The organism is Tenacibaculum sp. MEBiC06402, assembly GCF_049239625.1.
In the GTDB taxonomy this organism is placed as follows: Bacteria; Bacteroidota; Bacteroidia; order Flavobacteriales; family Flavobacteriaceae; genus Polaribacter.
In genome coordinates this window covers 1-57,671 of record NZ_JBMKKT010000098.1, presented here as the reverse complement: position 1 = coordinate 57,671, position 57,671 = coordinate 1, and the positions used below count along the sequence as shown (strand labels likewise).

The window sequence follows — 57,671 nt, the reverse complement described above, 5'->3', positions numbered from 1 at the left end:
TGAAATGGAAGCTCTCGGTGAAGCACCTAAAAATAAAAAAGAATTAGAACGTGTGTTCACGACAATATTTGCAATGTATTCTAATAAGTTCTTTTCAACTTTTATTTGAGTGATTAAGTTTTTGAACTTAATAATCTCCTCACCAGTAATTACTTTTTCTACCTGATCTAACTTTGTATTTTTTTCTAAAGCTTGTTCTCTAGAGATAATCTCTAATTCTTCTTCTGCAGATGGATATGCTACATTGACCTTAAAAATAAAACGGTCTAATTGAGCCTCAGGTAAACGATAGGTTCCTTCTTGTTCTATAGGATTTTGAGTAGCTAACACGATAAACGGAGCTTCCATTTTATAACGAACACCATCCATTGTAATTTGTTTTTCTTCCATTACCTCGAATAAAGCAGCTTGAGTTTTTGCTGGTGCACGGTTAATTTCATCAATTAAAACCATGTTAGAGAAAATAGGCCCTTTTTTAAATTCAAATTCAGAGGTTTTTACATTGAATACAGAAGTTCCTAAAATGTCAGAAGGCATTAAATCTGGCGTAAATTGAATTCTACTGAAATCTATATCCATAGCTCTTGACAATAATTTTGTAGTCATCGTTTTGGCAACTCCAGGAACTCCTTCAACTAGTGCATGACCATCAGAGAAAACCGCAACAATTAACAAGTCAATCATCTCCTTTTGCCCAACAATTACTTTGTTTAACTGTGTTTTTATATTGTAAACACTTTCTTGTAATTCAGATAGGTCAATTCTATTCTCAAACTCTAAATTTTCGTTCTCTTGTCTTGTTTCTTCCATATTACTTATTTTCTAAAAAGTTTTCTATTAAAGTATTCAACCGAACTAACTCGTCTTGAGTACACATAGATTTATTATTCAACGTAATGATTGTATTAATTAAATAGTTGGTTGTATGAACCGTATTGCCAGATTTTGCAGCAAGCTTCTCAATAAAAGTACTATTTAAATTTTGTGTTTCTAAATGATATTTCGTTCGTATTCTTTCTAAGAAGTAGGTTATCTTCTTGGAAACAATATTCTTATGATTTTCTTCTTTTAGGTATAGATTTGCAATGGTATGTGTAAAATCTTGTGTGGAGTTTTTTAATTGCTTTACTTCAGGAATGGCTCTTTGTTTTCTTCTTGCGTTTAAAAACATAAATAATAACAATCCTGTAAAGGCAACATATAATGACCATTTTAAAGAAGGATGCTCCATGAAAAAGCTTAAAGCCGATGTATCGTCTTCCTGATTTCCTTGATACTTACTTGGCCTAATTTGTGGATCCCATAGCACAGTGCTATTTGGTAAATAACTAAATACATTTTCGACATATTCGTGATTTCCATTCAATAAGAAATAATTAGTAAACACAATGGGTTGTGTATGTAAAAAGACATTTCCTTTTTCATATTTAATCTTTATGAAATTTGGTCGAATGGTATCATTCACATTTTGTGTTCCCAGAATCGTTGTAGTTTCTTTATTATATTCAGAAAAAAAGTTTTTTCGAAGGTTTCTATCATAAGTAAAATTCCTCTTTTTGAAGGAGTTATTTTCTAAAGATATAGTTCCCTTTAATGTTTTTAATTCTTTTATAGAATAAGCATCATCATCTATATTTGTTGTTTTAAATCCTAAGGTTTCTTCTAAGGTATCATTAAAATAATACAAGGAAAGAAACACATCATTACCTACAGAAACAAAATCTAACAATTTCTTTATAGAATTTTTTCCTAATCTATAAGAGGCTTGTTTTACACAAACATAATTTGCAAATTCGGCTTCATAATCATAGTATATATCAATGAAATAATCATCAATATGTTTATTCAATATTTCAACTTCTTGATCTTTAAAAAGTGTTTTTATTTCATTTTGAATAATATAAGTTCCAAAAGGTTCTTTTGATCGTTCTCTAAAATTTTCTCTCCAATTTGTCTCTTTACAACCAGATAAAAGAAATCCGATTAATGAATAGAGTAGTAGTGATATGAATTTTATCTTTCTCATAGTTTAAATTTTTTTTAAGAAAGATTCATATTCCTTTTCTATGGTAGAAAAGTTAGTTTCATTTACAACAAATTCACCATACCACACGTAGTCATAGATATACAGCAAGTAAGAAAAATGTTTTCTTAACTCTATTTTTTTCAAATCAAAAACGTACTCCGAATTTGTTTTGTCTTTATCATAGTTAATCAATTCTTTTTCATGCATTCTTTTTAATAGTAACAGATAATAATATCGGGTCGCTTTTCTAAAATCATTATTTGTAATCGCTAATTTAAGAAGGCTTTCATAATCAGTTTCTGCAATATTTTCTTCGGATTCTTCCTTTACAATTGCCGATTTTTTAATCTTTTGCTTTTTAAATCTCCAAAAATCTGTATTGCCAGCAAGAACACTTTTTACAATAATTAGCACTACAATTAGAGCTAATAAATAAGGGAAAACTGTAGATAAAAAAGTGGTTAGACCTTTAAAAAAATTAAGACTTCTTTGCTCTGTTTCTTTATTGATTGGTTTAACATCTTTCTTTTTAGCTTTCTTCTCTTTGTACTTAAATTCAGCTCCGTTGTATTTTGACTTCAGTTCTTTATCAAAGCTGCGGTCTTCAACAGTATTAGTTCCGTGTTCAACATACTCATATGACGAATCATTTTCCTCAATGTAGTCGTCCTGAGAAAAGGAGCTATAAGCTATAAAAGTCATAAGTATTAAAAGAAATCGCTTCATTATTTAATCTGATTTTTAGCCGCCACCTTAAATGGATAAATTAAATAATAATAACTAATACTTGCTAAACTTAGCGTTATAATAAGAATGCAAACAATTGTAGGAACCTGATTATAATATCTTGTGACGTATCCCTCTAAAAACGCTGCAACAAACGTAAATGGAATTGTGCTTAGAAAGATAAAAAAAGCTTCACGTAACCCTTTTTTAAAGGATTCAAATCGTTTTAATGCACCAGGAAAAAGTATACTAGCACCAATAATATAACCACATGCCGCCTCAATTACCATGGCAAATATCTCGTACGTTCCGTGAATCCAAATTCCTTTTAAACTATCAAAGAAGCTGTTGTTTTGATAAAAGAAAGCTTGGAAAACAGCCACCATAATTCCGTTATATACGATGTAATATCCAGAACCAATTCCTAAAAATAAGCCTGATAAAAACATATTTAATCCAACCCGTAAATTATTGTTGAAGATACCAATGAAGCTTCCCCAAGTACTCCCACTTTTATAAATGGCTAAAGCATCACCACTTTCAATATTTTCCAAAGTTTGGTCGATATAACTGTTCCCTAATATTTGTCTTGCAAAGTTTTCATCATTGAAAGTTGATAATAGTCCAATAAAAAAACAAATGAAAAAGAAAATAAAAGACACATAAAAGTACTTTCTGTATTTATAAGAGAGCAGGGGTACAGTTTCTAGAAAGAAAGTAACTAATGTGTTTTTTTCTTGCTTTTTTGTATGATATATTTTTCCGTAACTTTTTTTTGCTAATTTGTTTAAATAAGGAACTACATTACTCTTGGGGTAAAAGGTTTGTGCATACGATAAATCATTCATGATTTTAATATGCAAATCAGCAATTTCATCTGGAGTTTTTTCAATATTATTTGAAATTACTTCATCTAATTCAAGCCATTTTTCTTTATTTTGCTTTATAAAAGCTATCTCTCTCATAAAGACAAATGTAAAAATTGTATGAAAACGCTACAAATAAATACAACACAAAATGTTAAGATTAATTTTGAAATGGCTAACGTTGGTCAAAGATTACTTGCTTTTGTACTTGATAATATTATCAAATTAGCGTACATATATTTTATAATAGAGTTTTTTGATTTTTCATTAATAGAGGATGCAACAGGTGGTGATCGTTGGTCAATTAAGGCAATTGATGTCTTAATGTTTTTACCAATTACATTCTATTCTTTGTACTCTGAAATCCTAATGAATGGACAAACATTAGGTAAAAAAGTTTTAAAGCTTAGGGCAATCAATATTGAAGGTTTTAAACCATCTTCTGGCGATTATGTTATACGATGGTTTCTTCGTATGGTTGATTTTAATCTTTTTATGTTGTTGTTTGTTTATTTCTATTCAATGGGATATGCCAACCGTTATTTCTTTCTCATTTACATAATATTCTTAGTGGGAAAAACAATTGGTTTCTTTATGATTGTTTTTACCAATAAAAACCAAAGAGTAGGAGATATGGCAGCAAATACTGTTGTAGTTGCCTTAAAAGATGATGCAAGTTTTTCAAAAACTATTTTAGAAAACATTAAAGAAGATTACAAGCCCATTTATCCTAATGTAATTAAGCTTTCAGATAATGATGTCCGAATTATAAAAGATACTTACGTTCGAGCTAAGAAAAAGAAAGATTATAATACGCTGATTAAATTAAGATCAAAAATTGAAGAAGTAACGGATATTAAAAAACCGAAAAATACTACTGACTTAGATTTTATTGCTACACTTTTAAAAGACTTTAATTTTTACACGAAAGATTAAAAATCAACATGTAAAAGGACGCCCGTTTTTGCTTCGTTAGTAACGGTTACTATGTATAGGTTGGTGTAATTAGTTTCGTCTATTTCCAAATACTTCTCTTTCCCAAGTATTTTATTAGCAAAGAACGGAGTTGTGTTACTATGTCCAACAACTAGCACTGTTTTACCTTTAGTTTTTTTCTGAAATTCTTCATCAAACATTTTTCTAGGATCATAAAATTTGATTTTTAAATTATTAGCTTTTGCAGTTGGTCTGGCAGTTTCAACTGTTCTTTTGTAATTCGTGCTATAAACTAAATCGAATTTTATATTAGAAAGTACTTTAGCCCAATATTCAGCTCTTGCATATCCTTTTTTTGTTAAGTCAGGATCTCTATCTTTTTTGTTTGTTAATACTTTGTCGGTATGTCTTAATAGATAATAAGTAGTGGTTTCAGTTTGACTCGAAATTGATTGAATTCCTAAAAAAAATAGAAGTATTAAAATTACTTTTTGCATTGTTATTGATTTATGACTAAAGTACTAAAAAGAAAACGATGTCTAAATGAGACATCGTTTTTTTCTAAAGTTTATCGTTTTATGCTTGTCCTACTAAATCAGATTGATTTCTAAAGACTAATTCCTCATCAAAAGCGTCTAATAGAATTATACTATCTGTGGTTACTTTACCAGATAATATTTCTTTAGATAATTTATTCAGAACTTCTTTCTGAATAACTCTTTTAACTGGGCGAGCACCAAATTCAGGTTGGAATCCTTTTTTCGCTAAGTAAATTACTGCTTCCTCCGTAGCATCTAGTACAATATTCTGTTGAGCAACCATTTTCTTAACACTGTTTAGTTGTATTTCTACAATATCTTTAATGTTTTCATTGGTTAATGGTGTAAACATGATTATATCGTCAATTCTATTCAAAAATTCGGGACGCACACTTTGCTTTAGTAATGTTAAAACTTCTCCTTTAGCTAAGTCCATTGCTGATTCAATATCAGTTTTAAGGTTTTCAAACTTCTCTTGAATTATATGACTTCCCATATTCGAGGTCATAATAACAATAGTATTTTTAAAATCAGCAACTCTACCTTTATTATCAGTTAACCTTCCTTCATCTAAAACTTGTAATAAAATATTAAAAGTATCAGGATGAGCTTTTTCGATTTCATCTAATAAAACAACAGAATAAGGTTTTCTTCTAACAGCCTCAGTTAATTGTCCACCTTCATCATAACCAACATATCCCGGAGGTGCACCAACTAATCTACTAACAGAATGACGCTCTTGATATTCACTCATATCAATTCGAGTCATGGCATTTTCATCATCAAATAAATATGCCGCTAAAGCTTTTGCTAATTCTGTTTTACCTACACCTGTAGTTCCCAAAAACAGGAAAGAACCAATTGGTTTGCTTGGATTTTGTAATCCTGCTCTAGATCTTCTAACAGCATCAGAAACGGCCTCAATTGCTTCTTCTTGACCTACAACCCGTTTGTGTAATTCATCTTCTAATCGTAATAATTTTTCACGCTCAGATTGTAACATTTTAGTTACAGGAATCCCTGTCCACTTAGCAACAACTTCAGCAATATTATCATAAGTTACTTCCTCTTTTATGAGAGCTGTATCTTGTTGTTCTGCTAATAACTTTTGTTGTTTTTCAAGTTCTTCTTGAAGTTCTTTAATTTTACCATAACGTAACTCTGCAACTCGTCCATAATCACCATTCCTCTCTGCTTTTTCAGCCTCAATCTTGAAGCTCTCTATTTCAGTTTTTAATGTCTGAATTGAATCAACAACGGTTTTTTCCGATTGCCATTTAGCATTTATCTCATTTCTCTCTTCCTTTAAATTCGCTAAATCAGCATTTAAAGATTTTAGCTTTGTATCATCATTTTCACGTTTAATTGCTTCAATTTCAATTTCAAGCTGCATAATCTTTCTATCAAGAATATCTAATTCCTCCGGTTTAGAATTGATTTCCATTCTTAATTTAGCAGCAGCTTCATCCATTAAATCGATAGCTTTATCTGGTAAAAATCTACTCGTAATATAACGTTGCGATAGTTCAACAGCACCAATAATTGCCTCATCTTTGATACGAACTTTATGATGTGTTTCATACTTCTCTTTAATTCCACGTAATATTGAGATTGCACTTTCGGTATCTGGCTCATCAACAGTTACTTTCTGGAAACGACGTTCTAAAGCTTTGTCTTGCTCGAAATATTTTTGATATTCGTCTAGAGTTGTTGCTCCAATTGCTCTTAATTCACCTCGAGCTAAAGCTGGTTTTAAAATATTTGCTGCATCCATTGCTCCTTGTCCGCCACCAGCTCCGACCAGTGTGTGTATTTCATCAATGAATAAAACTATATCTCCTTCTGCTGATGTCACCTCTTTTACAACGGCTTTTAATCGTTCCTCAAACTCTCCTTTAAATTTCGCCCCTGCAATAAGAGCTCCCATATCTAAAGAGAAAATTAGTTTATCCTTAAGGTTTTCAGGAACATCACCACGAATTATTCTATGAGCCAAACCTTCAGCAATCGCGGTTTTACCAGTGCCAGGTTCACCTACAAGAATTGGATTGTTTTTTGTTCTGCGTGATAGAATTTGAAGTAATCTTCTAATTTCTTCATCTCTACCAATTACAGGATCCAGCTTACCATCTTGTGCTAATTGATTTAAGTTTTTGGCATATTTATTTAAAGAATTATAAGATTCTTCAGCACTTTGTGAAGTTACTCTATTTCCTTTTCTTAATTCTTCAATTGCTGCTTTTAAATTCTTTTCAGTTATTCCTTGGTCTTTTAAAAATTGAGCAATTTGACTTTTCGATTTAAAAATTGCTAATATTAGATGCTCTATAGAAACGTATTCATCATTCATTTTTTTTGCAATGATTGATGCTTCATTTAAAGTTTTTCCTGCTTCATGCGATAATAAGATGTTCGCTCCCGTTACTTTTGAAAAACTATTTAATTGTTGATCCAGTACATTTTGTACTAAATCTACATTAATGTTCAATTTCTTTAATATAAAAGGAAGCACATTTTCGTCGGCTTGAAACATAGCTTTTAAAATGTGTTCATTTTCTATTTGATTATGACTAAACTCTTGAGCAAGCTGTTGGGCTAGCTGAATAGTTTCTTGTGATTTTATTGTATAATTATTGAAATTCATTTTTATTTTTTTATTATACTTTTGAACAAAATCAGTACCAATTGAAATTTATAAATATTATACGTCATTTTGTCTTGATATTATTGGTTTCAAGTGACTTTTTGTCTTTTCCGAAAGGAATTGGTGCAGTACTCGACAACAAGTTAAAAGTAGAATAATGGGAATTTTTGGAAATATTTTTGGTAAATCAGAAGATAAAAACGATAAAGAAGAATTTAAACAACAAATAAATTGGATTCCGTTAACAAGTTTAGCTCAACTTGAGGAAATTAAGGAAAAATCTAGTCAAAAGTTTATTGGTGTCTTTAAGCATTCAACGAGATGTGTAATTAGTAGGACTGTTTTGAAGAATTTTGAACAAAACTTTCCTGATAACGTTTCAGAGAAAATAGACATGTATTATTTAGATCTTTTAAATTATAGAGATATTTCTAATGAAATTGGATATGAATTTCAAGTGATGCATCAATCTCCTCAATTTTTATTGATTCATAATAAAATAGCTGTTTTACACGCTTCACATTATGATATTACGCAAATAAATCTGGAAAAAAATCTTAAATAAGCCTTTGGTTTATACAAATAGGTTGTATTTTTGAACTTTAAAAAAATCACCTTTTGAGTACTACAGAAACTAAAAATAAAGTTGGTAAGAGTTTATACGATTACCAAAAAGAAGCATTATATAAAATTTTTAAAAGTTTCGAAAACGCCCCTGAGAACTATCATCTATTATATCAGTTACCTACAGGTGGGGGAAAAACTGTTATTTTCTCTGAGATTACACGTCAATACTTAAAGCACTATCAAAAAAAGGTACTTATTATGACTCATAGAATTGAGTTATGTAAACAAACTGCTCGTATGTTGGGTGAGTTTGGAGTTGTTAATAAAATTATTGATAGTAAAGCGAGCTTAGATGATCAAGATGATTATGATTGTTTTGTGGCAATGGTTGAAACTTTAAACAATCGATTGAATGATGATATACTGGATATATCGGATGTAGGTTTAGTTATTATTGATGAGGCCCACTATAATTCGTTCACTAAATTATTTAAATTTTTTGATAAATCTTTCATATTAGGAGTAACAGCTACACCGTTAAGTTCTAACATTAAAATGCCAATGAAAGATAACTACGATCAATTAATCGTTGGAGAAAGTATCGCGGCATTAATTAATAATGAATATTTAGCTAAAGCCAATGTATATTCTTATAACGTCGGTTTAACATCTTTAGAAGTTGGTGCAAATGGTGATTATACAGTAAAATCTTCTGAAGATTTATACACCAATACTAACATGCTATCTAAGTTGTTGCAGGCTTATGAGGAAAGGGCAAAAGGTACTAAAACTTTAATTTTTAATAATGGTATCAATACATCTTTATATGTATATGATACGTTCAAAAGAGCTGGATATCCAATTGCTCACTTAGATAATACGAATACGAAGAAAGAGCGTGATGCGATTCTAAAATGGTTTAATAAAACACCAAATGCAATAATTACATCAGTAAGTATATTAACGACAGGATTTGATGAACCATCAGTTCAGTCAATTATTCTGAATAGAGCAACTAAATCGTTGACATTGTATTATCAGATGATTGGTCGTGGTTCGCGTATTATCCCTGGTAAATCAGAATTTAACGTTATTGATTTAGGAAATAATTTCCATAGATTTGGACCATGGGGAGCTGATTTAGATTGGCAAAAAATGTTCCGAGCACCCAATTTTTATTTAGATAACCTTCTTACAGATGAGGATATCGAAAGTAATTTCAGGTATGAATTACCAGAAGCGGTAAGAGAGGAGTTTGCTAACACAAAGGACGAAGACTTATATTTTGATGTGAAAAGAGTTTATGTAGATACAATCCAGTCAGGTCAAAGTTCAAAGAAAGTTTTAGAAAAATCCATTGAGCACCATGCAAAGATGTGTGTCGAAAATAGTGAAGACGTTTTTGATGCTTTATTGCTAGCAAAACAATTGGGAGGAGATATTGATGATAGAATTCACAGATATTCAAAATGTATTTGTAAGTCTACACATAATTTCATTGATTGGTTACAAGATGATTACAGAAAGAAGCTTAATTCATATTTAAGAAGTAATTTTGATGAAGTATATGAAGATATTCATGGTCATCCACCACCAGAAGAATAGAAAATATTTTAATAAAAAAATCCATTTCAAACTTGAAATGGATTTTTTATTTCTTACAATTAAAATTACATTGGTTTTGCAGGTAATACTTTACCAGAACATTCACCAAATCCGATTCTAATTTTATCATTTTGACAGTAACCTCTCATGATAACAGTATCATTATCATTAATGAATTTGCGTAAAGTTCCATCATTCATTTTAATAGGGTTCTGACCGCGCCATGTTAATTCTAACATTGAACCAAAACTATCTTCAGTAGGACCAGAAATAGTACCACTTCCCATCATGTCTCCTGCATCAACAGGACAACCGTTAACAGTATGATGAGCTAATTGTTGCGCCATTGTCCAGTACATATATTTAAAGTTTGAATTACAAACAACTGTTTCAGATTCATTCTCTGGTTGAATGGCCATCTGTAAGTTAATGTCAAAACTATGTTTTCCTTTCTGTTGTAAATAAGGCAATGGTTTAGGTTCTTGCTTAGGGTTATCCACTCTAAATGGCTCTAGAGCATCTAATGTTACAATCCATGGAGATATCGTCGAAGCAAAGTTTTTTCCTAAAAACGGACCTAAAGGTTGGTATTCCCATGCTTGAATATCTCTTGCAGACCAATCATTAAATAACACAAGTCCAAAAATATAATCTTCGGCTTCATCAACAGATATTCTATCACCTAAATCATTAGAATCGGTAGTTATAAACGCCATTTCTAATTCGAAATCTAGTAGTTTTGATGGTCCAAAATTTGGAGAACCACCTTCTTCTGTAGGTCTTGATTGACCGATTGGCCTATGAATTGGAGTGCCAGAAGGAATTATTGATGAACTTCTTCCGTGGTAACCAATTGGAATATGAAGCCAGTTTGGTAATAAAGCATTTTTAGGATCTCTGAAAAGACTTCCAACATTTGTTGCGTGCTCTTTACTTGCATAAAAATCGGTATAGTCACCAACATGAACTGGTAACAACATTTCTACTTCATCCATTCTAAAGATAACCTTATCTTTATGCTCAGCATGATCTCTTAGTGAACCGTTTTTAACGTCAAAAATATCAGCAATTCTATTTCTAACTAATCGCCATGTTTTTCGACCATCGGCGATGAAGTCGTTTAATGTGTCTTGAAGAAAAATATCATCAGTTAGAGGTATTCCATTAAAATAACCTAATTGATGTAAAGCACCTAAATCTATGGCGTAATCACCAATACGAGTACCTATAGTTATAATATCATCACGAGTTAAAAAAACTCCAAAAGGTATATTTTGAATTGGGAAATCTGAATTCTCTTCAACTTTCAACCACGATTTTCTATTCGGATTATTAGCTGTAATTTCCATTTGTATTTTTAGTTAATTGTTTCATCAAACCTACATATTTTTTCACTTCACAACAAACTTTAATCATTAAAAAAAGAAGATATTTTAAACTCTATAGCATTGAAATAAATATATCCTTCATTATTAGCGCAATTCAAAGTGAAATACTACTTTTGCCGCAAATTAATGTAGCATTATGCAACCGATTAGAAATATAGCAATTATTGCGCACGTAGACCATGGTAAAACTACTTTGGTAGATAAAATTATCGATCAGGCTAAAATATTAGATGAACGTAAAGAGCGTACAGATTTATTATTAGATAATAATGACTTAGAAAGAGAGAGAGGAATTACAATCTTGTCTAAAAATGTATCTGTTAATTATAAAGGTGTAAAAATTAATGTAATTGATACTCCTGGTCACGCCGATTTTGGTGGAGAAGTAGAGCGTGTTTTAAAAATGGCCGATGGTGTATTATTATTGGTTGATGCTTTTGAAGGACCTATGCCGCAAACTCGTTTTGTTTTAGGTAAGGCATTAGAATTAGGATTAACACCTATTGTTGTTGTTAATAAAGTGGATAAAGAAAACTGTACTCCTGATTTAGTTCATGAAAAAGTATTTGATTTAATGTTTGCTTTAGATGCTACGGAAGAACAATTAGAGTATAGAACAATTTATGGTTCTGCTAAGAATGGATGGATGAGTGAAGATTGGCAAGAACCAACAGATAGTATTGTTCCATTATTGGATGCTGTTATCGAAACAATTCCTGAAGCTCCTTATAGAGAAGGATCTCCTCAAATGCAAATTACATCTTTAGATTATTCTTCTTTTAAAGGAAGAATTGCTATTGGTAGAGTTTATCGTGGAGATTTAGAAAAGAATAAAGATTACATGCTATGTAAAGCTGATGGAACTACTAAGAAAGTTAGAGTTAAAGAATTACACGTTTTTGAAGGAATGGGTAAAGCTGAGACTGATAAAGTGAGAAGTGGTGATATTTGCGCGGTTACTGGTATCGATGATTTTGAAATTGGAGATACAATTGCAGATTTAGAAAATCCAGAAGCTTTAGATAGAATTGAAGTAGATAAGCCTACTATGAGTATGCTATTTACTATTAACAATTCTCCGTTCTATGGTAAAGAAGGAAAATATGTAACTTCTCGTCATTTACGTGATCGTTTATACAAGGAAACTGAAAAGAATTTAGCTTTAAGAATTGAGGATACGGATACTGAGGATAAATTCAATGTTTTTGGTCGTGGAATTCTTCACTTATCGGTTTTAATTGAAACGATGAGAAGAGAAGGATATGAATTACAAGTTGGTCGTCCGCAAGTAATATTAAAAGATGTTGATGGTGTAAAATGTGAACCTTATGAAACTTTAGTTATTGATGTTCCTGAAGAATTAGCTTCGAAAGCGATTAATTTAGTTACAATGCGTAAAGGAGATTTATTAGTTATGGAACCTAAAGGAGATTTACAGCATTTAGAATTTGATATTCCATCTAGAGGTTTAATTGGTTTACGTAATAAATTACTTACGGCAACTCAAGGTGAGGCTATTATTAACCATAGATTACGTGGTTATGATGCATACAAAGGAGAGTTTTCTGATTTAGTAAACGGAGCTATAGTGTCTTCTGAAACAGGAAAAGCAACAGCTTATGCAATTGATCGTTTACAGGATCGTGGTAAATTCTTTATTGATCCAAACCAAGAAATATATAAAGGACAGGTTGTTGGTGAAAACTCTAAACAAGATGATTTAGGTGTAAATCTTATTAAAGGTAAAAAATTGACAAACGTTCGTGCATCTGGTTCAGATGATGGAGTAAAAATTGCACCAAAGATTGATATGTCATTAGAGGAATGTATGGAATACATTAAAGATGATGAATATTTAGAGGTAACTCCTGAAAGTTTAAGAATAAGAAAAATTAACTTTAGATAAACTTTAATTCTTAACAGAATGTTAAAAAGCACCCTTTTTGGGTGTTTTTTTATACAAAAACAATAAACGTTTAAATATTCAGTTTAATTGTTAAACAAAATTCATATCTTTGAATAGTCACTTATTAAACTAGTGACAATTTTTTGGCCAAATAACATTTTGTTTATATTAATTATAAAAAGTTTAAACATTTTATTAATCAACCCTAAAGCAATCAAGTAATGACATTAAAATCAATTAAAAAAGTATTCATTCTAAGTTTAGTCTTAGGATTCGGGCTCTTAACTTCATGTGATGATGATAATGACACAAAAATTATAGAAGAAAACCTTGTCGATATAGCTTCTTCTGATAGTAATTTTTCAATATTAGTTCAGGCTTTAGTTAAAGCAGATTTAGTTTCAGCTTTAGAAGCAGACGGAGCATTAACTGTTTTTGCTCCTACTAACGATGCCTTTCAAGCATTATTAGATAAAAAACCAGCCTGGAATTCATTAGATGATATTCCTGTGGATGTATTAAAAGAAGTACTTTTATATCACGTGCTTCCAATTTATGCACCATCACAAAACTTAAGTGATAATCAAGGTGTGGTAACATTAAATGGTGAAGCTTTAACTGTAGACTTATCGAGTGGTGTAAAAATAGAAAGTGCAACTGGACAGTCTGTTTCAGTAACACAAGCTGATATCTTAGCCAAAAATGGAGTTATCCATGCTATAAATGAAGTTTTACTTCCAGGTGAATTACCAAAAGATATTACTGACTTAGCTATTGCTACTCCAGATTTAAGTATTTTGGTGCAAGCATTACAAAAAGCGAATTTAGTTGCTGCGCTACAAGCTGACGGTCCTTTTACGGTTTTTGCTCCTACAAACGCAGCATTCCAAGCATTATTAGATTCAAACGCATCATGGAATTCGCTAGACGATATCCCTGTGGATGTTTTAACTAATGTTTTATTATTCCACGTTGTAAGCGGTAATATCAAATCTACCGATTTATCTGACACTTATGTAAATACTTTAGCAACAGGTCCTAATAGCGAAGCACTATCTTTGCAAGTTGAAGTTACTGGAGGAATTGAGTTTAATGGTGACTCTAAACCTGTTTCAGGATTAATAGATATAGAAGCTTCAAATGGAGTAGTGCATGTAATTGATAAAGTTATGATGCCTGCTAACGTCGTTACCTTAGCATTAAACAATGCTGGTTTCACTTCTTTAGTGGCTGCTTTAACAGATTCAAGGCATACTACTGACTTCGTATCAATTTTAAGCGGAGATGGACCATTTACAATTTTTGCTCCAACAAACGCAGCATTCCAAGCTTTATTAGATTCTAACGCTTCTTGGAATAGTTTAGCTGATATTCCAATTGCTACATTAGATGCAGTTTTAAAGTATCATGTAATTAATGGAGCAAACGTTCAAGCTGATCAATTAACAAACGGAGACGTAACAACTTTAGGAGGTACAATCACTATAGATTTAACTTCTGGAGCACAAATACAAACATCAAGCATGCAAACAGTCAATATTTTAGTTGGTGCAGCTACAAATGATGTTCAAGGTACTAATGGTGTAATCCATGCGGTTGACACGGTGTTATTACCATAGTTATTTAAACATTTGTTATTAGTAAGAACCACTCGAAAGAGTGGTTTTTTTATACTTTAAATTAAAGAATTGTATAAGGTATTTTTAATAGATTTGGATTCTGTTATAATAAAAATATCGCATGTCTTTTTCTAGAAGAATTGGTTTATTATTAGCTCCTTTAGTTTTTATAGTATTCCAAATATTACCATTTTCATTAATTTCAAGTTCCGCAGATGCTGTAATTGCTGTTGCTCTATGGATGATTATTTGGTGGATAACTGAAGCTGTTCATATTGCTGTTACATCTTTATTACCATTAATTTTATTTCCTCTCTTAAAGGTTATGTCAATCAGCGAAGTAGGAGCAAATTATGGGAGTCCCATTATATTTTTATTCTTCGGAGGTTTTATTTTGGCCTTAGCATTGGAGAAAGTTAATTTACACAAACGCATTGCTTTGAGCATCGTAAAATTAACTGGAACAACTCCGAATAAAGTTATTTTAGGTTTTATGATTGCCACAGCTTTTATGAGCATGTGGATTAGCAATACAGCGAGTACTGTAGTGATGTTACCAATTGCATTATCTGTGATTAAATTACTAATTACAGATGAGGACGGATTTACAAAACAAGATCGAAACTTTGCATTAAATATCATGTTAGGTATTGCGTTTTCTGCAAACGCAGGAGGAATTGCTACAGTTATAGGAACTCCACCGAATTCAGTATTAATCGGATTATTAGAAAATCAATATAATATTCAGATTTCATTTGTGAAATGGATGTTAATGGGTTTACCGTTTTCCATGTTAATGATTTGGTTTTCTTATATCGTACTAACAAAATTGATGTTTCCTTGTAATGCAATAAATTTTTCTCAAACTGAAAATGTTATTAATGATGAATTAAAAAAACTAGGAAAAATATCCAAAGAAGAAAAACGAGTTTTATTGGTATTCGGAATTACGGTTTTTTTATGGATTTCAAGAACTATAATTAATGAAATATTTCCAAGATTAAAGTTATCGGATACCATTATTAGTTTGATAGGTGCCGTATCGTTATTTGTAATTCCTATGAATTTTAAAAAAGGAACTTTTGTGCTGGATTGGAAGTATACCGAGAAATTAGCTTGGGGAATATTAATTTTATTTGGAGGTGGATTATCTCTGGCCAAAGGAATGGCTTCAAGTGGAGTAGTAGATGTTATTACTGATTCTATTCAACATAGTGGATTTAATCCATTTATAGTAATTAGTTTACTAATAGTGCTAATGTTATTTATGACAGAATTAATGAGTAATGTTGCATTAGTTGCAGTTTTAGCACCAGTAATTGCAGGAATAGCAATTGGTTTTGGTGTGCCGCTATTGTATGTTTTAATTCCGGTAACAATGGCATCTAGTTGTGCATTTATGTTACCTATGGCAACACCACCAAATGCTATTGTATTTGCAAGTGGATATATTAAAGTAAAACAAATGGTAAGAGCTGGAGTTTTACTGAACTTTATTGCTGTAATACTATTAATTTTATACTACAAATTTATCATTCCATTAATATTCTAAATATCTTTGGGCCATGGTAAATTTGGAACAGTTTTTTAAAGAGTTAAATAGTAGTATAACAGATGATAATTTTGTCAAAATTACGTTGAGTAAACCCATTAGTAAGAGTTTTGGATTGCCTAATGTGTACGTACGTTTAGTTCTTATTAAAAATGAACAACAGCTCCAATTTACATATAGATATAATACCAATGACCAAACAAAGAACTTTAGTTTAGAAGATGGAATTGAAGAGATTTCTATGTTACTAGATGAAAAGTTTCGAGCAGCTACATTATTTACTCTAGAAAATGATGTAATGGTTATGATCTCTAAGAAGAAGAAAGTATCTATTAGAAAAACAGCTCCAAGTTTTAAAAACAAATTACCAGAAGTTCACGACAAGCCAAAAACGAAAAGAATATTGCTTGAAAGCAAGTATTTACAGTATTTAGGTATTACCGATAAAAACCATAAAGTAATTCCGAAAATGGCGGATAAGTACCGTCAAATCAATAAATATCTTGAAATTATAGAGAATTTATTAGTTTCAGTAAATACAGGAAAACAATTACATATTGTGGATATGGGTTCGGGTAAAGGTTATTTAACTTTTGCTTTATACGATTACTTGATTAATATCCGAAATTATAACGTATCCATTACTGGAATTGAACTACGTGAAAATCTAGTGGATTTTTGTAATGATATTGCACAAAAATGTGATTTTAATCATTTGAATTTTGTTGCGCAACGTATTGAAGAATATGACAATAGTAAAATTGATATCCTAATAGCTTTACATGCTTGTGATACTGCAACAGATGATGCTATTTATAAAGGATTAGTAGCAAATGCTGAGTTGATAGTTTGTGCTCCATGTTGTCATAAACAAGTTCGTCAACAGGTAAAAGGAATAGAGCAGGAGAGTCCGTTATTAAAATATGGTATTTTTAAGGAGAGACAGTTCGAAATGGTTACGGATACTATTAGAGCGTTACTTTTAGAAAAACATCAATACAATACCAAAGTCTTTGAGTTCATAAGTAGTGAACATACGCATAAAAATGTGATGTTAGTTGGAAGTAAATCCAGCAAGAAAAAAGATACGGAAACAATCGATAAAAAGATTGAAGATTTAAAGGAGTTATATCATATTAAGAGTCATTATCTGGAGACTCTTCTGTAGTTGCATCCGAGTCTAACATTTTTTCGAATCTCCATATGGAAACTTTTTGTATTCTTAACATTCTTTTTGATAATTCTGGATTGTAAGAATTGCGTGAAGATTGAAAACCAATCCAATTTGGGAAGTATCTTTTAGCTAATTTGTAGATACTCCTATCAAATTTTTCTGATCTCAAATAACCGTGTTCATTATTGTTTAGTCCAATTACGAGGCTTGTTCGATAAGAAATAACAAATTGAAATCCTTGGATAAGGGGAAATTTTGTGTCTAGTAAACCTTCATCATCCCAGTAAAAACTTAATGACCATCCATCAATTTCCATTTTTGGATTTTCAATATCAGAAGTAGTTGGTAAACTATTTTTATAACGGAAAAAAATAAACCAAATCTTTATATATACAAGTAAACTTATTAGCATATTTTCCTTTTCAGAGAATTACATCAAAGATAAAGGTAAACACTTTACAAATCAATCTCTTTCAAAGCATTGATATTGTTTCTTTCCAAAAAGGCGTCAATAGTTTCAAAGTGTTCAATTACTCGTTTATCTTTAAACTCAAAAACTTTTTCAGATAAACCTTGTAAAAAGTCACGATCGTGCGATACTAAAATCAAAGTTCCGTCAAAATTCAAAAGTGCTTCTTTTATAACATCTTTTGATTTTAAATCTAAGTGATTTGTTGGCTCATCTAATATTAAAAGATTCACAGGTTCTAGCAGTAGTTTAACCATCGCTAAACGAGTTTTCTCACCTCCAGAAAGAACTTTTACTTTTTTCTCAAGATCATCTCCACTAAACATAAAACGACCTAAAATATTCTTTATTTGAGTACGAATATCGCCTTCTGCAACCTCATCAACAGTTTGGAAAATAGTTAATTCCGGATCTAATAAAGAAGCTTGATTTTGAGCAAAATATCCAACTTTTGCATTGTGACCTAAACCGCATTCTCCTTCAAAATCAATTTCACCCATAATAGCTTTTATCATGGTAGATTTTCCTTCGCCATTTCGACCTACAAAAGAAACTTTTTCTCCACGAGCAATAGAGAAACTAGCATCTTTAAATACAGTAAGATCTCCATATGTTTTAGTCAGCTCATTCACTTTTACAGGATAATCTCCGGATCTTGGAGAAGGAGGAAAACGAAGTTTTAAAGCAGAAGTATCTACTTCATCAATTTCAACTGGAACTAATTTTTCTAGCATACGTTCTCTCGAAGCGACTTGATTTGTTTTAGAATAGGTTCCTTTAAATCGTTCAATAAATGCTTTGGTATCTGCAATAAATTTTTGCTGTTCCTGATATGCTTTTAATTGATGAGCTCTTCTTTCCTTACGTAACTCTAAATAATGAGAATAATTTGCTTTATAATCATGAATTGTTCCCATAGTAACTTCAATAGTTCTATTGGTGATATTATCAATAAATGCTTTATCATGGGAAATTACAATAACAGCTTTAGCTTTGTTTAATAGGAAGTTTTCTAACCAAATTACAGATTCAATATCTACGTGGTTAGTAGGCTCATCTAATAAAATTAAATCAGGTTTTTGAAGTAAAATTTTAGCCAATTCAATTCTCATACGCCAACCTCCACTAAATTCAGAAGTAGCTCTTTCAAAATCTTCTTGTTTAAAACCTAAACCTTTTAATGCTTTTTCAACTTCAGCTTCATAATTAACTTCCTCTAAAGCATAATATTTCTCTCCTAAATCAGAAACACGTTCAATAATTTTCATGTACGCGTCAGATTCATAATCTGTTCTTGTTTCTAATTGTTTATTTAAATCATCCATTTCAGCTTTCATATCAAAAATAGCTTGAAAAGCTTTGGAAGCTTCTTCTTTAACTGTACAATTATCTTCAATCAATAAATGTTGAGGAAGGTAGGCAATAACTGTATCTTTTGGACAGCGAACACCACCTTTAGTAGGAGAGTTTAATCCAGCAATAATCTTCATCATTGTTGATTTTCCTGCTCCATTTTTTCCCATTAATGCAATTTTATCGTTTTCATTAATTACAAATGAAACATCGCTAAATAAGGCTTTACCATTAAATTCAACGGTTAATTGATCTACAGATATCATATTTTATGATTTAAAGCTGCGAAAATAATGATTTATGTATTCATCTTAATGTTTTAAGCTTATTGTTTATCTTGATAAAGATTAGTTTACAAAAATAGATTTACTTTATTGTCTATAGTTTTTTTACAAATGTTTTACTTGTAGATTTTCGCTAATCATTTAGTCTATTTTTTAATAAAAAATCAATAAAAAAAATTTTAGGTAATAAAGTTTGAAAAATGCTTATTTCGAATAGATAAATACTACACTTAGAAATATTAAAACTATATAACGAAGTGTTTATATTTTATAAAAAACCAATACTAGAAAACTAAAAGTATATATGATTCTTTGGGGAATTATTTTGTAATTAAGTGTAAATTAGAATATGAATATTAATAAATTTGACCTGAAAATTTATATGTCGACTAGCTAAGTTTATAAAGGTTTTAATTATTAGATAATAGGCTCTCACGTTTCGAAGTGTTTTTTAAACAAAAAAAAGACCCTTTCAATAAAAAGAGTCTTTCCAAAGTTTAATAAAATTTATCTTACTAGCAATTTAAAAGAAAACAAATTATTTTCTGTCTTACCTCTTATAAGGTATAAACCTTGTGTAAGAGATTGTATTTTAAAAGTATGGTTTTGGTTATATTCTCCCTTAAAATCCATTACTTTTTTACCAGTGATGTCAAATACTTTTACATTTTCAACGGCTTTATTAATTGTTATAGAACCATTACTAGGGTTAGGGTAGAAGCTTACATCAGAACTATTTAAAATAATATCTTCATTTGAAAGCGTTACGGCCGAACTTCCATATATTTTAAACTCACCTGGCTGTAATAAAACACTTTGATTTACATTCGTCACGTTTATGGTATTTGCTTCGTCTAGCAGGTCGTACCAAGTTCCGGTTTGTTGAAATCCTGGAATAGCAGCTTGTTCGGTTATACCGAAATTACCAATTATAGTAATATATTGTAAATCATCAGATGCATTATCATTTGTTAAATGAATTCTTTTAATACCTGTTGAGGCAGCTACATCAAGCGTAAAATCAGAAGTTCTGAAAATATCCTCCTGCTTTTTTAAAGCGATAAGCTTTGCCCAGGTATCGTATAAAGATTTTCTGTTCGCGTCGTTTACATATTCCCAACGAATTGGCTTATTTCCTGTTCTTCCATTGAAATCGATGCTGACCTCATAGCCTAATTCACCAAACTGCCAAATCATTTTTGGACCTGGGATTGTAAAATAAAATGCTCCTGAACCTTTTTGTCGCTCTAATGCAGTTGCTAAATCTTGTGTGTTATAAGAAGCATTTGAGTTACCAAAATTTAAATTTCTGTACATGGTTCTCTCTTCATCATGACTTTCCATGTAAGCAATGTTCGCAGGAGTTGTCCAACCTCTATTTTTATAAGAAATCCAAGAAAAATTAGATTTGTTACTATCATGATAACCCATTGAAGTTTCACTATAATTTGGATTTAAATTACTCCACATCATAATTCCTTTACCTTCACCTAATCTGTAGTTTACCCATTCTGTTTCCTCTTGATTAGTTCCTAAATGCTCAAAAATTACATAGAAATCCGGATCAACTTCCCATTGATAATCAGCATATTCTTTTAAAACGGCAACTCTATCTGCTTGCATTGCACTTGTGCAACTTTCATCTGAAGCAGTACAATTTTGTGTAAATCCTTTAGTTAAATCCCAACGGAATCCATCAATTTTATACTCTTCAATCCAATATTGAGTAGTTCTTTTTACATAATCTTTAGTGGCTTGTTGGCTGTGATTAAAGTCATTAAATACATTGAAAGAGTGTCTTGCTGTTTCATTGAAAAATGGACTATCGACAGATGCTTGTCCACCGTAATTTCCGTTGTCTGTATTCCACATTCTGTAATATGGATTTTGACCAGTAGCATGATTATAAACAACATCAAGAATTACGGCTATTCCTCTTTTATGACATTCATCAACAAGTTGTTTAAATGCAGTTTTCGTTCCGTAATACTTATCTAAAGCCATATGAAATGAAGGGTTATAACCCCAAGATTCATTACCATCAAACTCACTAACAGGCATAAACTCGATTGCATTTACTCCTAACTCCTGTAAATAATCTAATCTGTCTTTTACAGCATCAAAACTGTGTAAAGCATCAAAGTCTCTAATTAATAATTCATAAATAACTAAATCAGTCTTTGCTGGTCTATTAAAATTTGTTACTTCCCAAACAAATGGAGCATCACCAGTTCTCAATAAAGTAACTGCATGATTCGTTTTTCCTGTTGGATATGCGGGTAAATTAGGGTAAGTCACCGCATCAATAAATTGGTCATTACTCTCTGTAAGAACAACAGTTGAATATGGATCTGCAACTCTCAAATCAGCTTCAATGAAGTATTGATACATATGATCTGTTTGAGCAGTTAAACCCGTTAATTCTATCCAAAAGCGATCTTTTGAACTATCCTTTTTCATTAAGTAATTATTGTCCAGTTTCCAATCGTTAAAATCTCCAATAACATGAACAAACTCCTTTCCTGGGGCATAAAAAACTAAAGTAGCTTTTGTAGGATCAGTATCATTTAAATTTAGTCCGTCTAACATTCCATTAGGTAACGTCTCTTCAACAACTGTAGGTCTAACTACAATTTCAAAAGTTTCTGTTTGTGTTTCAGAACCATCTGTAGCTTCTAACTCGAAGATGGTATTTTCTGTTACATTAGTGTTAAAGGAATAACTTGTAATTCCGTTTTGAGTATCAATTGAAGTATCATTCGCTTTTAAGTTAAAATCGGCAGCTAAAGTAGCAGTTGCAGCAATTGAAACATTATCTCCAGAATTTATGATGGTAACATCTGATGATGGAGAAGTAAGGTTTAACTGAAATCTACCAACCTCAAATAATTGATCTTGAGATTTTTTATCTCCTGTTCCATCTTTAGCTTTTACTAACATTCCAATTCTACCAATTCCTGTTCTATTATAAAAAGTGGTAGGAGTGAAGGTGAAAGAATAGGTTCCATCCCCATTATTAGTTAATTTTTGAGCTTCATTTGAATTTGTCCAGCTTCCATTTGTTGGAGAATCCATAATATTGGCATCGTTGGAGTCAAAAGACCATGCCCAAAGATATATATCTGTAACACCCCAAGCAGTTGGATTAACATTTGATACTGTAACAGTTATTTCTTCATCTTCATTAAACGTACTAGGGTTGACTGAAAACGTAACATTTTGTTGCTGAGCGAAGAACGTCAGGTTCATTAAAAATGTTAAAAGTAGAAAGAATTTTTTCATTTTCGATTTTAATTAAAAAGCAAAAACTACCCATCACTAGTAATTTAGTAAATGGATAGTTTTATTACATATATGTTATACTTTTTTAAGGTTGCTTAGTATACGTTGGATTTGCAGGGTCTGAGAAGTCAAGAACAAAAGTAAAGGTTCCTGCAACAGTAGATAAATTAGCACCTCCTGCTTCTAATACTCCATCACCACCGTTATCTCCATAATTAACAGCCCAATCATTGTTTGATCTAAACTTATATTCACCATCAATTAGTGTAACATCTCTTAAAATCCAAATATCATCAAAAGGACGGGACCAATCTCTTGTAAATTGTGCATCTGGAGTTGCTCCCCAGTCGTTATATGCACCACCAACTAACCCCCAAACATTATCAATTTCTTCAAGAGTATAGGTTTTATCATTTAAATCAACAGTAACAATGTAGATACCAGCAGTAGTCGCAATATTAGCACCTCCATCTTCTAACGAACCATCAGCACCATCATCTCCGTAATTCACTGCCCAATCATTGTTCATTCTAAACTTCATTTCACCATCTAGAAGTGTGACGATTCCTCTAAACACATCAGAATATTGATCATACTCTAACATAAAATCAGAAGTAGCTCCCCAGTTGTTATAAGCAGAACCTACAATTCCTAAAGAAAAAGCTTCAATTGTATACGTGTTATCATTAAAGTTTAGAGTTACTTTATAAGAACCAGCAGTAACAGCGATGTTTGCTCCACCTGCTTCAATAGTTCCGTCAGCGCCATTATCACCAAAGTTATTTGCCCAGTCGTTATTTTCTCTGAACTTAATTTCACCGTCAGTTAAGGTAACATAAGCAGCTAATACACCATCAACATCTGTTTTAAAGAATGGTAAATCAGGATTTGCTCCCCAGTTATTTGCAGCAGAACCTACAATACCCCAAGTAGTAGATAAATCTAAAACTGTTAAGTAAGTAGTAACTGTTACTGTCATCGGGTCACCAATTCTTTCTAAAGTTTCATTAGTAGAATTTGTAATAACCGAACGTAGACGTAATTGGATATCACCTGTAGTGTCAGGAGCAATTCCTAAACCTTGTGCTACAGAGTTTAACTTTGCATGCGTTACGTTAATTGTGTTACTATTTGTTACCATAGCAACTTCAACAGGACTATCGAAAGTTCCTGAGGCAGTATCTGCTTCAAGATAATATTCAACAGTAACACCTAAGTTAGAATCTAATATAGGGTCGTTGATTATTATTGAAAGCGCATTTTCATCATTTTGATCTAAAGTTAACGTGAAAGAATCACCATCTGCTAATCCGCTTTCAACAGTTGCAGGATTTACAGGATATGTAGTTACTAACAACAAAACTTGGTTACTAACATTTTCACCAGCTTTAACTCTTAAAAATACTGGAACATCAGAAAAGTTTGTAATACCAGCTTGGTTAATTGCATTGTTAAACGCAGTAACACTCATGGTAAAAGATTTTTCTGTAGCAGTTCCTAAACTTAAAGGACTTGTAAATGCATCATCAGTAGCCATCTCAACTTCATAAGAAGTACTACTAGTTACTTCATCTTTCCAAGTTATTGTAAAAGCAGGATTATCTGGTAAAGAGTAATTTAAAAATACACTCGAAATACCTGGCATTTCCAACTCAAATACTGGATCAGATTGTGTTAAATTTAAACTTTCTTCCGTTTCACAAGAAACTAATAAGAAAACGGTAGCAATTAGCGCTAAACCTATTTTATTTATAATTTTTTTCATCTTTCCTTTGATTTAAGTTATAGATTTAATGGAACTAAGATGTACTCACCGGTTAAATCATTAAACCAGATATCATAATCATCCTCAACAATAACAGGAATACTAGCACCACCATTTGTTGCTACTCCTGAGAAAGATGTATCACTTCCCCATAATGCACCAGCACCTGTAGCAAATTGTAAGTTACCTGGCTTTAAACGAACAGCACTTGCGTACCAAATATGTCCGTCAAATGATAATTGAGCTAAAGATGCGGCTGTATCTAAAGCTGTTCCTTGAGCAGTTAAGCTCATAGGACTAGTACTTCCTGAAGCGTCAAACGATTCAAAAGAGAATGTTTTTGTAGCAAAATTAATAGTGAATGTGTAAAATCCAGGAGTAATATTTGCAGCGCCAGCAGTTGGAAATCTTTCAGGATCTGTTCCACCACCAGGATTCACTTCAATTGTAGAACCATCGTTAGTTCCCCATTGTGGTTGCCATAAACCTTTTGTTTCTAAAACTTTAAATTGACCATTACTGAAATATCCAGTATATCTAAATAAATTTTCATCGTTTGAGTCTCTAAATAAAGCTGGATTGTTATTGTTGTTATCCCAACCAGGTGAAGTTCCGTCTCCAACTAAATAATAATCATCAAATACATAGTTGAAATATGGATAAACACTCATACTAATGGTATTTGAAGTTGCAGGCAGTCCGTTTTGAGTACCTAAAGATGAAACAACTCTCGCATATAAAGTTGTCCACTCAAAAGGATTTAATCCTGCGTTACCAGCAGCTGAATTTAATTCTGCCATAGAAAAAGTTACTGCATTTTCTCCTGTAACAGCAGAAGCTACAACAGGATTAGTAAAATTTTCATCATTTGCAAACTCAATACTGTAAACAACAGATGCTTGCTGACCATAATCTGCGCTAGACCAGTTTAAGGTTAGGGCAGGAGTAGCTGTATTTACAGGATCAAGTTCGATATCTGTGATACTCAAGCCTTGTAAAACAGGAGCTGTAGGATTATCAGAAACTGTAAATGTTTCAGTGCTATCATCACATCCTACAATACCTACTAAGAAAGTAAGTAATGTGATATATGTTAATTTAAATATATTTTTCATTTTTAGTTCTGTATTATTAATACCCAGGGTTAGGCGTTAAATTTGGATTTGATGCCATACTGTTTGAAGGAATAGGATATACATTGAAATGTGCAGGAATTGCAATTCCGTTACTAGCATTTCCTTTCCATGCCCAGTTATAGTTACCTCCGGTAAACTTGTTGAAACGAATTAAATCTTGTCTTCTGTGTGCTTCCCAGTGTAACTCTCTAGCTCTTTCATCTAGGATAAAATCTTCAGTTAAATCTGTAACTGTTACTTCTTGAGGATTGTTAGCTCTTGTTCTTAATGCGTTTATATAAGTAACTGCTTGACCAATTGTACCTCCAGTACCACCTTTCATAACAGCTTCAGCGTACATTAAATAAACATCTGCTAGTCTAAATAATGGGAAATCTGTATCAACAAAAGTTTGATCAACTCCTGGAGTTCCTGTAGAACCAAGGTTAGAATATTTAGCAATAATAAATCCTTCATCTCTATCAGAAATATCTGTGATAATATCGCTTCTATCTTGAGTGATTAACGTGTTTCTAGTATCTGTTAAGAAAGCACCACCAGTAAATAAATCAGCAAATTGCTTTCTTACTCTTAGGGCACCTCCCCATCCACCTTCACCAACACCTAAAGAAACGCCGTTCTTCTCTAAACTTCCAACAGCACCATTAATCATAACAGTAGTAGGTCCGAAGTTTTGTGTTGTTAATCCGTCAGATATTAATGGAAAAATAATTTCATTAGTTGCATCACTAACATTGTTATCTGCTTTAAATAAATCCAAATAATTAGTAGCTAAAGAATAACCGCCACCAATAATTTTGTTACAGTATTCTATACAGTCAGTATATCTATCAGTTCCTAAATAAACTTCAGCATTCAGATATATTTTTGCAAGAATCATCCAAGCAACACCTTTGTCTGCTCTTCCGTATTCGTTAGTGTTAGGATCCATTAGGTCAGCTTCGATAGCCTTTAACTCTGTTTCAATGAATTGGAATAATTCTGCTCTCTCAGCTTGAGGAGGATTGAAATTTGTTACAGGATCATTTTCAGTAACTAAAGGAGCTTTTCCGAATAAGTCCATTAAATGATAGTAAGCTAACGCTCTTAATAATCTTGCTTCAGCTCTATAAGTAACAATATCAGCTCTAACAGAAGCAGAAACATCACGAGCATCTAATTTCTCGTCGGTAGTTTCTCTTAGGAAATTATTAGCAAAAGCTACAGAAACACTTGCTCTACCGAACATACCGTATAATAATGGGTTACCAGCCGTCCAAATATTTCGTTGAATTTCACGAACACCTGGATCGTTTTCGTAAGACCAAATCATTTGGTCTGCTGATAATGTTTGTAAATAAACTAAAGTACGTCCATATTGACTTGTACCAGCATCTAATCCTTGAATATTAGAACTCCCAGCACCGTCGACACCCGTTAATGATAAGTTTGCATAAACACCTGCTAAAACTTCTTTGTAGGCATTTTCATCTTCAAACAATTCTTCACTTAAAACTGTTTGATCATCTTCAGGAGTAATATTTAAATCATCAGTACAAGAAGAAATAAATGTTAATCCTATAAAGGTAATTACTACCGTAAAAATTTTGTTATAATATTTTTTCATTTTCTTCTGAATTAAAATTTAACATTAGCACCCACCATAAAGTTTCTTGATCTAGGGTAGATAGTATTATCTATTCCACCAAAAACTTCAGGATCTAAACCACTATAATTGGTAATTACAAATACATTTTGTACACCTGCCCAAATTCTTACTGAATTTTTATTAAACTTCTTGATTGGTCTATCAAAAGTGTAACCTAATGTAATATTATCCATTCTTAAGAAAGAGGCGTCTTCTAAATAAATATCAGAATTAATAACGTCTGAAGTATTAACGAAATTAGTGTTCAAAACAGAACTAGGAATGTTTCCTAATACTTCGTTATCTTGCAAGAATGCTAGTTGTGCTCTTGCTGAATTTACGTTATTATAAACATAATTACCAACATTAGCTCTTAAGTTAAAAGATAAATCAAAGTTTTTGTAATTGAAATTTGATTGGAATCCAAAACTTAAATCAGCAGCAGGATCTTCTTTTAAATAACGGTCATCGTCATTAATTACTCCGTCATCATTTAAATCTGCATAAGCACCTTCGATTGGATTACCTGCACTATCATATAATTGCTTGAAAACATGGAAAGAGTTTGGAGCAAATCCTTCTCTTAAAAGTTGAATTGTATTTCCTGTTCCACCTGCTGTTCCACCAGTTCTAACATCTTGACCGTTTGCTAATTCAGTAATTTCTCTATCTAAATAAGTCATGTTGAAATTAAAGTTCCAGTTAAGATCTTCAGTATTTATAATATCACCATTTAAAGAGAATTCAATACCGTTAATTTCTAATTGACCAATATTTTGAATTACACTGTTAGCAAAGTTTACACCATCTGGTAATGCAGCATTGAATAATAAATCATCCGAAACTTTATTAAACCAGTTGATAGATCCGTTGAATTTGTTATTAAATAATCCATAGTCTAAACCAAATTCCAACGTTGTAGTTTCTTCCCATTTTAAATCTGGGTTAATTACAGAAGGAATAATGGCTCTAATTGGATTATTTGCGAACTGGAACAAAGAGTTTTGATTTCCAAAACGATACCTACTTAAATAAACATCATTTACGTTTGGTAAATTTTGTTGACCAGTTAAACCATAACTAGCTCTTAATTTTAAGTCTGAAATAACATTTGAATCCGCAAGGAATTCTTCATTACTAATTTTCCAAGCAAAAGCCGCTCCTCCGAAATTACCCCAACGATTGTTAGCGCTAAAACGAGAAGTTCCGTCTCTTCTGTAGTTTAATGTTAATAAATATTTGTTTAAGAAATCAACATTTAATCTTCCAAAGAAACCGATATTCACAACATCAGTTGCAGCAAAGGTGTCAGCAAATGAAGCTGGATCTAAAACATTTCCAGAAGTACCTCCAAACTCTTCGAATTTTTGGTAAGAATATCCTGCTGTAGCATCTAAAGTAACTTTATCAAATGCTTTTTTATAATTTAAATAACCATCTAATAATCGGTTACTTCTCTCTGAAAATCCTGTTGAATTCACTCCGGCAAATAACAAGTTAAGATCAGCAGCTCTACCATAATTAAAGTTGCTAGTAAAACTAGTTTCACCTTCAGCTTTATCAAAACCTAGATTTAAAACCGCTCTTAATTCTGGTAAGAAATGAAACTTATAATCGAAATTAAGATTTCCAAAATGTCTGAATACTTTACCTTGACTGTTAGCTAATAGTAAAGCAGCAACAGGGTTTTTCGTAGTGTTTAACAAATTGCTTCCATTTCTATGCTCGTAGAAACCTCCAAAAGGAGAACTTGAATCTCTTACAGGTTGTGTAGGGTCGAATCTCAAAGCAGCTCCAATTTGTCCTGAATCAGCAAACCTACTATCTTCAAAGTTTCTATTGTAATTTAAGTTAATTTTTAAATGATCATTAAAGAATGATGGATTCATAGATAACGAAACATTCTTTCTGTTAAATTGAGACGTCAATAAAGAACCTTCTTGGGTTGTAAAACCAACAGATAATCTTGTTGGGATAAAACCAAGAATTCCCCCTTTAACAGTTGCGTTAATTAAAGAAGATCCTGTAGTTCTAAATATTTCATCTTGCCAATTGGTGTTCGCATTACCTAATAAGCCAACATCTCCCGGTCTTTCTTGTTGAATGATGTTTCTAAATGCATCTGCAGAGAAAACATCTACTCTGTCTAATACTTCTCCGAAAGTGTACTGATAGTCAACATCTAAAGTGTAGTCCGATTTACCTTTTTTGGTTGTAATGATAATTACTCCATTCGATGCTCTCGAACCATAAATTGCTGTTGCAGACGCGTCTTTTAATACTGAGAAAGACTCGATATCATTTGGATTAATGTTCGCTAAAACACCTCTAGAACCTGCAACACTATTTTCTTCAATTGGTAATCCATCAATTACAATTAACGGACTATTAGAAGCACTAATTGACGAACCACCACGAATGGTAATTTGAGATCCTGACCCTGGCGCTCCACTTGTTCTAATTTCAACACCAGAAACACGACCGCTTAAAAGGTTTTCAGGTGTTACAATGTTACCTTTTGTAAACTCTTTTTCAGTAATCGCTTCAACAGATCCAGTAGCATCTTTAACCGTAGTTGTACCATAACCTACAACTACAACTTCATCTAATACTTGAGCTGAATCCTCTAGCTCTACATTAATAGTAGTAGAATCTCCTACGGTAACTTCTTTAGTTTTTAAACCAATGAAAGAAAAAACAAGAACATCTGTAGACTTTACATTTGTTATTTCATAGTTCCCGTCGAAATTCGTTTCTGTACCTTTTACTTGACCTTTAATAATGATAGAAACACCAGGTAAAGGTTCTCCAGTAGACTTCTCAGTAACCTTACCTTTAATTGTTTGTTGGGCGAAGCCAAACAAACTTAAAAGGAACAGTGTTAAACTGAGTAATTGTTTAGTTTTATTCATGTGTAAATTCTTAAATAAATAAGTAAAATTTGAATTGTTTGTTATATCAATAACCTTTGTTCTGCGATGTGAATATAGCTATTAAAATGAAGCTATAACCTTTGCGAATCCTACGAAAACGATTTCGTGTTGATAACTTTTTAACTTTAACTTAACGTATTGATAATATTATCTAAAATTTTTATGAGTTTTGTAAAATAACATGGATAAAATTAGTTTTAAATCAACCAAAAATCATATCGTTAAAATATCCTTATATATTTTAGGTTTTTTTTATAAATGCGCTATTGATTTTAATATAATGATAATACCGAAATAGTCCAATTGATTCAACCTCTTTTTTCTTAATCAAATAAATTATGAAACCAAAAATTACCATTAAAATAATAGCCAAAGAACTTGGTGTTTCCACATCAACAGTATCTAAAGCTCTTCGTGATAGTCATGAGATTTCTCATGAGACTAAAGAACGAATTAAGGCTTATGCCAACTATTATAATTACAGACCTAATAACTTGGCCTTACAGCTTCGGAATCAAAAAACAAAAGTGATTGGAATTATTTTACCAAAAATAGTTCACCATTTCTTTTCTACGGTTATTAGTGGAATAGAGAAGGTCGCAAATGAAAAAGGGTATAACATCATGGTATGTTTTTCTAATGAAGATCAAGAAAAGGAAATCGAAACAATAAATGTTTTAACGAACGGGAGTGTCGATGGATTAATTGTTTCTATAGCGAAAGAAACCCTTAGAAATAAAGAATTAAGTCATTTTTACCAACTTATAAGTAACGAAGTGCCTTTAGTTCTTTTTGATAGGGTTCATGATTCTATTCGTTGTGATAAGGTGATTGTTGATGATATTGGAGCGGGTTATAAAGCTACAAGACATTTATTGAATACGAAATGTAGTAAAATAGGAATTGTAACTACCCCTGAACACGTTACTGTAGGTTTAGATAGATATCAAGGATATGAACGAGCATTGAAAGAAGCTGGAATTGCTTTAGATAAGAATTTAGTTATCAATGTAGATGAAGAAGAAGATATTTACACCCAAATAAAAGTTTTATTTGATCAGAATATCGATGCCATATTTGCAGTAAATGAAATTTATGCGGCAATTGCGATTAGAATAGCAAAAGAAAAAGGCAAGAGAATTCCTGAAGATGTTTCTATAATTGGATTTACCGATGGATTAATTTCTGAATATTCTTCTCCGTCAATTACAACAGTTGTGCAACATGGGTTAACTATGGGAGAACAAGCTGCAGAATTACTAATTGATCAAATAGAAAACGGAGAAAACCAAAGAGCTCCACAAACAAAAGTAATCTCAAGTAATATAAAAATCAGAGAATCTAGTAAATCGTTGTAGTAGAAATAATCTACGACATAAAGATTTTTTTATATCTTTGGCATCATAAGGACTTATCAATAACCTTTTCTGCACAATTGTGATAAGTCTTAGCGCTTATCGTACTATCAACTAATATATACGATATGAACAAGCGTAAATTAAGTTTCTTAGAAATTTGGAACATGAGTTTCGGATTTTTAGGAATTCAATTTGGATTCGCCTTACAAGGTGGATTTATGTCCAGAATTTTTCAAACATTAGGAGCTGCTAAGGATGATATACCTTTATTATGGATTGCTGCGCCTTTAACAGGTCTGGTTGTACAACCCATAATAGGATATTTAAGCGACAGAACTTGGAGCCCTAGATGGGGAAGAAGAAGACCGTATTTTTTAATAGGAGCCGTTTTAAGCTCTATTGCCTTATTTTTTGTACCGCATTCACCTGCGTTGTGGGTAGCTGCTGGTTTTCTATGGATTTTAGATGCCTCTATAAACATATCTATGGAACCATTCAGAGCATTAGTTGCTGATAAACTTCCAGAATCTCAAAGATCTTATGGATTCGTTGTTCAAACACTTATTATTGGAATTGGAACATGGGTAGCAAGTAATTTACCAAGTTTCGTTTCAGCTCTTGGAGTGAGTGACTCAGCCGCGAAAGGTGTTGTTCCAATGTCTGTAAAAGTTGCTTTTGCAACTGGAGCCTTGGTTTTTTTAATTAGCATTTTATATACCGTTTTCACAACATCTGAATATCCCCCGGAAGATATGGAAGAATTTGAACGTGAAAAGGCTAAAAAAAACCAGTTCATCCCAGATATTCTAAACAATATTGGTAGTATGCCAAGAACTATGAAAAGACTTGGTGTAATCCAGTTTTTTAGTTGGTTTGCATTCTTTACTATGTGGAGTATGGCGAATCCAGCCCTTACAGAGCATGTTTTTGATGCACCAGCACCAATAGAATCGCAATATGATTTATCGAATGAGAAACAAAAAGCTACGTATGATTTAGCTAATACTAAGTTTCAAAAAGCATCTAATGCTGTTGGTTCTTACATGGGAACTTATGGTTTATCTTCTATGGTTTTTGCTTTATTACTGGTGGTATATACTTCTAAAAGAAGAATTAATAGAAAATATGTTCACATGACTTCATTAATTCTTGGAGGAATAGGGTTTTTAATGATGAAGTTTATTCCTTCAGAGGAGTATCTATTTGTTTCATTTACTCTAATTGGGTTTGCATGGGGAAGTATTTTATCAATGCCTTATGCAATGTTGTCAAGTTCGGTTGATCCTAAAAAAATGGGAGTTATCATGGGGATTTTCAACATGTTTATTGTAATTCCTCAAATAGTAGCAGCTCTTGGAGGAGTTGTGTTTATTTCAAATTTACTGGGAGAAGAAGCTATTAACGCCATGACTATAGCAGGTATTTGTCTTGTTTTAGCAGGCTTGTCGAATTTCCTAATCACAAATAAAAAAGCAATTACATACGAAGTAGAGAATGAATAGAAGAGGATTCATATTTGATTTAGATGGTGTTATTGTAGACACCGCAAAGTACCATTTTTTAGCATGGAAAAAACTGGCTAATGACTTAGGAATTGATTTTACAGAACATCAAAATGAGCAATTAAAAGGTGTAAGTAGAGTAAAATCATTAGAGAAGATCTTAGATTGGGGAGGAATCTCTCTTTCTGAAGATGCTTTTCAAGATCAAATGAACAAGAAGAATACTGATTATTTGTCTTACATAGAGACGATGAAAGAAGATGAAATTCTTGTTGATGTACCTAAGGTACTTACTTTTTTAAAAAATGAACAACAACCAATTGCTTTAGGTTCAGCAAGTAAAAATGCAAGGAAAATACTAAAGAAAGTCGCTTTATACGAATCTTTTGATAGTATAGTTGATGGAACCAATGTTTCAAAAGCTAAACCTGATCCTGAAGTGTTTTTAATAGCGGCAAAAGAATTGGAAATGAAACCTGAAAAATGTGTTGTATTTGAAGATTCGATTGCAGGAGTACAAGCAGCTAATAGAGCTAATATGATTTCAATAGGAATTGGAGAGCCCGAAGTTCTGAGTGAAGCGGACTTTGTTTTTAAGGATTTCTCAGAAATATCTATTGAGTTTTTAACACAATTAATAAATAAACAATAATAATTCCCCACACAACAAACAAACTAGAGAAATGAACCAAGATTATATAATACCTAATGAATGGTCGATTATCGAAGAAGGATACAATGAAAGTAGAATAAAATCTTCTGAAAGTTTATTTAGTATCGGTAACGGTGCCATGGGACAACGCGCAAATTTTGAGGAAAAGTATTCTGGAGAAACTTTTCAAGGAAGTTATATTGCTGGAGTTTACTATCCAGATAAAACAAGAGTAGGATGGTGGAAAAATGGTTATCCTGAATATTTTGCTAAGGTTTTAAATGCACCAAACTGGATTGGAATTAATGTTTTTATAAATGACATTCAATTAGATTTACATACATGTAAAAAAGTTGTTGATTTCCGTCGAGAATTAAACATGAAAGAAGGTTGGTTGTCAAGAAGCTTTAAGGCAACTTTAGTCAACGATATTACTGTTAAAGTAGAAACGAAACGTTTTTTAAGTATTGATTTAGATGAAGTTGGGGCAATAGAATATAATGTTACACCAATTTCAGGTGATGTTGAAATTACATTTGAACCGTATTTAGATAGTGGAATACATAATGAAGATAGCAACTGGGATGACCAATTTTGGAATACAACCAATGTTACTTCAAATGCTAATCAAGCTTTTATAGAAGCACATACGATGAAAACTAATTTTCATACATGTACTTTTATGGAATCTACCCTATTAATGAACAGTGAAGTTCAAAATATAAGTCCAAAGGTGGAAACATCTGAAACTAAGGTTTCATTTTACTATCCTGCTCACGTAAAAGCTAATGAGACTTTTACAATTCATAAGTTTGGAGGATATGTAGTAGATAGAAATCATCAATCTGATCAGTTGATTACTGCTGCAAAAAACACCTTAAAACTTGCATTAGATTTAGGTTTCAATAGACTCTTAGAACAGCAAAAAGAAGCTTGGGCTACTATATGGGAAATGGCGGATATTACGATAGATGGTGATGTAAAAGCGCAACAAGGTATTCGTTTTAATATCATGCAATTGAATCACACTTATTTAGGTAAAGATGCTCGCTTAAATATAGGTCCTAAAGGATTTACAGGAGAAAAGTATGGTGGAAGTACTTATTGGGATACAGAAGCGTATTGTTTACCATTTTATATGGCAACAAAGAACCAAGAAGTTGCAAAAAGTCTTTTAACCTACAGATATAACCAACTTGATAAAGCAATTGAAAATGCAGCAAGTCTAGGTTTTACAAATGGAGCGGCATTGTACCCAATGGTAACTATGAATGGAGAAGAATGCCATAATGAATGGGAAATTACATTCGAAGAAATCCATAGAAATGGAGCTATTGCTTTTGCCATTTTTAATTATTACCGATTTACAAACGATTACAGCTACATTCCTGAGAAAGGTTTGGAAGTTTTAATAGGAATAGCGCGTTTTTGGCATCAGAGAGTTAATTTTTCTGAAGATAAACAAAAGTATGTAATGCTTGGTGTTACTGGTCCTAATGAATATGAAAACAACATAAACAATAACTGGTATACTAATTACATCGCAAAGTGGTGTATTGATTATGCCTTAGAGAATATTGAAAAGGTTAAGAATGAGTATGCTTCTGATTTTAAACGAATAGTAGAAAAAGTAAACATTTCTGAAGCCGAATTATCTAGTTGGAAAAAAGTAGCTGATAATATGTTTTTCCCTTATTCTGAAAAACATGGTGTTTTCTTACAACAAGATGGTTTCTTAGATAAAGATTTAGTTACTGTTGAAAATTTAGATAAGTCTCAACGTCCAATTAATCAAAAGTGGAGTTGGGATCGAATTCTTCGTTCACCTTATATTAAACAGGCAGATGTTTTACAAGGATTTTACTTTTTTGAAGATCATTTCTCTACAGAAGAGCTTGAAAAACATTTTGATTTCTATGAACCATTTACTGTTCATGAAAGTTCATTGTCTCCTTGTGTACACAGTATCCAAGCCGCAAAACTAGGAAGAATGGAACAAGCTTATACCTTCTATTTAAGAACTTCTCGTCTAGATTTGGATGATTATAATAAAGAAGTTGAAGAAGGCCTTCATATTACATCAATGGCAGGAACTTGGATGAGTATTGTTGAAGGTTTTGGTGGAATGAGAGTTGAAGACGGAAGCTTAAGTTTTACTCCACAAATTCCGCAGCAATGGGAAGGGTATTCTTTCAAAGTAAACTTCAGAAATCAAGTTTTAAAAGTAATCGTAAACCAAGGTAAAACTCATTTTGAGGTTGATGGAGATAAAGAGTTACATATTAAAGTAAATGGTGAAAAAGTAACTATTTCACCTAACAATCTAATAACAGTTTAATAGTTTGAGCTTACAAGACTAAATTTTATTATTATGAAAAAACAAATAGTATTCATCACATTATTTTCAATTCTTTTCATTAGTTCTTGTAAGGAAAAATCAAAAGAATCTTCAAACGAAGATATAAAGCAACCATTAGTTGAAGCTCATGATTTAGAAAGGGTAGAACCTCCATTTTGGTGGACAGGTTTTAAAAATACATCGCTTCAACTTTTGGTTAAACATCCCAGCATTTCAACGTATTCTATGGAAATATCAAATTCAGATATTGTATTAGATAAATTAAACAAAGCTGATAGCCCTAATTACTTATTTTTAGATTTAATCATCAAGGAATCAGCTAAGCCCGGAAAGTTTAATATTATTTTTAACGGAAGTAATGGAGAAAAATTAACTCAAACCTACGAGTTAAAGCCACGTGCAAAAAAAGCAGAAGATTTTATTGGTTTCGATAGTTCGGATGCTATTTATTTAATTACTCCAGATAGATTTAGAAATGCGAATCCTAAAAATGATTCTTTCGATAATTTAAATGAAAAAGGAATCAATAGAAAAGATAATTATGCTCGTCATGGCGGCGATATTGAAGGAATTACGTCTAATGTAGATTATATTAAGAATCTAGGGTTTACAGCAGTTTGGCCAAGTCCGTTATTAACTAATGATATGCCCAGTGGATCTTATCATGGTTACGCTATTACAGATTATTATCAGGTTGATCCAAGATTTGGAACTTTAGAAGAATATAAAGAATTATCCTCAAAATTGGAAAGTAATAATATGAAACTTATTATGGATCAAGTAGCAAATCATTGTGGTTTAGAACATTGGTGGATGAAAGATTTACCATTTAAAGATTGGGTCAATTATCAAGAACATTATGAAAAAAATAGAGAAACTTGGAATAGCGATATTGTAAAACGTTCGTCACATAGGCGCATGACTAATCAAGATATCTACGCATCAAATAATGATAAAAATGAAATGACAGATGGCTGGTTCGTAAAGGGAATGCCAGATTTAAATCAGCGTAATCCTTTTATGGCTAAGTATCTTATTCAAAATAGTATTTGGTGGATTGAATTTCTTGAATTAGGAGGAATTCGTCAAGATACATATCCTTATCCTGACAAGGATTTTATGAGTGATTGGGCTGGAGCTATTATGAAAGAATATCCAAATTTCAATATAGTAGGAGAGGAGTGGTCTTCCAATCCACTATTAATTGGTTACTGGCAGGATGGTAAAGAAAATTCAGATGGATACGACTCGAATCTTCGTTCTACAATGGATTTTGCTATGCAAGAAAAAATAGTAGCAGGTCTAAAAAACAATGAAAATTGGGGAAGTGGTTTAGTGGAAGTTTATGACGCTTTAGCAAATGATTTTCATTACAAAAGGCCTTTAGATATTATGGTTTTTCCTGATAATCATGATATGAGTCGAATTTTCACCCAATTAGAGGGTGATATCACAAATACAAAAATGGCTTTAAGTTATTTAGGTGTTTTACCAAGAATATTTCAAATGTATTATGGAACTGAAATCTTAATGAATGATTTCGATAAACCTGGTGACCATGGATTGATTAGAACAGATTTTCCTGGTGGTTGGGAAGGAGATACCGTAAATGCTTTTACAGGAGAAAATTTAGATGAAAGTAAAAAGGACATGCAGCGTTTCACAGCACAACTTCTGAATTTCCGAAAAGGTTCTAAAGCCATTCATAAAGGAAAAACGCTGCATTTTGTCCCTCAAGACAATACATATTTATTAGCAAGGATTTCTGATGATGAAACCGTTGTTCATATTTTAAATAAAAACGAGAAACCTTTTGATTTAAAGTTGAATAGGTTTAAAGAACTCGGATTAGATGGAAAAACACTAAAAAATGTTTTCACAGGAGAAACAATTACTTGGTCAAATACACTAACTTTAAATCATAAAGGAAGTTATTTATTTACAACTAAATTATAATCTATGAAATTTATAAAACTCAGTATTTGTATAAGCTTATTAATCGTTTCTTGTAAAAATAAAACAGCTCAAGATAATAGAGACAGCGAAGCAATAGTAACAAAATCTACTTCTGTAGAGTTCGTGCCTGTTACTTCTGTAGAGCTATTCGCAGGGAAACTATTAAGAGCAGAGAGTTTCCCGTCAAACTATATAAAACAACGTCCAGTTGATGTTTGGTTACCTGAAAATTATTCTGAAGATAAAAAGTATAATGTACTTTACATGCACGATGGTCAAATGTTATTTGATGCAAAAACAACTTGGAACAAGCAAGAATGGAAAGTAGATGAATGGGCCACTCAACTTCAAAAAGAAGGTAAGGTTAAAGATTTTATAGTGGTAGGAATACACAACATTAGTAGTTTACGTTGGTTAGATTTATTTCCTGCAAAAGCTTTTAATTTTATCGATGCTCAAAAGCAGGCAGAATTAAAAAGTGTTCCCATGGCTGTTGAATTTAAACTAAGTGGTGATGATTATCTAAATTTCTTAGTAAACGAATTGAAACCAGTTATCGATAAGAAGTATTCTGTTCATACCGATAAAGAACACACATTTGTAATGGGTTCAAGTATGGGAGGATTAATGTCCATGTATGCAATTAGTGAATATCCTCACGTTTTTGGAGGAGCTGCTTGTATCTCAACTCACTGGATTGGTTCTATGCCTATGGGAAATAATCCATATCCAAATGCAATTTTTGAATATATGAAACTAAATTTTCCTCAAGCAAGTGATCAAAAAATCTATTTTGATTATGGGAATAAAACTTTAGACTCACATTATCCTCAGTTTGCTTCTAGGGTAGATGAAATTTTGGAATCAAAAGGATATAACGATACTAACTCCAAAAACATATTTTTTGAAGGCGCAGACCACTCTGAGAACTCTTGGAATGTAAGATTGGATCAACCTTTAACTTTTTTATTAGGAAAATAACCTAAAATTTATTTTAACTACAACATGAATCGTATTTACCTATTTCTAATAACGTTAGTTTTTACCATATCAGTAAAGGGTCAAAACACAGCAAGAAAATACCTATCTCATAATGAGGAGAATGGAGTTTTTTCGGTTACTACGAATGATGGTAAATATGTTTTTGAATTCTTTAATTCTGAAATACTACAAACGAGTTTTGTTCCGAATGATGAAGAATTAATTACAGATTCTCATGCTGTAATTCTCCATCCAAGAAAAATCAAAACTAACTATAGGTATGTAGGAAATGCGATTTCTTTTGGGACTAAAGATATTTCTGTAAATGTCTCAACTGAACCATTCCAAGTTTCTTATACTTATAAAGGAAAACCAATTATATCAGAAAAGAGAGGTTATTTTAAAAGTAAGCACGAACCATTAGACATGGTTAATGAGAATATTGTAGCTGATGAAACAGAAAAAATAGAGTTTTCTATTAGTTCTGATGAAGTTTTATACGGAGGAGGAGCTAGAGCTTTAGGAATGAATCGTAGAGGAAATAGGTTACCTCTCTATAATCGCGCACATTATGGGTACGAAAATGATTCTAAATTGATGAATTATACAATGCCAATTGTAATCTCTTCAAAGAAATACATGATTCATTTTGATAATGCTCCTGTAGGATATTTGGATTTAGATAGTAAACAAAATAATACACTAACGTACGAAACCATTTCAGGAAGAAAAACCTATCAAATTATAGTAGGAGATACTTGGTTAGATTTAGTACACAATTACACAAAATTAACTGGTAAACAACCAATGCCGCCTCGTTGGGCATTGGGTAATTTTTCGAGTAGATTTGGTTATCATTCTGAAAAGGAAACGAAAAATACCATTCAAAAATTTAAAGATTATAAAGTCCCTGTAGATGCTGTAATCTTGGATTTATATTGGTTTGGAAAAGATATCAAAGGAACTATGGGGAATTTAGAAGTTTATAAAGACTCTTTTCCAGATATGAAACAAATGGTTTCAGATTTTAAAAAAGAGGGCGTAAAAACCGTTTTAATTACCGAACCCTTTGTTTTAAAAACATCAAAAAAATGGGATGAAGCAGTTCAAAAAGATGTTTTAGCAAAAGATACTCTTGGCAAGCCATTTACATTTGATTTCTACTTTGGAAATACAGGTTTAATCGATATTTACAATCCAAAAGGAAAAGATTGGTTTTGGAATATTTATAAAGATATTCTAAATCTAGGTGTTAAAGGTTTATGGGGAGATTTAGGCGAACCTGAAGTTCATCCTCACAAACTGTTACACGCAAAAGGAACAGCTAATGAAGTTCACAATATTTATGGTCACGATTGGGCAAGATTAATTCATGAAGGTTACGCCACAGAATTTCCAAATGAACGTCCATTTATTTTAATGCGCGCAGGTTATTCTGGTTCTCAACGTTTTGGTTCAATTCCTTGGTCTGGAGATGTAAATCGTTCTTGGGGTGGATTACAAAGTCAACCTGAAATTAGTTTGCAAATGGGAATGCAAGGATTAGGTTATATGCATTCTGATTTAGGAGGTTTTGCTGGAGATAATTTAGATGATGAATTGTACACACGTTGGTTGCAGTACGGAGTTTTTCAGCCAATTTTTCGACCACATGCACAGGAAGAAGTTCCTAGCGAACCTGTATTTCGAGCAGAGCGTGTGAGAGAATTAGCTAAAAAATCTATTGAATTACGTTATCAATTACTTCCTTATAATTATCATTTAGCTTACGAAAATCATACAGAAGGAAAGCCGTTGATGCGCCCTTTGTTTTTTGAAGATTCAAGTACGGATTTATTTGAGAATTCAAAAAGTTATTTATGGGGGAATGATTTTTTAATCACTCCAATATTAAATTCTGGAGCAAAAGAAGTAGTAGTTCACTTCCCAAAAAGTTCAACGTGGTTTAATTTTTATACAGACGAAATTGTAACAAATAAGACTTCTCAAACGGAAAAAACTGTAGAAAACTCGATTCCAACATTTGTAAGAGCAGGAAGCTTTATACCGATGATTGATGTAATTCAAAATACAGATGAATACTCATTAAACAATTTCAAATTGCATTACTATCATCACGAATCAATTGATAAGAGCGAAAGGAAACTATTTAATGATGATGGATCTACGAATAATTCAATAGAAAAAGGAAGTTATGAGATAATGGAATTTGAGTCAAAGGTTTCAAAAACTAAATTAAATTTCACGTTTACTTCTAAAGTTGGCGAAAATTACAAGGTTTCATCAAAGGAAATCGAATTCATAATTCATAACGTAACAAACAAGCCTAAGAAGGTTAAACTTCAAGGTAAATCAATTGATTTCAAGTGGAACTCAACTTCTAAAGAACTTAGAATTCCGTTTGTATGGAAACAAAACAAACAAACTAAATTAACTATAAAACTATAGTATGAATAGAATCATATTACTGGTCATTACAGCTTTATTATTACAAAGTTGTAAAGGTCAAAAAGAGGAAGTAGTATTAGAAAAGAAAGAAACCCCTTTTTATTGGGAGGCTGCAAATGTATATTTCTTACTAACAGATAGATTTAATAACGGAGATAAAACTAACGATATAAATTTTGACAGAGCTAAGGAAACTGGAAAGTTACGTGGTTTTGAAGGTGGTGATTTAAAAGGAATTACGGAAAAAATAAATCAAGGTTATTTTACCGATTTAGGAATCAATGCCATTTGGATGACACCAATTGTTGAGCAAATTCATGGAGGAACTGATGAAGGTACAGGAGTTACTTACGGTTTTCACGGATATTGGACTAAAGATTGGACAGCTATTGATCCGAATTATGGAACAAAAGAAGATTTGAAAAATCTTGTTGAAGCTGCTCACAGCAAAGGAATCAGGATATTATTAGATGCCGTAATAAACCATACAGGTCCAGTTACAGAGAAAGATCCTGTTTGGCCATCTGAATGGGTTAGAACTGAACCTCAGTGTAAATACGACAACTACGAAAACACAGTTACTTGTACATTGGTAAAGAATTTACCAGATATTAAAACGGAAAGTAATGAAGAAGTTCAATTACCACCTCAATTAGTTGAAAAATGGAAAGCTGAAGGAAGATATGAACAAGAAGTGGCAGAATTGGATGAATTCTTTAAAAGAACTGGTCATCCAAGAGCTCCTCGTTTTTATATCATGAAATGGTTAACAGATTATATCACTGAATTTGGTATTGATGGTTATCGAGTGGATACGGTAAAGCACACAGAAGATTCTGTTTGGCAAGAGTTTAGAAAAGAGTGTGATTATGCATTTGAAGTTTGGAAGAAAAATAATGCTGACAAGGTATTAGATAGTAACGACTTCTATTTAGTAGGTGAAGTTTATAACTACGGAATTAGCTCAGGTAAGGCATTTGACTTTGGTGATAGAAAAGTAAATTATTTCGATAATAGTTTTAATAGCTTAATCAATTTTGAGATTAAGTGGAATGCAAAACAAATGGCTTTAGCAGATGTTTTTCAACGTTATGATAGTCTTTTAAACACGAATTTAAAGGATTACAGTATATTGAATTATTTGTCGTCTCATGATGACGGACAACCTTTTGACCCGAAACGTGAATCGCCATATAAAACAGGAACAGTATTGTTATTAACTCCAGGAGCTTCTCAGGTTTATTATGGAGATGAATCAGCTAGAAGTCTTGTTGTTGAAGGAACTATTGGAGATGCTACTTTACGTTCTAATATGAATTGGCAGGAGTTAAGAGATGAGCAAGAAAAGCAAAAAGTGTTAGTACACTGGCAAAAATTAGGAAAATTCAGAAAGAATCATCCATCAGTTGGTGCTGGAAAGCACAAAATGATTTCTAAAACTACTCATGTTTTTTCTAGATCTTTTGAAAAAGGAGATTATTCTGACCAAGTTGTTATTGGTTTAGAATTACCAACAGGAGAAAAAATTATCGATGTCTCTTCAGTATTTAAAGATGGCGATGTACTTCTTGATACTTATTCAAATAAAGAAGCCGAAGTTAAAGATGGAAAAGTGAATCTATCGACTACATATTCAATTGTATTACTAGAAAAAAAATAGAGAATGAGATTTGTATTTAAAGCACTGCTTATCTGTTTCGTAACAGGTTTCATTTCCTGTCAGAAAGAAGTTTTAGAGAAAAGCGTTAGTTCACCAAATTCCGAATTGAATGTAAAATTTGACATAAATGAATCTGGTCAGCCATTGTATGAAGTTTCTTTCAACGGAAAAATAGTGGTAAAGCCGTCTTTATTGGGTTTTGATGTAAAGGATCAAGAAGCTTTAAACAAGAATTTTACCATCATTAAAACAGCTACAAGATCTTTCAATGAAACATGGCAAATGCCTTGGGGAGAACAGTTAAATGTTGAGAATAATTACAACGAACTAAAAGTTGAATTGGAAGAGAGTTCTGAATTAAAAAGAAAACTAAATATCGTTTTTAGAGTTTATAACGATGGAATCGGATTTAGATATGAATTTCCAGAACAGGATAATCTAAAAGATATTTATATCTCTGAAGAACAGACCAATTTCAATCTTACCGAAGATTATAAAACATTTTGGATTCCAGGAGATTGGGATATTTACGAGCATTTATATAGTACGACGAAACTTTCAGAAATTGATACTGAAAATTATAAAGTGAATAGTGCTTTGGCTCAAACTTCAATTCCGAATAAAGCAGTAAACACACCAGTAACTATGGTAGGTTCAGATGGAACGCATTTAAGTTTTCATGAAGCTGGTTTATTAAATTATTCAGGAATGACTTTAGGAGTAGATGCTAATGAACTTTCGTTAAAAAGTATATTAGTTGGATCTGACAATCGTGATTATAAAGTGAAACAATCCGTTCCTTTTAATACACCTTGGAGAACTATTCAAATTACTAAAAGTGCACCCGAATTAATAGAATCTAATTTGATAGTTAACTTAAACGAACCTAATAAAATAGGTGATGTCTCTTGGTTTACTCCAATGAAATATACTGGTGTTTGGTGGGAAATGCATTTAGGAAAATCTTCGTGGGATTACGGTATGGAGAAAGTTAATGGGAAATGGACTGATACTGGAAAAGCTCACGGAAAGCATGGTGCAACTACAGAAAATGTGAAGCGTTTTATCGATTTTTCTGCTAAAAACAATATTAAAGGTGTTTTAGTAGAAGGTTGGAATACGGGTTGGGAAGAATGGATTGGTTTTGAAGATAGGGAAGGAGTGTTCGATTTTGTAACACCATATCCAGATTATGATTTAGATGAAGTGACTAAATACGCCAAAGAAAAGGGTGTAGAAATCATTATGCATCATGAAACTTCTGCAGCAACTCAAACCTACGAGAAACAACAAGATACGGCATATGCGTTAATGAAAAAGTATGGAATGCATGCTGTTAAATCAGGATATGTTGGAAAAATTATTCCAAAAGGAAAATATCATCACGGTCAGTACATGGTTAATCAGTACAATGAAGCAGCGATTAAGGCTGCAAAATATCAGGTGGCTGTAAATGCTCACGAACCGATAAAAGCAACAGGTTTAAGAAGAACTTATCCTAATATAATTTCTAGAGAAGGTTTACGTGGACAAGAGTTTAATGCTTGGTCACCAGATGGGGGAAATCCCCCTGAACATTTGCCAATTGTGGCTTTTACAAGAATGTTAGCTGGACCAATCGATTTCACTCCTGGTATTTTTAACATCAAGTTTGATGAGTACAGAAAAACAAATCAGGTAAATACTACGCTAGCACAACAATTAGCTTTGTATGTGGTGATTTATAGTCCGGTGCAAATGGCGGCAGATTTAGTTGAACATTATGAGGCAAACCCTGAACCACTTCAATTTATTAAAGATGTTGGTGTTGATTGGGAAAAGACTAAAGTTTTAAATGGTGAAGTTGGTGATTTTGTAACGATTGCTCGTAAAGAGCGAACTACAGAAAACTGGTTTGTAGGAAGTATTACTGATGAAAACTTAAGAGAAATTACAGTAGACTTTAAATTTCTGGATGAGGGAGCAACGTATAATGCAGTAATTTATAAAGATGGAAAAGATGCACATTGGAATGATAATCCAACTGCAATTGATATAGAAAAACAAACAATAACGAAAGATTCTAAACTTACGATTAAACTTGCCGAAGGAGGTGGTTTTGCGATAAGTTTACTAAAACAATAACAACAATTCAAATGAAAAAACTTCTTGCAATGGCGGTTGTAGCTGCCATGATTTCTTGTAAACAAGAACCTAAGGAAACAACAGCACAAGTTGAGACGAAAACTGAAGATAAGAACGCAATTGCTCCAATAACAAATGAGATACTAGAAACTGCAGTTATTTACGAAGCTAATATTCGTCAATATTCAAAAGAAGGAACTTTTGATGCGTTTACGAAAGATATTCCTCAGTTAAAGGAATTAGGAGTGAAAATAATTTGGTTAATGCCTGTATTTCCAATTTCTAAAACAAAACGTAAAGCAACTGGAGGAAAAGATAGTAAGTTCGCTTCTGAATTTCCAGAAGAAGAAAGAGCTAAGTATTTAGGGAGTTATTACGCTGTTTCTGATTTCAAAAAAATTAATCCAGAGTTCGGTACAATTGAAGATTTCAGGAAATTAGTTAAAACAGCTCATGATAACGGAATTTATGTAATCTTAGATTGGGTGCCAAATCATACAGGTTGGGATCATACTTGGTTAAAAACAAATCCAGATTTTTATACAAAAAACGATAAAGGAGAAGTGATTCATCCTGAAGGAACGGATTGGACAGATGTTGCTGATTTAAATTACGATAATCCTGAATTAAGAAAAGAAATGATCAGTGATATGTCATATTGGATTACAAAAGAAAATATTGATGGTTTCCGTTGTGATGTAGCTGGTTCTGTACCTACAGCATTTTGGCAAGAGGCTGTTCCTCAATTAAGAAAATTGAAAGATATTTTCATGTTAGCAGAAGCTTGGGAACCAGGGTTATTAGAAGGCAACTTATTCGATATGGCGTATGGTTGGGATCGTCACCACGCTATGAATCATATTGCAAAAGGAGCACATAAAGTTGCTCATTGGAATGAAACGTATGCAAAAGATACTGCTAGGTATGCGAAAGATGATATTTTAATGACGTTTGTTACAAATCATGATGAAAACTCTTGGAACGGTACTATTGAAGAGAGAATGGGAGATGGTGCAGCGCTATTCACGACTTTAAGTTACTTAGTTCCAGGAATGCCGTTAATTTATTCGGGACAAGAATATGGTTTAAACCATAGATTGAAGTTTTTTGAGAAAGATTCAATTCCAAAGACAAAAGGGAAGGAGTGGAGCTTGTTACAAAAGTTAGCTGAGTTAAAACAAAACAATAAAGCTTTACATGGAGGTAAAGAAAGTGCTGATTACAAAGTTGTTGAAAGTAATAACGAAAATGTATTAGCATTCACTAGATCAAAAGCTGATGAAGCTGTTATTTTTATTGGAAACTTATCTAAAGAAAATCAATCATTTACAATTGATTTAGACGGAGAATTTTCAGACTATTTCACGGGAAATACGATACGATTAGGAAAAAATAGTTCGTTGGATTTAGCACCTTGGCAATATTATGTATTGAAAGTCAATTAATTTTGAAAAAGAACATATAAACTGTATAAATTAAAAGAGGCTCTGGTAGCCTCTTTTTTTATGGGACGCTATAATTTTTCGTTGAAAATTACTTTAGTTTTATAACTATTTTATTGCTCTTCTTTTTCCTATTACAATAAGGTGTTTTTCCTAGTGTTAGTTCTTTAATCAGATGATAGTTTTGCCTCCAGAATTTACGATAACTATTAAAAATCCAACTTAAAAAATTAACAAAAACAAAAAAAATGAAAGTATTTTATAATTACATTATTGTAGCATTGAGCATTTTAATTATTGGTTGTCAAAGTGAGCCAGAAGTTGTAGAAACAGAAACAGAATTAGAGGAAACGTTTGATGTTATTGAAGTAAAAAAATTTCAAAGTGAAGTTTCTAATATAACTCACAGATACAATTATTATGGTAAAGAATTTCAAGTGACTTATGTGTATAATAATGAAAAAGACGAAGTAATAGATGCTTATGGAGATGAAAAAATTGCTAAAGAAGTCTTCGGTAAAGAGGGTGGACCAGAAGGAACTTTAGTAACTGCTGTAGAAGGAGATGAGAGCCACAAAGAAATTTCAATGAAAATCTTTGATACAGCTGATGAAATTGATGCCTACACTGAAAAAGAGCTTAAAAGCACACAGACAGCTAGCCAAAATTATGCTTCAAAAAATAGTTGTTTTAATGTTGATTTACCTGGTAATGATGAAATTAGATTCTTTGAAGATATCAACTATGTATGGGAATTAGCAGACATAAGAGGATTAAATAAAAGAACTTACGGAATTCAATACTTAGGTCATAATAATGATAGAATTAGTTCTTTTTACATGAGATCTTCAGCATTTCAACAAGTAAGTTTTTATGAGCATAGCTGTTACTCTGGAAAGCGATTAACATTTAATAAATATCACACTTCACAGTTTTTTGGAGTAAACAATTTAAGACACTACACACTTTCAGGAACGTGGTTTTGGAGAAAATCATGGAATGATCAAATTTCTTCGTTCTGGATGCCATAACATTTTGTTATAAAAAACTTAGTATGAGAGAGATGAATATCATCTCTCTTTTTTTGTAATATGCTCTAATAAGCAAAGTTTTAACTAAAATTAAACCAAATTATAGCTGAATTTTGAGTAAATTTATAGGAAAAGTGAATTATGAGAACGGCATTTCTATACATATCGATTATTTTTTTAATTGTTGGATGTTCTTCATCCGAAAAAGTAGTTTCTGCTGAACAGAAAAGTAAAGTGGAGAATTTAGTAACTACAAAATCTTTTAAAATAGATTCTCAATGGGCGTATCCATTAGTTACAAGTTCTCTTATTAGTCTGCAAAATGCTGGTTTCTTTCCGAATAACAGCACAGCTAGCATGATTGATATCACAGGCCATAATCAATATTTTATTTTTAAGAAAGATTCGGTAAATGCAAGCTTACCTTATTACGGAGAACGTCAAATGGGAGCGGCTTATTCGAGATCGAATAGTGGCGGAATTGAATTTAACGGTGTTCCTGAGAATTATTCAATGACAAAGACAAAACGAGGCGATTACAGAATTAAATTTAAAATTAAAGATAAAAACGCATTAACAGAAACCTATAATGTGAGTGTTTTAATTTATAAGAATATGTCGGCTAAAATCAATGTATTCAGTTCTAATCGATTTAAAATAGAGTACAGAGGGAAATTAAAAGAGTTAGATGCTAAGGATATCTGATTAGATTGCCATTCCCGAAGTCTCGAGACTATTTTATTCCTTTTTTCGCAATGACGTGAACCTCGCATAACATAACGTCATTACGAAGCCAAATACGCTTAAAGTAATCTAATCAGATTGCCACTCCCGAAGTCTCGGGACTATTTTATTACGTTTTTCGCAATGACACAAAACTAATAAATATCGTCATTACGAAGCCAATTACGGCTGAAGTAATCTGTTTATTTATCAAACGGTTTAATAAAAGACCAAGCGATAAAACGTGTTTTTTTATTACCATGTTCCATTGGAATTATGGTGTAGTTGGCCTTTAGCTTTTTCAATTGCTTTTCAATTTTAGGTAAATTCTCTTTTTTTGAAACCAAACTTGTATAATAACCTACTTGTGTTTTAAAATCAGCACTTTGTTTGATCATACGCTTTAAAAACAACGCTTCTCCGCCATTACACCACAATTCGCTATGTTGACCACCAAAATTTAATTCTGAGGCTCCTTTTCCTAAATTCGTAAGCTTTTGCTTGGCATTTTTTGCAGCATCTTCTTCAGAAGTGTAAAATGGAGGATTACAAACGGTAAAATGGAAATAATCATTGGGTTGAATAATTCCCTTAAAAATATTGGCACTATCAGGTTGATGTACAATTGTAACTTTTTCTGCTAGTTTAGGTGTAAAGTTGATATTCTTTTGTGCAGCTTTTACACTTTCTAAATTAATATCACAACCAACCATTTCCCAGCCATACACTTGAACACCCAAAATGGTATAAATTGCATTCGCACCAACTCCAATATCTAAGCCTTTAATAGGTTGATTTTCATCAGATAGCAAATCGGAAATATGGTGAATATAATCAACGCGACTCGGAATAGGAGGGCAGAGGAAACCTTCTGGAAGCTCCCAATTTTGTAGTTGATAATGATGTAGTAACAGTGCCTTATTTAGCGCAATCACAGCTTTTGGATTTGAAAAATCAATAGTAAAATCGTTTGTATGCTGATTTTTAATAATAAAATTTTCTAAATCAGGGTTGACTTTTGATAATTCTTTAAAATTATAGTGCGTGTTATGTATGTTTCTAGGATGCATGGATGTCAAAAGTATAAAACAAAATGTTTATCACATATTTTTTATTTTTGTTAAAACAGGTAAACTACATTATTATGTTAAATAGAATTATTCTTTTAGTAGGTTGTATTATTATGTTGGGTTGTAACTCTCAACAAACTAATGGAGCAACTTTAATTACTTCTAATGAGTTAAAAGCAGTTCTTGATAAAGAAACTGTACAATTAGTTGATATACGAACACCACAAGAATTTTCTGCTGGTCATATAGATAAGGCCATTAATGTGAACTATTTCTCAGATAGTTTTAAATCGGATATAAATACTTTACAAAAAGATAAGCCTGTGTATTTGTATTGTAGAAGCGGAAACCGTAGCGCTAAATCCGCTAGAATACTACAAGAACTTGGTTTTACTAAAATATACGATTTACAGGGAGGCATTATTGCATGGAATAGTTTTAATAAATAGAATACTTCATGATAGGATTGAGGTTTTAAAATTATCTATTTAACATAATATAAATTATAGGTCAATTATTATAAATCAGGTAAAGAGCAGACCTCTGTTATTTTTTTCCAATTGAAACTAACATTAGGTGTTCCAGCTGAATTACTTTTAAGACCTAATGAATTCCATAAAATCTCTTCATACTTCAAAAAACTAACGGTACTTGATGTATTTGCTATTCTCTTTGGATTGCTTTTAATCATACCTCTTGAATCATAGTCTTTTAACATTTCTTGCTTAATTTGATTAAAATCGTATGAACCTTTATATTGATTACAAAGTTTATCTAAATCAAAAATTAAATCTAAATGGTTACCAGTAAGTAATATTGTTTTTATAAAATAATCAAAGAAAAGTTTGCTCGAAGGACCATTTACTAGTCCCAAATGATATAACTTGAAACCATCCTCTGTAATTTCTCCGTTAGAATCAATCATTTCAATATGTTTCAAAAAAGTAACATAATTTTTCCTAACAGAATTATAGTAATTGTCACTAGTAAATGAAGAATCAGCATCTTGGTATAGTTTCTTAATTGCAACCACTTTATCACTACCTGATAACTTTTTTACCTTATTAATTTTCTTTTCCATGAATTTTATATGCTTAGCTCCACTTAAAGTTTTAATAACATTACCATGTAAATCAAATACATCTGGAGAACTCAGGCTTCTAATACTATTACTTGGGAATAAAAAATTATCCCAACAATATGCAAAACCATCTTCTTCTATTTGCCCTGTCTTTTTCAAATAATAACAATGAAGTAATAGATGGAATAAAGGAACTGGTAAATCTTGATGTTTTGCCCAAAATCGATTGTTCGTTATAGTATTACTAATCGAAACACTATTAACTAAAGAAACATTATTCATCAACTTAACATTTGAGGGATTATCATTATCGTAAGTGATCAATCCTACTGGTAATTTTGTACTGATCTGTGTTGTAAAAAGATCAGATATGAATTGCCCAATTTTAAAATCCTGTAAATATTCAGGAATAACAAGATATGAGAGATTGCTTGAATTTAAGTAGGCAATTGATTGCCCTAGTCCTGTAAGAATACCTCTTTTTGTTTCGGTTGGGGGTTTAAATTCAAATGCAACAGTTAATTTATTTGTATCATCTTTAAATGCTGCATCTGGTGAAGGAAAGTTACTATTACATCCAATTCTATAAAAATCAACTCCAGCTCCATTAACCGAAGACCAAGCTGCTGATTTAAAATTATATAATATTTTATCCGTAGTAGTTTTAGCAAGTAAGTGGTGGTTAATAGACATAAATTATATTAGTTTATCATTGAATACTTTGCAAGATGAGTTGTGTTTTCAATTTCCCATTTATTATTAATTATTGTTCTTAACCTTTCAGCAAAAATCTGGGCAACGATAGGCGGAAATGCATTCCCTACTTGTAAACATTGGTTAATTATAGGTCCAGTAAAAACATATCTATCTGGAAAAGTCTGTAATCTTGCAGCTTCTCTAACAGTTAAAGTTCTATTTAAAGTAGGATGGACAGGAAACGCGTTATGCCCAGGAACTATAGTTCCAGAAGGCTTGTTTCTGTCTAATCGTTTAAACACATGGCTAAAATTTGAAATAGGTTTCCCTGTTTTAGTTCCTATGCGCAAATGTTGTGGAATTTTTTCAATATCCATTTTTTTTCCTTCCTCTATATAACTAAATCTTTCTTTAACTATTTTTGAATGTTTAGGTGGCACATGGTTTTTATATTTTTCATAACTTTCAGGATGACTAATATCAGATATTGCTTGTCCTACGGTTCTATAGCCTAATTGCCAATCTTCAGGATTTAAATAAAACTTTGGCTTCGGCCAAGGGAAAATATATTCGGTTTTAGTCCCTATTAATATAAATCTCTTTCTTTGTTGTGGTGCTCCATAATCAGCTGCATTAATTACTTTTGATTCTGTTCTATAACCATTTTTATTAAAAAATGCCGTGACCTCTTCAACATATTTACCTTTATGAGCAGATAAAATTCCCGGTACATTTTCCATTATAAACCATTTAGGAGATACACCAACAACTATCTCTGCAAATTCATGAACCAGGTTATTTCTTTTATCCGATCTAATATCGTGATTTTTTGTGTTTACAAACCTTCTATTTCCAAAAATAGAAAAGCCCTGACATGGAGGTCCACCAACAATTAAATCAACTTTCTTTTTCTTTAAGTGAGAGATAACTTTTCTTATTTCATTTTTATCTGATAAATCACTGTGCCAACATTCATCATTTGGATGATTCATCCTGTGGGCAGCTACAGCATATTCATTATAATCTACACTCAAGACACAATCTAATCCAGCAGCTTTAAACCCTTCAGTAAATCCACCAACTCCCGCAAATAAATCAGCAAATTTCAAATTAGCTCGTCCTTTTTTACTTTTCTTCTTTATTGAATAATCTGTTCCAACATTAATTGATTCATTTGGTTCCTCTCCTATTTTGGTTGTTCCAAAAATGTGGTTTTTAACAACATCTGCTAATTTAGCTGCAAAAAGTGGAGGAACTGCGTTACCCACTTGAATGCATTGAGAACGTCTATCTCCTTCAAAAATATAAGAATCTGGGAACGTTTGAATTCTCGCTGCTTCACGAGGAGTCATACTTCGATTCAATGTAGGATGTACCGGAAGTGCATTATTCCCGGGAACTATCGTACTTGAAAATTCAAACCTAGATAATCTCGTATAAGTATTTCCAAAGTTCTTACGTCTTATATCTTCAGGCAAATCTTCAGGTTTGGGTAATTTACCTCCTTCTGGAATTAATTCATATCTCCTAGTTACAACTTCACTATGATTTAAAGGAATGTGATTCGGAAAGTCATTTTCCTTACCTACTAGATCCATAATAGCCTTACCTACATTCTTATAAGATTTTAATTTACCAAAACTAGAACTTTCATGAGTTGGAAAATAAAATTTCGAATCTATTTTTGTTCCATAAATAATAACTCTCTGTCTTTTTTGTGGTACTCCATAATTAGAGGTGTCAAGTAATGAGTAGTGAATATTATATCCAATATTCAAAAAGTCATTAACTACTTTTTCAAAGAAACGGCCTTCGAACATTGTTCTTATTCCTTTTACATTTTCAAATATAAAACTAGTTGGATTTAACCACTGAATGACATTAGAATAACTTTTAAATAAATAGTTTCTTGGGTCGGCAGAGTTTTTGTTTCCCATATTTGAAAACCCCTGACATGGTGGCCCTCCAATTACAACATCAATTTGTTTCCCTTTAGTTAAATCCAAGATCTCTTTTTTCGTAAAAAGATTTATGTCTTTTTCTATATAAGGTATATTCTTAAAATTTTTATTAAAAGTTGTTTTTGCATGCTTCATAATATCTGTAGCAAAAACAATGTTAAACCCTGCTTCATGAAATCCTATATCTAAACCACCTGCGCCTGTAAAAAATGATGCTACATTTAGTTTTTTTTCTATTTTTTTAGCCATAAATAATTTAAGTTCTATAAATTTTATGTAGTTCTTTTTCCTAAAAGCGATTTTTTTACCGAAACATCCAAAACTTCAGCAATTTTGTACAATAACTTTAGTCTTAGTTGTTGTCTATTCTGTACATATGAATTAACCATATTATAACTTTTACCTAATTCATCAGATAACCAAGTTTGCTTAATACCTTTTTCCTCTAAAACCTCTTTAATGCGATTAATTTTAAGTATAATGAAATATAAATATGTAATACGAATATCTCAATTAATGAGATACATTTGACATTTTATAAAAATATTTATCAACATGTTTTTAAGTCATTTCATACACATTTTACCACTACTCTTTTACGCTTCTAGCAAAAAAGACTAGTCAATTACGTTTTTAAAGAAATTTTTGACAAAAAAAGATAAAAATTGGAATGAAAACTTCTTCTTTTTACCAAAGCGAAGTTATCCTTCAATTACGTTCGGGATAAACTCCAGGCAAAACATTATAGTACACTTTTAATATTGGATTATCCAGTGAATGATTCAATATTAAAACAACATTTAGTTTACAGATTTGATTTGTGGCACTGTATATTTAGAATTACACTTAAATAATTATAATAATCATTTTAGATTTAATCATGTAAAAAACTACTTCTTTTTAGGCTTCTTTTTCATGGACACTTTAAAATCATCCACAGTTCCGTGTAATTTTAAATTTAAGTATCTTACTTTCTTATTAGGATCAACTTCTATAATTTCATCCTCTTCTTCTTTAGTACCACTATTTTTATTGTTCTTAAATAATTTATACCAAACAGCTTTCCTAACAGTTTTCCAAGGAATTCTTAGGTAATATTCAATATTATTGTTCAAATCTTGTGTTCCAGATAATTCCATATGTCCTAATGTGGATTCAATCGTCATATTAGGAATCGTTATGCGTCCGTTGTTTATATCAATATGATTTTGAATGGTGTCAAATTTAATATTGTTCAGGTTTTTATCGCCCATATAACTAGACAACAATTTCATAGGTTCATAATTCTGCAATTTTCCATTAAAAACTTTTACATCCATATGAATTTCAGATTGATCTAAATCTGGCACTAAATCAGGATAAATTCTAATTTTTCCATCTATTGTAGCAGAAACATGTCCTTTTAAATTATCTGATATCAAATGATCTTGCCCAAAATTTTCAAACTTAAATAAGAACTTATCCAAATCAATTTTAGTAGTTTTTATATTCGGTTTCAGGTAAATTTTCTTTGGATTACTACCGTTAAAGTAACCAGACATATCAAAATTACCTCCAGCCGCATTCATATGTAAGGTATCTACATAAATGTAATGATTCTGTGTTGTGCGTAATTTTGCTTTTATGTCTTGTAAATGAATCCGTTGATACATAAAATAATCTACATCAACATCAAATTTCATATCCGTAAATGGTAACTCATACAAATTAAAAGCATCTGCATGAGTTGGAACATCTGCAGTTTTTGATTTTACAGTTATGGTTGCTTTTTCTGTTGGTTTATCAGGAGGAAACAGTTGGTCATAATCAATATAATTTGCTTTGAAACTAAGGTAATTGTCTCTTTTTTTAATCGCTTCATCATCTCCTAAATAATAGTTCAAGCCAATATTAAAAGAAGTTCTACCTATTTTACCTATAAAATCTTTCACTACAAGATGGTCATCTTCATAATGAAAATCACCTGTAAAGCGTTCAAATCGTAATGGATGTAGCTGCATTTTGGTATTCAGCTTGTCTAATTCTAAATCTATAGAATGCAATGTTGATGCTTTATAATGCATACTAGAATTCACGTGCAATTCTAGTTTTTTAAATTCTTCATGTCTATATTCTTCTGGAACATAATTTTCACCTTGATACGAGAAAATGTCTTCCAAACGTAATACATCCGACTTTAAAGTGATATCTAAATCTACGTCCCCATTCAATTCTTTTTGCATCCAAAAACCATAATCATGTACCAATCCGTTAAAATGAAAATCAGAATCGTCAATTAAACCTGTAAAATCTTTGATTTTAAGATCTTTGTCATCGATTAATACATCTACATGAAAATCATGAAGTTTATGTGGATAATGCTTTAGTTTCGCATTAAGACTGTCTACAAAGAACTCACCTTTCGGTAAATATTTACTTTCGGTAAAAGCCTTTGCTGAGGATTTAAATGAAAATCCAGCAGTTAAATCTTTAATTTGCTCGTCTATACCTGTTTTTATGCTATCTGTCGCAGAAAACCGGGTAAGTTCAGCAATATCTAATAGGTCCGATTTAATATCTAAATGCGTATCGACGAGTGTATCTGTATGATGTACAATTGCAGGTAGATCTGACAAGTATCCAGTTATTGAAATATCAGAGTTACCTAAAAGCATATCAAATTGATTGATAGTTGCTTTTTTACCATTCATTACTATATGTGCATTCAATTTTTTTAATGGCGCAGGAAGATCTTTGGAAGATAAACTGAGGCTATCAATTTTTAACTCACTATAATACGCCTGATTCAACCTACTGAGTGCTAGTTCTGGGTTATTAATATCCACAATATCATGAAAATTCATTTTTAAGGAAACATTTCCAGATGCAATATCTACGTCACTTAAGTTTAAAAAATCAGTTATAAATTCAAGATTAAAATCTGTATTCAATCGCATATCTATCTCTGGTGCATCAAAATTATTGATTACAACATTTCCTAGAATTTTTCCTTTTCCAAGTTTGGCAGTCATATCTTCTAGTGAGAATGTTGTGGTACGAGAACTTCGTTCTTTACCATTCGTAAAATGCCCTTTAAAACCAATATTTTTAACTCGTTTACCTTTGTTGGTGTTTTCTAAAAAAGCTTCACTTACACCGAAATTTACGTCAAAAAAAGGTACTTGTTGATTCAACGTAGGTCCTTGAACCACTGCGTTAAAATAAATTTTCCCCGCATTTTTATAACGTTCTAAAACAGGTATAAGATCTTCTGGAGCAAAGGCGATAAGCATATCAAAATTAGGCTTCGCTCCTTTTATGATAAGATCGAGATCAAAATCGTTTTTGGTGTCTATTTTTCCTTCTAATTCAAAATCACCATGTTCCATAGTAACTCCAGAAGGTTCGATGGTAAGCAATCCAGTATCTTTATCAAGACTAATGTCTGTATGAAGATCGAAATGTTTGTGTTTTATATAGGTAGTATCGCCGTTACTAATTAAATTCATTTCAAACTTAGTATCAATATGTCCTGAAATAATTTCATTATCAATATTGAAACCACCATCAGCGTCATAAATAAATGTTTCCAAGTCTGTATTTTGACCTTCATCTTTTTTGTGGATATCTAAATTGTGTAATTTTACTTTTTTAAGTTTAAAATCTATGGGCTCTTCACTTGCTGTTTCATCAAAAGGTTTTAATGCGTTTAATAGATTTAAACTTTTATCTTCATGAATTACAATGTCAAAAAATCCTTCCTCTACAATTAATGATTTTATGGTATAATTTCCATCCAAAATATCCCACAAATTAAAGCCTACGTAAATATCTTTAACGTCCAGAATAACCGCTGAGTTTTCACTTTTAGTTTCCTTTATTTTTAAATCATCTACTTTAAAAGAAATATTAGGAAAATTACTAAAGAGTGATAAATGCGTGTCACCTATATCGATAAAACCTTTGTGGGTTTTGTTAAGTTCAGCTATATGATCTTTAATTATACTATTCTGTTTAGTATTGATATATAACACCGTAACAAGGAGAAATAATAATGGTATAAGTATTACAGAGGCAATAAATCGCAACCAGAATTTTCTTTTTTTGAAGGCTTTAAATTTCATAATACTCTTATGATTATTATAGCAGTATAAGCTTATTAATAAATCTTTAAACTAAAATTGAATACCTGCAATATATATTAAAAAAGAAATGTCAACCTGAATTTATTTCAGGTTCTCATCATAAATA

39 protein-coding genes (1 of these 39 running past the window's edge) are annotated in these 57,671 nt (G+C 31.8%); 20 read left to right on the top strand and 19 right to left on the bottom strand.

Annotated features, from left to right (window positions below; all coding sequences use genetic code 11):
* The 4 genes in view from ACOSP6_RS11795 to ACOSP6_RS11780 are tightly spaced (at most 3 nt apart) and all read right to left on the bottom strand, a layout consistent with a single transcriptional unit that may run on beyond the window.
* A protein-coding gene (locus ACOSP6_RS11795) for an AAA family ATPase (protein ID WP_422092663.1) crosses the window boundary here: on the bottom strand, positions 1–810 show its 5' portion. It extends 189 nt beyond the left edge of the window; 810 of the gene's 999 nt are visible here — the first part of the coding sequence; the start codon lies at positions 808–810; its stop codon lies off the left edge, out of view.
* Between the two features lies 1 nt (position 811).
* Positions 812–2,026: a hypothetical protein gene (locus ACOSP6_RS11790; protein ID WP_422092662.1), complete on the bottom strand. Its 1,215-nt coding sequence runs from the start codon at positions 2,024–2,026 to the stop codon at positions 812–814.
* 3 nt (positions 2,027–2,029) lie between these two features.
* Positions 2,030–2,752, bottom strand: coding sequence for a hypothetical protein (locus ACOSP6_RS11785; protein ID WP_422092661.1), 723 nt, complete (start codon positions 2,750–2,752; stop codon positions 2,030–2,032).
* Positions 2,752–3,717, bottom strand: a complete 966-nt coding sequence (locus ACOSP6_RS11780) for a stage II sporulation protein M (RefSeq protein WP_422092660.1) — start codon at positions 3,715–3,717, stop codon at positions 2,752–2,754. The genes ACOSP6_RS11785 and ACOSP6_RS11780 overlap by 1 nt, the downstream gene beginning before the upstream one ends.
* A gap of 21 nt (positions 3,718–3,738) precedes the next feature.
* Here ACOSP6_RS11780 and ACOSP6_RS11775 point away from each other — a divergent pair, with 21 nt between their 5' ends.
* Positions 3,739–4,554, top strand: coding sequence for an RDD family protein (locus ACOSP6_RS11775; RefSeq protein WP_422092659.1), 816 nt, complete (start codon positions 3,739–3,741; stop codon positions 4,552–4,554).
* Here ACOSP6_RS11775 and ACOSP6_RS11770 read toward each other — a convergent pair.
* Together ACOSP6_RS11770 and clpB are read right to left on the bottom strand one after the other, a co-directional pair.
* Positions 4,551–5,051 carry a SixA phosphatase family protein gene (locus ACOSP6_RS11770; protein ID WP_422092658.1) on the bottom strand — a complete coding sequence of 167 codons (501 nt, stop codon included), beginning with the start codon at positions 5,049–5,051 and terminating at the stop codon, positions 4,551–4,553. The genes ACOSP6_RS11775 and ACOSP6_RS11770 overlap by 4 nt on opposite strands.
* A 79-nt stretch (positions 5,052–5,130) precedes the next feature.
* Positions 5,131–7,737: an ATP-dependent chaperone ClpB gene (gene clpB, locus ACOSP6_RS11765; RefSeq protein WP_422092657.1), complete on the bottom strand. Its 2,607-nt coding sequence runs from the start codon at positions 7,735–7,737 to the stop codon at positions 5,131–5,133.
* Between the two features lie 157 nt (positions 7,738–7,894).
* Between clpB and ytxJ the strand changes: the two genes are divergently transcribed.
* Together ytxJ and ACOSP6_RS11755 are read left to right on the top strand one after the other, a co-directional pair.
* Entirely contained in the window at positions 7,895–8,302 is a 408-nt protein-coding gene (gene ytxJ, locus ACOSP6_RS11760) for a bacillithiol system redox-active protein YtxJ (protein WP_422092656.1), read from the top strand.
* A gap of 53 nt (positions 8,303–8,355) precedes the next feature.
* Positions 8,356–9,909, top strand: a complete 1,554-nt coding sequence (locus ACOSP6_RS11755) for a DEAD/DEAH box helicase (protein WP_422092655.1) — start codon at positions 8,356–8,358, stop codon at positions 9,907–9,909.
* Between the two features lie 65 nt (positions 9,910–9,974).
* Here ACOSP6_RS11755 and fahA read toward each other — a convergent pair whose 3' ends face one another.
* A complete protein-coding gene (gene fahA, locus ACOSP6_RS11750) occupies positions 9,975–11,258 on the bottom strand; it encodes a fumarylacetoacetase (RefSeq protein WP_422092654.1) in 1,284 nt (427 codons plus the stop codon).
* A gap of 175 nt (positions 11,259–11,433) precedes the next feature.
* On the opposite strand from fahA, the gene typA reads away from it, so the two are divergent.
* The 4 genes from typA (at position 11,434) to ACOSP6_RS11730 (ending at position 17,542) form a co-directional block, all read left to right on the top strand.
* Positions 11,434–13,203 carry a translational GTPase TypA gene (gene typA, locus ACOSP6_RS11745; RefSeq protein WP_422092653.1) on the top strand — a complete coding sequence of 590 codons (1,770 nt, stop codon included), beginning with the start codon at positions 11,434–11,436 and terminating at the stop codon, positions 13,201–13,203.
* 221 nt (positions 13,204–13,424) lie between these two features.
* Positions 13,425–14,822, top strand: a complete 1,398-nt coding sequence (locus tag ACOSP6_RS11740; protein ID WP_422092652.1) for a fasciclin domain-containing protein — start codon at positions 13,425–13,427, stop codon at positions 14,820–14,822.
* A 121-nt stretch (positions 14,823–14,943) separates the two neighbouring features.
* Positions 14,944–16,374, top strand: a complete 1,431-nt coding sequence (locus ACOSP6_RS11735; RefSeq protein ID WP_422092651.1) for an SLC13 family permease — start codon at positions 14,944–14,946, stop codon at positions 16,372–16,374.
* A gap of 13 nt (positions 16,375–16,387) precedes the next feature.
* On the top strand, positions 16,388–17,542 hold the full coding sequence (locus ACOSP6_RS11730) for a class I SAM-dependent methyltransferase (RefSeq protein WP_422092650.1): 1,155 nt from the start codon (positions 16,388–16,390) through the stop codon (positions 17,540–17,542).
* On the opposite strand, the gene ACOSP6_RS11725 is transcribed toward ACOSP6_RS11730, so the two are convergent.
* The 7 genes from ACOSP6_RS11725 to ACOSP6_RS11695 all read right to left on the bottom strand — a co-directional run bounded on the left by ACOSP6_RS11725 (position 17,511) and on the right by ACOSP6_RS11695 (position 30,376).
* Positions 17,511–17,960, bottom strand: a complete 450-nt coding sequence (locus ACOSP6_RS11725; protein WP_422092649.1) for a hypothetical protein — start codon at positions 17,958–17,960, stop codon at positions 17,511–17,513. The two genes, ACOSP6_RS11730 and ACOSP6_RS11725, sit on opposite strands and share 32 nt — an antisense overlap.
* Before the next feature lie 44 nt (positions 17,961–18,004).
* Positions 18,005–19,636, bottom strand: coding sequence for an ABC-F family ATP-binding cassette domain-containing protein (locus tag ACOSP6_RS11720; protein WP_422092648.1), 1,632 nt, complete (start codon positions 19,634–19,636; stop codon positions 18,005–18,007).
* Between the two features lie 525 nt (positions 19,637–20,161).
* Positions 20,162–22,936 (bottom strand): alpha-amylase family glycosyl hydrolase, encoded by a 2,775-nt coding sequence (locus ACOSP6_RS11715; RefSeq protein ID WP_422092647.1) that lies wholly within the window; start codon positions 22,934–22,936, stop codon positions 20,162–20,164.
* Positions 22,937–23,021: 85 nt separating this feature from the next.
* Positions 23,022–24,701 (bottom strand): SusE domain-containing protein, encoded by a 1,680-nt coding sequence (locus ACOSP6_RS11710; protein ID WP_422092646.1) that lies wholly within the window; start codon positions 24,699–24,701, stop codon positions 23,022–23,024.
* A 17-nt stretch (positions 24,702–24,718) separates the two neighbouring features.
* A complete protein-coding gene (locus tag ACOSP6_RS11705; protein ID WP_422092645.1) occupies positions 24,719–25,816 on the bottom strand; it encodes a SusE domain-containing protein in 1,098 nt (365 codons plus the stop codon).
* Positions 25,817–25,832: 16 nt separating this feature from the next.
* Complete coding sequence (locus tag ACOSP6_RS11700) at positions 25,833–27,443, bottom strand: RagB/SusD family nutrient uptake outer membrane protein (RefSeq protein ID WP_422092644.1); 1,611 nt, start codon at positions 27,441–27,443, stop codon at positions 25,833–25,835.
* Positions 27,444–27,454: 11 nt separating this feature from the next.
* Positions 27,455–30,376 (bottom strand): SusC/RagA family TonB-linked outer membrane protein, encoded by a 2,922-nt coding sequence (locus tag ACOSP6_RS11695; RefSeq protein WP_422092643.1) that lies wholly within the window; start codon positions 30,374–30,376, stop codon positions 27,455–27,457.
* 359 nt (positions 30,377–30,735) lie between these two features.
* Between ACOSP6_RS11695 and ACOSP6_RS11690 the strand changes: the two genes are divergently transcribed.
* The 12 genes from ACOSP6_RS11690 (at position 30,736) to ACOSP6_RS11635 (ending at position 48,615) form a co-directional block, all read left to right on the top strand.
* On the top strand, positions 30,736–31,755 hold the full coding sequence (locus ACOSP6_RS11690) for a LacI family DNA-binding transcriptional regulator (protein ID WP_422092642.1): 1,020 nt from the start codon (positions 30,736–30,738) through the stop codon (positions 31,753–31,755).
* 125 nt (positions 31,756–31,880) lie between these two features.
* Positions 31,881–33,257, top strand: coding sequence for an MFS transporter (locus ACOSP6_RS11685; protein ID WP_422092641.1), 1,377 nt, complete (start codon positions 31,881–31,883; stop codon positions 33,255–33,257).
* Complete coding sequence (gene pgmB / locus ACOSP6_RS11680; RefSeq protein ID WP_422092640.1) at positions 33,250–33,909, top strand: beta-phosphoglucomutase; 660 nt, start codon at positions 33,250–33,252, stop codon at positions 33,907–33,909. Before ACOSP6_RS11685 ends, pgmB begins: the two co-directional genes overlap by 8 nt.
* A 31-nt stretch (positions 33,910–33,940) precedes the next feature.
* Positions 33,941–36,247: a glycoside hydrolase family 65 protein gene (locus ACOSP6_RS11675; protein WP_422092639.1), complete on the top strand. Its 2,307-nt coding sequence runs from the start codon at positions 33,941–33,943 to the stop codon at positions 36,245–36,247.
* A gap of 33 nt (positions 36,248–36,280) precedes the next feature.
* Complete coding sequence (locus ACOSP6_RS11670) at positions 36,281–38,224, top strand: glycoside hydrolase family 13 protein (RefSeq protein WP_422092638.1); 1,944 nt, start codon at positions 36,281–36,283, stop codon at positions 38,222–38,224.
* Positions 38,225–38,227: 3 nt separating this feature from the next.
* Positions 38,228–39,205, top strand: a complete 978-nt coding sequence (locus tag ACOSP6_RS11665; RefSeq protein WP_422092637.1) for an alpha/beta hydrolase — start codon at positions 38,228–38,230, stop codon at positions 39,203–39,205.
* A gap of 24 nt (positions 39,206–39,229) precedes the next feature.
* Positions 39,230–41,653, top strand: coding sequence for a TIM-barrel domain-containing protein (locus ACOSP6_RS11660; protein ID WP_422092636.1), 2,424 nt, complete (start codon positions 39,230–39,232; stop codon positions 41,651–41,653).
* Position 41,654: 1 nt separating this feature from the next.
* Positions 41,655–43,313 (top strand): alpha-amylase family glycosyl hydrolase, encoded by a 1,659-nt coding sequence (locus tag ACOSP6_RS11655; protein ID WP_422092635.1) that lies wholly within the window; start codon positions 41,655–41,657, stop codon positions 43,311–43,313.
* A 3-nt stretch (positions 43,314–43,316) separates the two neighbouring features.
* A complete protein-coding gene (locus ACOSP6_RS11650) occupies positions 43,317–45,437 on the top strand; it encodes a glycoside hydrolase family 97 protein (protein ID WP_422092634.1) in 2,121 nt (706 codons plus the stop codon).
* Positions 45,438–45,448: 11 nt separating this feature from the next.
* Complete coding sequence (locus ACOSP6_RS11645; protein ID WP_422092633.1) at positions 45,449–46,882, top strand: alpha-amylase family glycosyl hydrolase; 1,434 nt, start codon at positions 45,449–45,451, stop codon at positions 46,880–46,882.
* Between the two features lie 245 nt (positions 46,883–47,127).
* Complete coding sequence (locus tag ACOSP6_RS11640) at positions 47,128–47,910, top strand: hypothetical protein (protein ID WP_422092632.1); 783 nt, start codon at positions 47,128–47,130, stop codon at positions 47,908–47,910.
* 141 nt (positions 47,911–48,051) lie between these two features.
* Complete coding sequence (locus ACOSP6_RS11635) at positions 48,052–48,615, top strand: DUF4251 domain-containing protein (RefSeq protein ID WP_422092631.1); 564 nt, start codon at positions 48,052–48,054, stop codon at positions 48,613–48,615.
* Between the two features lie 221 nt (positions 48,616–48,836).
* Here the strand turns inward: ACOSP6_RS11635 and rlmF are convergent, their stop codons facing one another.
* Positions 48,837–49,703 (bottom strand): 23S rRNA (adenine(1618)-N(6))-methyltransferase RlmF, encoded by an 867-nt coding sequence (rlmF, locus tag ACOSP6_RS11630; protein WP_422092630.1) that lies wholly within the window; start codon positions 49,701–49,703, stop codon positions 48,837–48,839.
* Positions 49,704–49,777: 74 nt separating this feature from the next.
* Between rlmF and ACOSP6_RS11625 the strand changes: the two genes are divergently transcribed.
* The gene (locus ACOSP6_RS11625) at positions 49,778–50,152 is read left to right on the top strand and encodes a rhodanese-like domain-containing protein (protein ID WP_422092629.1); all 375 of its coding nucleotides are present in this window, start codon (positions 49,778–49,780) and stop codon (positions 50,150–50,152) included.
* Positions 50,153–50,220: 68 nt separating this feature from the next.
* On the opposite strand, the gene ACOSP6_RS11620 is transcribed toward ACOSP6_RS11625, so the two are convergent.
* The 4 genes from ACOSP6_RS11620 to ACOSP6_RS11605 all read right to left on the bottom strand — a co-directional run bounded on the left by ACOSP6_RS11620 (position 50,221) and on the right by ACOSP6_RS11605 (position 57,544).
* On the bottom strand, positions 50,221–51,477 hold the full coding sequence (locus ACOSP6_RS11620) for a hypothetical protein (RefSeq protein WP_422092628.1): 1,257 nt from the start codon (positions 51,475–51,477) through the stop codon (positions 50,221–50,223).
* Between the two features lie 8 nt (positions 51,478–51,485).
* Positions 51,486–53,690 (bottom strand): DNA cytosine methyltransferase, encoded by a 2,205-nt coding sequence (locus ACOSP6_RS11615; protein ID WP_422092627.1) that lies wholly within the window; start codon positions 53,688–53,690, stop codon positions 51,486–51,488.
* 23 nt (positions 53,691–53,713) lie between these two features.
* Entirely contained in the window at positions 53,714–53,911 is a 198-nt protein-coding gene (locus ACOSP6_RS11610; RefSeq protein WP_422092684.1) for a helix-turn-helix domain-containing protein, read from the bottom strand.
* Between the two features lie 420 nt (positions 53,912–54,331).
* Positions 54,332–57,544, bottom strand: a complete 3,213-nt coding sequence (locus ACOSP6_RS11605) for an AsmA-like C-terminal region-containing protein (RefSeq protein ID WP_422092626.1) — start codon at positions 57,542–57,544, stop codon at positions 54,332–54,334.
* Between the last annotated feature and the right edge of the window lie 127 nt (positions 57,545–57,671).

Coding starts and splice junctions, on each gene's coding strand:
- ACOSP6_RS11700 (WP_422092644.1), bottom strand. CDS start 27,443: ATGAAAAAATATTATAACAAAATTTTTACGGTAGTAATTACCTTTATA.
- ACOSP6_RS11725 (WP_422092649.1), bottom strand. CDS start 17,960: ATGCTAATAAGTTTACTTGTATATATAAAGATTTGGTTTATTTTTTTC.
- ACOSP6_RS11720 (WP_422092648.1), bottom strand. CDS start 19,636: ATGATATCTGTAGATCAATTAACCGTTGAATTTAATGGTAAAGCCTTA.
- ACOSP6_RS11775 (WP_422092659.1), top strand. CDS start 3,739: ATGAAAACGCTACAAATAAATACAACACAAAATGTTAAGATTAATTTT.
- fahA (WP_422092654.1), bottom strand. CDS start 11,258: ATGGAAATTACAGCTAATAATCCGAATAGAAAATCGTGGTTGAAAGTT.
- ACOSP6_RS11665 (WP_422092637.1), top strand. CDS start 38,228: ATGAAATTTATAAAACTCAGTATTTGTATAAGCTTATTAATCGTTTCT.
- ytxJ (WP_422092656.1), top strand. CDS start 7,895: ATGGGAATTTTTGGAAATATTTTTGGTAAATCAGAAGATAAAAACGAT.
- ACOSP6_RS11685 (WP_422092641.1), top strand. CDS start 31,881: ATGAACAAGCGTAAATTAAGTTTCTTAGAAATTTGGAACATGAGTTTC.
- ACOSP6_RS11620 (WP_422092628.1), bottom strand. CDS start 51,477: ATGTCTATTAACCACCACTTACTTGCTAAAACTACTACGGATAAAATA.
- ACOSP6_RS11695 (WP_422092643.1), bottom strand. CDS start 30,376: ATGAATAAAACTAAACAATTACTCAGTTTAACACTGTTCCTTTTAAGT.
- ACOSP6_RS11645 (WP_422092633.1), top strand. CDS start 45,449: ATGAAAAAACTTCTTGCAATGGCGGTTGTAGCTGCCATGATTTCTTGT.
- clpB (WP_422092657.1), bottom strand. CDS start 7,737: ATGAATTTCAATAATTATACAATAAAATCACAAGAAACTATTCAGCTA.
- ACOSP6_RS11790 (WP_422092662.1), bottom strand. CDS start 2,026: ATGAGAAAGATAAAATTCATATCACTACTACTCTATTCATTAATCGGA.
- ACOSP6_RS11655 (WP_422092635.1), top strand. CDS start 41,655: ATGAATAGAATCATATTACTGGTCATTACAGCTTTATTATTACAAAGT.
- ACOSP6_RS11615 (WP_422092627.1), bottom strand. CDS start 53,690: ATGGCTAAAAAAATAGAAAAAAAACTAAATGTAGCATCATTTTTTACA.
- ACOSP6_RS11770 (WP_422092658.1), bottom strand. CDS start 5,051: ATGCAAAAAGTAATTTTAATACTTCTATTTTTTTTAGGAATTCAATCA.
- ACOSP6_RS11660 (WP_422092636.1), top strand. CDS start 39,230: ATGAATCGTATTTACCTATTTCTAATAACGTTAGTTTTTACCATATCA.
- pgmB (WP_422092640.1), top strand. CDS start 33,250: ATGAATAGAAGAGGATTCATATTTGATTTAGATGGTGTTATTGTAGAC.
- ACOSP6_RS11670 (WP_422092638.1), top strand. CDS start 36,281: ATGAAAAAACAAATAGTATTCATCACATTATTTTCAATTCTTTTCATT.
- ACOSP6_RS11705 (WP_422092645.1), bottom strand. CDS start 25,816: ATGAAAAATATATTTAAATTAACATATATCACATTACTTACTTTCTTA.
- ACOSP6_RS11785 (WP_422092661.1), bottom strand. CDS start 2,752: ATGAAGCGATTTCTTTTAATACTTATGACTTTTATAGCTTATAGCTCC.
- ACOSP6_RS11640 (WP_422092632.1), top strand. CDS start 47,128: ATGAAAGTATTTTATAATTACATTATTGTAGCATTGAGCATTTTAATT.
- ACOSP6_RS11740 (WP_422092652.1), top strand. CDS start 13,425: ATGACATTAAAATCAATTAAAAAAGTATTCATTCTAAGTTTAGTCTTA.
- ACOSP6_RS11675 (WP_422092639.1), top strand. CDS start 33,941: ATGAACCAAGATTATATAATACCTAATGAATGGTCGATTATCGAAGAA.
- typA (WP_422092653.1), top strand. CDS start 11,434: ATGCAACCGATTAGAAATATAGCAATTATTGCGCACGTAGACCATGGT.
- ACOSP6_RS11650 (WP_422092634.1), top strand. CDS start 43,317: ATGAGATTTGTATTTAAAGCACTGCTTATCTGTTTCGTAACAGGTTTC.
- ACOSP6_RS11625 (WP_422092629.1), top strand. CDS start 49,778: ATGTTAAATAGAATTATTCTTTTAGTAGGTTGTATTATTATGTTGGGT.
- ACOSP6_RS11635 (WP_422092631.1), top strand. CDS start 48,052: ATGAGAACGGCATTTCTATACATATCGATTATTTTTTTAATTGTTGGA.
- ACOSP6_RS11710 (WP_422092646.1), bottom strand. CDS start 24,701: ATGAAAAAAATTATAAATAAAATAGGTTTAGCGCTAATTGCTACCGTT.
- ACOSP6_RS11690 (WP_422092642.1), top strand. CDS start 30,736: ATGAAACCAAAAATTACCATTAAAATAATAGCCAAAGAACTTGGTGTT.
- ACOSP6_RS11730 (WP_422092650.1), top strand. CDS start 16,388: ATGGTAAATTTGGAACAGTTTTTTAAAGAGTTAAATAGTAGTATAACA.
- ACOSP6_RS11715 (WP_422092647.1), bottom strand. CDS start 22,936: ATGAAAAAATTCTTTCTACTTTTAACATTTTTAATGAACCTGACGTTC.
- ACOSP6_RS11735 (WP_422092651.1), top strand. CDS start 14,944: ATGTCTTTTTCTAGAAGAATTGGTTTATTATTAGCTCCTTTAGTTTTT.
- ACOSP6_RS11605 (WP_422092626.1), bottom strand. CDS start 57,544: ATGAAATTTAAAGCCTTCAAAAAAAGAAAATTCTGGTTGCGATTTATT.
- ACOSP6_RS11780 (WP_422092660.1), bottom strand. CDS start 3,717: ATGAGAGAGATAGCTTTTATAAAGCAAAATAAAGAAAAATGGCTTGAA.
- rlmF (WP_422092630.1), bottom strand. CDS start 49,703: ATGCATCCTAGAAACATACATAACACGCACTATAATTTTAAAGAATTA.